This window comes from Legionella drozanskii LLAP-1, assembly GCF_001467585.1.
GTDB lineage: Bacteria > Pseudomonadota > Gammaproteobacteria > Legionellales > Legionellaceae > Tatlockia > Tatlockia drozanskii.
Genome location: NZ_LNXY01000020.1, coordinates 584,732 through 641,272 on the forward strand (window position 1 = coordinate 584,732; position 56,541 = coordinate 641,272).

Sequence of the window (56,541 nt, forward strand, 5' to 3'; positions counted from 1 at the left end):
TACCTCAGGGTTTTGGTCCTCATGGATTGGTTATGCTAGGGGGCCTCTCCCCAGCTCTCCTGCGAAGGAAATCTCCTACTCGTTCGGGCGAGAGCTGGGAGGGGAGAAAATCACACTTCCAGACTGGTGCACCTACTTGCTACGATTGTTCAGCATCTACTACTGCCCTATGCTGGAGATAGTGAATAACTTCCTTCACATTGGCAGGTGTAAACGGTTTATTAAAGTATCTCTCCATCCCCACGGCAATCGCTTTTTCTGCATAATCACGTCCGCCATGTGCAGTGACAGCAATGATGGGGGTGTTTTTATTCATTGGACTATGTTGTTTAATCAATGAGGTCACTTCAAAACCATCAGGACCGTCGCCTAGTCCAATATCCATTAAAATAAGGTCATAGGTGTGGAGCATTGTTTTTTCTAAAGCTATTCTTCCGTTAGCTGCGATGTCGACAAGGCAGCCCAGCTTGGCTAATTGGGCCTTAGCAACTATTTGCGCAATAAGTGTATCTTCAACTACAAGTACATGGAGAGGATGAATCATTCTTATTCCTTCTAGTTAGCGCTATTTTTTTGCAATAAAAAATCGGTCTAACGTTGAATTCCATATAGTGCCAAAATACCATTATACAATTGTTAGTGAATACTTAATAATTTTTAAGGCGAAAAATTTGTATCCTTCTAGTTAATTAATTCATCAAGTAAGGGTCTTTTAAATGGGAGTGTGCAAATAAACGTGGTTCCTTTATCTGGACTACTAACGACATCAATTTCACCTTCCAAATCTTCAATAAGTTGCTTAACAATGTTAAGGCCCAAACCAGCGCCTTTGTATTTATTTTGGTTCGCCGGGTGTAAACGGTAAAATTTTTCGTATATGAGATTTTGTTCATCCAATGAAATACCAATTCCTGTATCCGCGATTAGCAATTGTAGAATAAAATTCTTCTCATCAAGCTGTTTTCCTAGTTTCACACTGACTGTAATACTGCCTTTGTCAGTAAATTTGATGGCATTACTTAATAAGTTCATGACGATGCGTTGAATACGTCGAGGATCGCCAATAAAAAGAGTGGGCAGCTTGTCATCATAATCACAATTCAGATCAAGTTGTTTGATGGTTGCAGCTGCTTTCTCCATAGCAATGACTTTTTCAATCGTCTTTTTAAGATCAAATTTCTTAGCAAGTACTGGCCAATTCTCTGAGGGATTGCGAGTAAAATCTAAAATATCATTTAAAAATTCTATAAATTCTTTGGCGGAAAGATAGGTAATTTCGAGTTGCTCCTTTTTTTCAACATTGGTTTCAGTTTCGGCTAAAAACTCGACCATGCTGTAAATCCCGCTAAAAGGTGTTCTTAATTGATGCTCCATATTACGTAAAAATTCGGTTTTAGCCCGATTAGCAGCATCTGCTGCAATCTGCGATTTACTCAGCGCTTCCTCCATTTTTTTTCGCTCAGTAATGTCAAAAGAAATTCCCAAAATGCCCACCACTTCGCCTGCTTTATTAAATAAAGGGGATTTTTTGGATAAGAAAATAGATACTTCCTCTGAGTTGGCGAGTTGGGATGCTTCTTCCCTTGTTATTGTTTTTTGGCCTCTCATTACTTCCAAATCAGATTCTCTGAGAAAATCAGCCTCATGACTCCAAGGCATTTCATAATCCGTTTTACCAATCATTGATTTAGGCTCGGCAAAACCTGCAGATTTCGCTTGAGCAAAATTACATCCTTGAAAAACAGAATCTTTATTTTTCCAATACACATGTCCCGGCAAATTATCTAGAATGCTAGCTAAGGTAAGTTCTGCTTCCTCTTTTTCAATACGATTTCTTTCTTCCTTCGCTTTCCTCTCTGTAATATTAATGGAGATCCCTGCAATTCCTATGATTTCTCCTACACTGTTAAACAGAGGAATTTTTTGAGTCAGATAGATACACATTTCGTTATCTGCTTCCATACCTTCTTCCTCAAAAAGGCGAGGCAAACCCGTTGCCATGACTTCCATGTCATGTTTTCTAATCTCACAGGCTAATTTGTGTGGGAAAAGATCGAAATCAGTTTTACCAACAATTTCCGTTGCTGAACTGAGTCCAAAATTTTGAGCGAGTACTTGGTTACAAGCGAGATAGCGAAAATGATTATTTTTCCAATAAATATAAACGGGCATGCGTTCGAAAATTTGTTTATACAAATCAAATTGCTTAAGCAGACTGTCATAGTCCAAAGCCATAAAATACTCCGTAGCTTTTCTATGGATTTAGCATTGCATAGGCATCATGGGCTTCACCTTGATACTTGAGTTGCAATTGCTTTATCTCATCCTTTAGTTTAGTTGCGTAAATATGTCTTAAAAAAAATAGGGTTCGGTTTTCTTGAGAGCAGCCTGACTCTAAAGCATAACGTCTCAAATTCATTAAGTTATCCCTATGTTGAGCAGCAATTTGATTGCTATCCGAAATTAACAGAAAAGGATTATTTCTAAATGTTTCTAATCGTTTTCCTGAATATTGCGGATGAATTGCTGTGTTAGCCAAAATTATTTTTAACGGACTCTCTTTAAGGACACGCTGGATATAATGTTCAATCGATTCCTGTTCATAAACAATTTCACCAGCAATAACCATGCAGTAATCCAGCGGCTGTGAACTGCTATTTACTAAATCATAATCATTTGTTCCTTCTTTACCAACCAATAAGAAGTAAACTAAATCTGACTTAAATGCTGATGATTGAGGTATACGTTGCACGAGTAATAAAACCGGTATTTTTTTTTGAATACTGTGATAAAAAATTATTTGGCTGACAGTGTAGCAAGGTAATACCATTCTGTCCTCATCTGAAATAAGACATAATTTTGGTAAAATATCCGTATAACCCAATTCAGCAGGCAATTCTTGGGCAATATTTTGAATAAAAAGGCAACCTAACCTACAAATGAGCTGTTGATAGCGATAGGTTAGGCGTCTAGCGCGGTATTTGGAAATATGAAATTCTCGAGTGATGTGTTCTAAATTCATGGCTATAGGCACATCATCTTTACGAATATTGAAATGCGTCAAAAAATTACAGGCAATAATAAAGGCAAATTCCTGCTGTAAATTAAATAGAAGCTGATGTCTACTCAGAAAACCACTTATTTTTTCAACGCCATCGAGCTGTTTATTATAAACAACAGCTTGCTTAATTGCATTTTCCCATTCGCAAATCACATCTTCAATCTGCAATTTATATCTTTTAAAGCGTTCAATCTCATGATGAAATTCAGCGAAAGCTTCCGCTGAACTAAGCCATTTTTTACTGAGATGAAAAAGTTTATAAGCTCTAATTTGGCAAAGGTTTTCTCCGATTTGCGGATCGAAGGCCTGCAGATTGCCATCAATAAACAACTCTAAAGCGCGTATTGAAAAATCAACAATGGCTCGAATCAAATAAAGATCATCAATTTTTTGATGTTTGTTAACAAGCGCAGCATTTTCTGCATAAGGAAGAAGAAAAAGAATGTTGCAAACTATATCAAACGACTTATTTTGCATCTTCTTACACTCAATTCCTATTGATATAGTTGTAATAGATAATGAGGATCGTGACAGTGCCACAGCTTAGGATACTTAGCAAATACCCGCCAGCAAGCAAGTAATCTTTCTCTACTAATCCATGAAATAGAGTAAAAAGCTGAATCACGTTAAACCCTCCAAAAGTGATTAGTGATACGCCTTGGGCCGTTTTATTTTTAAGCAGAGTCAAAATTTGCGGGATAAAAAGAGCAGCATTAGCCAAAAGACTGAGAGAAAAACCAAATTGAACAAGGTTCTCAGTGAACGACATGCTTATTCCATTACTCTTAAAAAGCGCCATTATAGCGTTTTTTTAAGCTGAATGGCTATCAGTCCAACATAATTTATAAAAATTAGCTAACCAATTGATTTGATAGTATATTTTCCATATCCTCAACCATGGTTTGAGTCGATGACGCATAATTTATGCCCAAACAATTTATAAGTTTCCCCCAAAGCCCTGAGCTCTTAGCGGAGAGATACTTTGTCTATTGTCTGCTTTCCAAGATTGAATGCTTTGAAATGCCTCGCCAATGTCATTGCTAGGGATACCAGCCTGTTCGTTGTATAACTTTTTCAAGGCTTCAAACTTTTGAATAGTATTTTCGCCATAGGGATCTTTTTTTAAGAGCTGCTCCATACGTTGAAATATTTGCGTTAACCTGATTTTTTTATCTTGGTTTGCTTCAAAGCTATCGGGCGGAAGAGGAAATACGTAAAAATGCTCTAGCGGCTAGTTCTTCCCCGGTTTCTGGACTAGGATTTTCTGTTATTTCACCCTCTTCAATTTCTATCACTGGTGGCTGCTAATTAGCTTCAAAATCAGGTCATTGCGTGTGTACAAGCAAGCGTAATTGTCCAACAAAGAAAAAAATAAAAGTTAATTCAGAAGAGCAAGCAAAGCACCTAGGAGAAGGATAGCTACCCCTACGAATTGAATTAAACTAACTGTTTCACCTAAAAGCGTGACCCCAAAGATAAGCACAAATACCGGTTCTAATACGGATAAAATAGAGGCTTGCAATGACCCAATGTGCTGCAATCCTTTTAACAATAAAAGAATTGGCAAAGAGGTGCAAATTACGCTAAGTCCAATAAGATTTAACCAAACATTGGTTCCTTGAGGCACTATAAAACTATGATCAACCAACACGGCTATAAAACAACTAGACATAGCGCCAAAACAGACAAGTAGTGTGGAAACAAGTGCCGGTGCGGTAGTATTTTTGCTCGTGATAATATAGAAAGCATATAAAAGAGCCGATAATAGACTTAATAAAATACCGATAAGATTAAATTGAAATGAGCCACCGCGCATTAAGCAAAACATGCCAATAAAAATCATAATCACTGCAATATAATAGCTGCGCCTCACAGGTTGATTGTACAGAAAGAAATTAAGCATCATGACGATTGCAGGATAAGTAAAAAACAAGACCATTGCTAATCCCGAACCAATATTTTTTGCCGCCACGAAGTAGAGAATTGAACTAGCGCCATAAAATGCGCCGCCATAAATAAAGATATTGATAAATGCTTTTCTTGAAAATGATTGGCCCTTTGCTTGCGGCAAAATTAATAAGCCCATGAACAATCCTGAGAATAAAAAACGCCAAAAAAGCATATTTGGAACTGAAATATGCGCGTTGAGTACGCTAATGCCAAAATATCCTATTAGCCCAAAAAAAAGGCCTGATAATGCGACATAAAAAATGCTTTTATTTTGATCATGGTGATTCATAAATCATCTTCAATATTTTTTATTATACTTAGGAGAGGAGCATATTATTTAAATATATCAGTGAAATGGAATCAACATAATTTGTTGACTGATGTAGTTTCAAGGATAACTTAGGCCAGGGAGCAGCAATGAAAAAATATATTTTAGCGCTTTTCTTATTGGGTATGGTGATTTTAGCTAATACAAGTTATGCGATAGCACTAAACAATACGAGTGTTCAGATTGGTACTGACAGAGGAACGAGCAGTTTCCCCATGTCTGGGATGAATACTACTCCAACGAAAATGATCGGTACAGATGCACACGTAGTTAATCCTGATGCTCCTTTTACAAAACCTGAATATGCACCGGGAGGCGTTTGGCCTTTAGCACCTAGCTATACCCCACAAGCACCTGCAACGAGTAGTGTAACGCATTGATGGCCTTTTTCAGCTAACCCGTTTAGACGCCGAGTAGTGGGCCATCAAGTCTATATTGTTGTTGTCTATCAATTTGTTTATTTTCGGTAGGAGGGGCTGACTTAAAGAAAGCCTCATATTTACGCGTTTTCACCAGGGCGAGTTCTTTTGCATATTGTTCACCGTTTGTATTAAATAAATCAAAAGGGCTTCTCCCTGTTGTGAGATGCACGGCTTCAGAAACAAAAAGGCTTGGTAATCCCAAAGTAATAATACTGACAATAATAAAAATAATCCCAAAAATAAATTTTAATGCAGAAACGTTATCATCCTGCTTGATAACCTCCACATTTTTAAGGCCGGTCTCAGAATGGTTGCTATCCAAAAAATGATAGAACTTTTCGATTTTGGTTTTTTTAGTCTCATGGGAATTTTCTAAGATAGCAAGTAATTGTTTAAGCAAGGGAGCGATTTGTTTTCCAGTAGAGGTATTTTGATCTAAATTTTCTTGGTAGATTTTAGTTATAGAAAAAAGTTTTAGAATAATAAGTTTAAATTCACTTTCGTCATACGAATAAGGATTATCCCTTTTATACTCTAGCTCATTATTGTTAACACTTAATTGTTGTGTGGCATAAGCCTCGCGATTTAAATTACATTGCTTCTTGAAAAAATCACCTATAAAGTAGGCTGCTAATGTGGACACTAATACTTCCTGCTGACCACCATATAATCCTAATAAGAAAGCAGGTGTGTCTTTATTAATACTTTGAATAGCAGCAGAAAGATTCTCGCGAGTATTGGGTTTTGCCTTTTCTATTAATAAGCGAGCTAGTTCGCTCTCTTGTTTTGTTCCGGGGGAGTCGAGTTGGTTTAAAACCCTCAGTAAATGACTTTCATTTCCTTCTTTGGTTTGATTATTTTTACCTGCTGCATCGCTAAAGCCATAACAAACCGAAATGACTTGAATTCTCCCAATTTTCTCCTGAGCGATTCCTAGGTCTTGGGCTGCTTCCGCTATATTGACAATATCGATACTTGAGTTTGCACAAACAGCAGATTTTTTAAAGCCGTTATGACCTATAGAACGTAAAACAGCAGGTGAATAAATCTTCGGATTGTATTTTGGTAGTGTAACTTTATGAGCAATACTGCCACCGTCCCTTTTACTCGTGGACTCCTCCGGCTTATCATGTCTATGTATTACTGAGTTTAATCGACGAACTCCAAGAGGTTTGCCATCGTTGTCATAAAGAACAAGGAATGCGGATGCATCTGCTACAGTAGCGGTAATTAAATTTCCCTTGCCATCATAAATTGTCGTTGAGGCAGACGTACCTGTCTTGCTTTCCATACCTTTGGCTTCTTCATCTATGAGCCGGTGGCTTGTCCATAGTCGGTGAGCAATTTTTTGCGGAGCTAATTGTTGCGTTTTACCTGGGGGAGTTAACTCTTTGGTAGTCAGTGTTTGCCATACTATGGCATTTTTTCGTGGGGTAGGGCTATTTTGGCATTCGTAATATCCAAATTGAAAATCTTCGTTAGCTCCATATTTTTCTTCAGGGAGGGGAGGAAGAGAAAGAATTCTGACCATGCCATTATTTAAACAAGTAAATGTGTTCAAAATTATAACAAAAATGATCGATCTAATCCAGACTAATTACGGTAAAAAACATTTTGTTAGATCCAAGGGGAGCATTTAAAGCGTCACAAAATGATTTACTAATCTAGAAATTACTGTTTCGCACTCTTTAAGTTGTTCAATAGTTACATATTCGTTAGCACGATGCGCTTGTTCAATGCTGCCTGGACCGCAAATAACGGTTGGTATTTTTGAGAGATGATAAAATCCTGCTTCGGTAGCATAGGCTACTTTGGATTTTTTCTTCACTTGGGTCATTTCGCGGATCAGTTGGGTAATCTCTTCGTTTTCGGAAGTATTTAATCCCGGGCCTCCGCCTGAAATTTTTGCCAACTCGATGGTAGCTTCGGGATACTCTTTATGCAATTCAGGTAATAAGGTTTCATGGATATACAATTGAATTTTATCGACAATTTCTTGGGGATTGAGATGAGGTAAATAGCGAAATTCAAAGGCAAATTCACACCATTCTGGAATGATGTTATAAGCGCTACCGCCATGAATCATATTCGTAGTTACTGTGGTGAAAGGGATATCGAAATCATTATCAAAAGGACCTTGTTTTTTAAATTGATTTCCTAATTCACGCAAATATCTGATCAACTCTGCTGCATGCTCGACAGCATTACAGCCCTGCGTAGTTAGGGAGGAATGCACTGCAGCACCGTGGATTCGACAGCGGAATAACAATCTTCCCTTATTTGCAGTCACCGGCTTCATGCTGGTAGGTTCGCCGATAATGCAACCTTCAGGTTCGATTTCCCATTTTTTTAGACTTTCCAATAAAGAAGGAATGCCTAAACAGCCAATTTCTTCGTCATAAGAAAAAACAAAATGAAAGGGTTTAGCTAATTTAAGTTTGCAAAATTCAGGTAAAAGTGTAAGTAAGACAGCAAGAAAACCTTTCATATCCGCAGTACCACGACCATAAAGACACCCATGTCGCTCGCTCAATTCAAAGGGATTCGTATCCCAATCCTGACCATCAACAGGCACCACATCGGTATGACCAGAAAGAATAATTCCACCTTTGGTGTTCCCATCGTGAGCTGGTAAAGTGACAAATAAATTGGCCTTGGATTTGCTCTCATCATAAATCAGTTGAGGAGAAAGCTGATGCAGCTTATACCAGTCATGAACGACCCCAATTAATTGCAAATTCGAATTGCGAGAAGTGGTATCGAAGGCAACAAGACGTTTTAGCCATTCCGTGGTGTTCATTGATGAGGTCCTTATCGAGCAATTTTGGTAATAATGAATTATATATTATTTGCTGGAGAAATTGTGCGAAACCTAGTGAGGAAGATATCTTCCTCACTAGGTTGATTGTAGATCTAAAACTAATTAGGTGTAAATTCTACTTCTTTTTCTTTTTCTTTTTCTTCATGGTCTTGAGGCTCAGCTTTTCTTGCAGGGAAAAAGAGTCGAGATTGTTGTTCTCTGAGATCGCTTATTCTTTTTTCTTTAGTTTTAATTTGGTCGTCTAAAGATTGTATGCGTCTTTTTTTAAATTCTTCAAACTCTTGTAACTGCCTAGGTGAAGGAGCGGCATAAGTAACTGCAACCATCATATAATTTCCATAGGTTATTGTACGACCCAAGGGGAGAGGTATCTGAGGTACTTTTACTCGACTATTCTGTAAGCACTGTAGCTCGCTTTCTGCGAGTTTTAAGGCGCCGATATTTATCTGATATTCACTTTGCATTGTAGATAACGCGCTAATCTGAGTTTTGAGGCTTTTTTTTATGTTATCTTTTTCTCGAGGATCTAGTTTTCGTTTAAGTGCTTTAAGTTCTATTTCTTCTTCAGTATTTTTTTTAACCCTTAGTGTTTTTAATTTTGCTTGGTCTATATTTGTGGAAAAAGTTTGTTTGACCTCGTCGGCTTGGGCGGTGAAAATTTCTTTAAGCCAATTATTTAAAGGTCTTAGAATTAACCAATCGGGAAAAAAACTGGGTAATGATGTGGATAGATTGCCTATTTCGACTTTTGCAGCCTCCAAAACTGGGAGTAACACTTCGACTGTTTTAGAGTTTGGTAATTCCGCAGTGATGCTTAAAAAGACCGCTAGAGATTTTTTATGCCAGTTGAGGTAAAACTTGAAAAACCAAGGCAGTTCTAGTGTGTTGTCATCTATAACAAGGGGATTGCATTTTTTTTGATCGAAAGATGAGTAAAAGAGCATAATATTCCCCAAGGATAATAAAGTTGCCAATTGTACAAAAAATAACTCAAAAGATCAATAATGATTCTCAAGGGTTCTTATCTATTTCTTCTCCGAAGTAGGAAATTCTTCTACTAATTGAACTTCCTACGCGAAAGAAAAAAAAATGATGGGTAAATCTCAGAACCCAAACGGGGGCGGGTCTGGAATTCAAACAACGTTTTTCTTAGTGTAGGGTTTTTTTCTCATTCAACTTTTCCAATACAACAGCCATGGCTGTGTTTAATTGCTCTGCTAAGGTCGGGAAGCTTTGTTTAAAATACATTCCTACTTTTTCTGGATTTATGTGCTGTAAATAACACAGTTCTGCGATATCAGCTAAAAGGCATTTTGTGTCCAATTTCTTCGCTTTCGCGATTAAATTTCCTGCTTCTTCAAATTTTCCTTGCAATGTACTCACCAAGGCTAATCCTCCCCAGCCCTCAGCACCGTCTTCATAAATAGTCGCCGCTTGTTGATAGCAATTTTCTGCTTTTTCTAATTGCTCAAGAAAAAGTTGACACCAACCAAGGCTAATCCAATTATCATAAAAATCGGGGTCCAACTCAGCCGCTTTTAAATGCGCTTTCTCAGCTTGCTTTAACTTTAAACTGTGAAAATAAGTAGTCCCCAAGGCAAACCATAAACGGCTATCATTGGGGTGGTTAGCCATCAGTTTCTTAATTTTACCCACGGCTACTTTTTCATGAGTTAAATGTAACAACAGAAGGATAACCTGGGCTTCATAATTGTCTGGATTGATTATCAAAACTTGATGCGCTGTATTCTCAGCTAGTTTTTCTTCCTCATTATCAAAATACAATTGCGCTAAAAGAGTTAAGGTTGGCTCAATAGGACCATAGGCTTCTAATACTTTTTCCAATATTTTAATTGCCTCATCGAGTTTACCCTGCTGATGAAATAACTGAGCCATCAGAAATTCAACGTTGTAAGTTGATTCCCCCGATTTCAATAAAGGTCTCAGGATATTGATACTCTCAATGCTTTCCTGCAAAGAGTAATGACAAACTGCCAAACTATAACGAACAATTGCAGAGTCTTCAAAATGCAAAGCTTGAGTCAATGCCTCTTTTGCCTCCTTAAAATGCTGTTGGTTTAAAGCGAGAATACCTTGTAGAACAAAGCAGGCGCTTGCATCAAATGCTTTTGCTTTGTCGAGATATTTTTGCGCCGTCGCAAAATCATTTAATACACGATAACTATTAGAAATTGAAAGTAATAAATTGATATTAGAGGGATCTTGTCGAAGAAACTCTAAGTAACGGTTTAATTGTTGTTGTATGTCATTGCTTGTATTCATTTCAATATCCATTAAATGCTTAGTGAAAACTTCCTACCAAAGCTTGAATCACGATATCCCAACCATCGATTAAAACAAAGAGTAAGATTTTAATAGGAAGAGCAATTGCCATGGGGGGGAGCATCATCATTCCCATGGTCATTAAAATGCCGGAGACAATTAAATCTACCAGCAAAAAAGGTAAAAAAATCATAAAGCCGATTTGAAAAGCAGTTTGCAATTCGCTCAGTAAAAAGGCAGGAATCAGTTGATAAAATTTAAGGTCTTGAGCTTGGGTAGGAAAAGGTTCTTTTGCTAATTGCAAAATCATTTTCATGTCTTTTTCTCTTGTTTGCTTAAGCATAAATTGTTTTAGCGGATCCTTTGCTTTATTGAGGGCGGTTTCGGTATTGATTTGATGAGTTTGATAAGGTTGATAAGCCTCCGTATAAATGATTTTTGCCACTGGCATCATCGTAAATAAAGTAAGAAATAGCGATAAACTAATGATGACCGTGTTAGGCGGTGTTTGCTGTAATCCTAGCGCATTGCGCAGCATAGAGAGTACAACAACAATGCGAGTGAAAGAAGAAATCATAATTAAAAAACTGGGGGCGAGACTCAGTAAAGTCAACAAAGCAAACACCTGCAAAGCTGGTGAAATCGTAGCCTGATCAAAATGGAGTGGCCCAAATGAAAGCGCAGAAGAAGCATTGACCTGACCAATGAAAGCTAGCGAAATAGCTAGAATATGAGTTAATTTTTTCCAGCAAAACATCATTCAGACTCTTTAGTTAAACAGTGTAAAGCTAAGCTTTGTTGATTATCAGTAAGCATAAATCGCTGATTCTGATATTCGATAACATAAATCATCGTTTTAGGGCTTAAGCGTTTTTTATCAATAATTAAGCAGGAGGATGATGGTAGTAATGAACCCTGATTTTTCTTAGCTAATACAAAAGCAATCATCGTGAGAATAACCAGAGTTAGGATATAAACCATCCAATCCTGGTTAGGCTCAAGCGTTTGTTTAAACTGGATTTTTTCGGCAAAAACAGGACTGGAAAATAAAGCCATCGTCAAAAAAAATCGCTTTTTAATCATGAAGAAACCTCGGTAATATGCAGCGCAAAACAATCGTCAACACTCATCAACTCTCCCCGGGCTATCACTTGATTGTTAAGCAGGATATCAATGGGTTCATGGGTTTTTTGATCCAAAGATAAAAGTTGGCCTTCTTTCAGCTGACGCAACTCGGCAATCGTCAGGCTGATGTTGCCTAAACGCACTTGGCATTCAACTTCTACTGAGCCCACAAGAGCTAGATAATTTTCATTAATGAGTAATTTACCGTCCGTTTGAGATTCCAATTCGGGTAATACTATTTTTTTTACAGTGATACTCATGATGACCTCGTTAGTTGTATCGTTTTATGTTGCCCGACGATTCCTTCGCACAGGGTGTGTTGTCGATATTGAATTTCTAAGGGTTTATTCAGACTGTGGTCGGTTTTAATGACATCGCCAACTTGCAGACTCAAAAGTTTTTCAACATTGAGACGAAGCGGTTCAAGTTGGACGGTTAAACACAGTTTTTTTGTCGCTAAAACCTCATCAAGACAACTAAGCGGTTTTGCCGAATGTTTTGTTTGCGGCAAATGAGCGAGTACCCACGCTGGGTGAAGATAAAGATTAAACTCATTTTCATTAGCAAAAACGATATTCAGACAAGCGGAACCAGGATAAATCCATTCGCTGTAGCTCGTTGAATTAGATCTTAACTCTAAGGAATCAACTACAAAAAATTGCTTTAATAACTGCATAAAAATTTCATTACAGGCTTCATTAAAACAATCGTCACTGACTGCAAAAAGATTTTTTTTCAGGACCGACAAATAAGAGCTATCAACTAAAGCGACAGGCTTATGTTCATGCACGAGCAATTGCAACTCAACACAATGGTTAATTGCTGAAGTACGATTGACAGAGAGTTTGAGATTTTCAGTCGCGTATATTTCATTCCAGGCATCTAATTTTTCACTAAAATTTTGCTGAAAATAATTAAGTTCATTGTGACTAATCATCCGATAGGGTTTTGGATTGACTTTCATTTTTTATATAACTCTTCCAATAGTTGTTTATCAATTTCCATAATCTGAGAACAGGCTTGAAACATCCGTTGTAGTACGACAATGTTGGCAAATTCAGTGGTCGAATCCACATTGGAGGATTCAATTTTTTGAGCTTGCATACTGCCAAATCCATCTTTATTCGCACGACCAATTTGTAGACCCTGATCCCCTTTGGCGCGAAAGGAATTATCGCTAACAGCCACTAAACTATGTTCAGGATCATCAAATTTAGCTAAGGCAATATAGACTCCCAGGATAGATTGTTCGTTATCATATTGATAAGAAATTTGACCGTTTTCATCAAAGGAAAAATTAATTTGCTTACCTGCTTTATAGCCATCTTGTTTAGAAATGGTAATGGTTGCAGTTGTCGTAGTAGTTGTCGTTGGAAATGAATTAGTTAGATCTTCTTTTTTTAAGCGAATCGATTTATCTGCGTCAGTTAAATAATTCCCGATGTTAAAGCTAATTAATTGATTATTTGGTAATTGGAGATTGAATTTATCGTGTCCTTCTGCGCCTGCAAGAGTCAATTCATCAAACTTCAAAGTTTGTGGAATAAAATTAAGAAAAACTCCGTCATAACTAACTTGGATTAACTCCCATACGAAACCATCCTTAGTGTTTTTGGAGATTGTGGAGCTATCTGGATTTGAGATAGAGGGAGTATTTGTGTTCGCAGAGGAAGTATTTGAGTTGTTAGAAGGATTATTCATTGGGCCTATGGGTTTAAATTCGAACTTTATTGTGTGTTCTTTTCCTTGTTCATCGTAAATATTTGCCATAGTGAATTGAATATTTTCATAATCGCTTTTGAATGGCTCATTAGTAATCGTACCGGGGCCCTGTTTTTTCTGAGGTATAAATTCACCCGCTAAATCAACAGTTCGAGTTGCTTTCCCAGCATGGGTTTTGTTAACAAATTTCCGTACAGGAACTAAAGCGCCATGCTCGCTGTATCCTTGCACCAAACCACCACTATGTCGATCAACCAATAGATCTTGCTCATTAAAATAGAATTCACCATTGCGCGTATACATCAGCTCGCCATTTTTAAGCCTCACAATGAAAAAGCCATCTCCAATAACAGCTAAATCAGTCGGATTATTCGTTCCTAAATAATTACCCGCACTGAAGTTTGTACTGGTTCCTGCGATGGTGACGCCAGATCCTAAATGACCCTGATTTTTTTCACCACCAAGTGAAGAATAAAAAACGTCGCTTCGTTTAAAACCCGGACTTTGCAGATTAGTAATATTATGAGAGGTATTTTGTAATCCATAGCTTGCGGCAAGTAGGCCCGTTAAACTGGTGTAATAAGTATTACTCATTTAAATTCCTTTTGAACTTGGGTTCCAGGTTGAGCTGATATCGGTTAATAGCACACGCGGATTTTCACCACTATTCACTAAGACATGAATGATGGGCAGATTATTGGGAGATAATTCCACTTTGCTGACAATCCCCTCTTGTTCACTGCCGGTGATCGTTACTTTTTTACCTAAAAGCATTAAACCATTATTGTCACTCATCCAATGTTTTAGCTCTGCTAAGGCTTGATTAGTTTGTTGAGCTTCCTGCAAAGAAGAGATTTGCGCCATTTGGGCCATAAATTCCTTATTATCGACCGGTTTTAGCGGATCTTGATAACTAAGTTCCTGCATAAATAATTTTAAATAATCGGCCTGAGAAACACCCATTTCTTGCGTTGGATTAATTGCATCGCTCATTGTTTTACTCCATTAATAATAAGTTGTTGCAAGCGGACTCCTTTGTTGACCAGCCATTGCTTAATTAATTGCCTTAATTCCTTGGTTTGCTGATTGTCTAGTTGACTGGTATTAATGCTTAATTCAGCTTGGTTATTGAGAATAAATAATTGATAATTTTTAAGGTTTGAGTTTTCCTGTGTTGCAGTAACTTGCTTTGGTAGTGAGCGCTTGGCTGAAGTTAAAGAAGGGGATAGATCCTTGAGTGCCGGTTGAAAATTGGAGACTGGATTTTCTAGCAATTGCTGAGATGCTTGTCGATAAACTTCATTAGCTAAAGTCTCTATTGTGATGATCTGAGTAGCTAATTCAGTGGGATTGCTAGCTTCTTTTTTGACTTCCCGCATAGCTAAAGAAGAGTCCGAGTCGACCTGAGTGGGTAAATCAGTTTGCGCTGAACTGGAATCCAGTTCCTTTTTATTTCCTCGGATAAAATCCTGGAAACTGAGTGCTGAATCTTCCAATTGTTGCTGATTTTTCCAATAGTATTCATCATTGGTTTGTAGCGATTTCTTAAAATAAATAGGGGGTTGGTCTTGAATTTTCATGCTGGCTCCTTCCGTTGTAAAACCCATTCGTCATTTGCATTTTGCTGGATTAAAATATCATTTCTGAGCGTTTTTTCTTGCTGTTTATCTTGATATCGCTCAAGCATTTTTAATTCGCTATGTAAGCGAATTTTTTGTTCTTTTAATTGATTATGTTGTACTTCTAATTCTTTCATTTTCAGATTTAAATGCTCATGCTCCTGTTGTTTATGCATTATAAAGTTAAGGCGTGCAATTTCCTGTTCAGGCTGAATAATTGCTGGTGTAGCACAGGCTTTTTCTATTTGTTCTAGCAGCTCAGCATAGGCTTGTTTTAGGGTTGCCTGCTCATCATTGATAGTCTGCAAAAATTGACTGACTTCATTGAGTTGCCAGCTGAGCTTATTCATCAGCGCGATTAAAGTTTTATTCATTGCAAAATCTCGGAAAATCGTTGTAATAAGTCTGCAAAAGCTAAAATTTCTGTCTGCACGAGAAGTTGATTAATCGCGTCAATTCGCTCAAGTGCCTCATCAAGTTTCAGATTATTGCCGGGCTTGTAAGCACCGATTTCAATCAGGTCTTTATTTTGTTGATAAAGACTGAGGATGGACACAATTTTAGAGACAAGAATCTGTTCTTTGGGTTTTAATAATTGCCTCGTAAGCCGCGAGGTACTTTGCAATACATCGATGGCTGGATAATGTCTTCGCTGAGCTAATTCGCGAGTCAGCACAATATGGCCATCCAAAAGCGCCCGCATGTTGTCGGCAACTGGTTCGTTGAAATCATCCCCTTCTACAAGCACGGTGTAGAGGGCAGTAATACTACCTTGCCCGATGAAATTACCCGCTCGCTCCACAATATGGGGTAAAAGTGAAAACACGGTGGGAGTATAGCCGCGAGCAGTAGGGGGTTCACCTAAGCTGAGGCTAATCTCTCGTTGTGCCATCGCCAAGCGTGTGATGGAGTCCATCAAAAGCATGACATCTTTGCCCTGGCTGCAAAAATACTCGGCGATGGCAGTTGCCGCAAACACCGCTTGTTTGCGCACTAGCGCCGGCTCATCACTGCAAGCCACTACGACGACAGATTTTTTTAAACTCTCGGCATCAAGATGTTCATGAATAAAATCATTGACTTCTCGACCGCGCTCTCCGATGAGAGCAATAACATTAATATCACTCGTAATTTGTTTAGTAATGTTGCCCAGCAAGACGGATTTACCGACACCGCTACCCGCAAAAAGTCCTATGCGTTGCCCTTTGCCCAGTGGCAATAACCCATCAATAGCTGGTATACCCGTGAATAGCCGCTCTTTAATGGGCTCTCGTTGCAGAGGATTTATTTTCGATTTATGCAGGGGCACTTGAGTCGAATATTGGATTTCACCGAGATTATCCAAGGGTTGTACGAAGGCATCGACAATTCGCCCTAAAATTGCTTCCCCAGCAGGAATAATTATGGAATGACCTGTCGCACGCACTTTAAAACCCATCGAAATTTTATGAGTAGAGAAGGGCATTAAAAACACTTTCGCTTTGTCAAAGCCCACCACTTCGGCTTGCATCACCACTTGCAATTGGCTATCGATGATCTCGCATAACTCACCCACAAAAGCTTGTGGCGGACCGTTGGCTACTAATTTCAAACCAAGGGATTGTTCGATTTCACCGACTCGCTCGACGGGTTGGAGAGAGTGAAGCCAATTAACCATGGTTATGCCTCTTTTTAATCTGCAATAAAGCCTGTTTTAAACCATCAATTTGCCGCTCAATACTTGCATCAAAAATGCCGTGTTCAGTTTTAATGCGACATCCGCCCAAGCTTAGGCTTTCATCTGCCGTAATGCGTAAATCTTTGCATTGACTAAAATCAATCGCTAATTCGCCTTTTTGTAACAAGGTTAAATCTTGTGGATTTAAAACAAGTGTAATGGCTTGCTTATCATTGAGATGATTGAGTGTGGCCGAAATTTGCTGGGCGATTGCTTCTTTGTTTTGCTGTTGATGAATAAAAAATTGCTGGGTAATGGCCAAGACAATATCGGCGATCTCCGTTTTTAATTCCCGACGACTTTTATTGAGAGCGGCAGGAATTGTTTGCAGTAAAGGCTTGAGTTGCTCGACTAACTCGTTAACTTGATTGGTCGCCTGTTGCTCAGCTTTAACAAGACCGTCTGCCATTCCTTGGGCAAAACCAATTTGATAACCCTGTTCCCGCGCTATTTCCTGCAATTGATTGGCTTCTTCGGAGTAAGACTCGTTGGGTAACACAATTTCCTCTAGTTGAGTGTCTTGCTTGCTAATTCCTAAATAATAATATTCTTCACTGAACGTGATGTGTTTGAGAATCTCAGCCATCAATCGTCTCCATCTGCTCATCAAACGAAAGGGTGTTTTCCCATTGTCTGAATAGAACTTGTCGCGTTGAACATTTTAAGGGTTTAACCTGAGTGGTAAGCAGATGTTTAATGCTGCCATCCTTATCAAAACGAGTTAAAAACTGTTCTTGCCAAACGTAGTTTCCCTGTTCAAGCACAATCGCGATATAAAGCGCTGGATACTCAGATAAGCGTTGATGAAAGGAGGGGGTTTTTTGTGTGTTCCTACAAATTAAGGGCTGTAGATCGGTATTTAATTTGCGAAAACGTCGCGCATCTTGCAGTAGCTGCTCTCCTTGTTCCTGATTAAATCGCTGGGCTTGAGCGCTTGATAATTTACTAATTATCCAGCGCTGATCAGACTTAGATAAGCGCGCCATTTTAAGCAAAATTTGTTTCAAAGGATTAGACATCTTTATTCAACCATTGAGTCAATGCGGTTAAGAGCTCTTGCCTTTTACGACGGCGTAATCGCAAGGTGAAAGAATAAGCAAGTAGCGAGGCGCATAAAAAACCGGGAAGGGAAAAATAAAGCAAATTCGCAGACCAAAGAGGGCGTGTAATCGCTAAAGTCAAAGGAATAGAAGGAAGTACTGAAGCTTGCTGAGTAGTTAAGGCTTCAACACTGATCTCATCTCCCCGCTTGAGGTCAAAACCAACAATCGATTTAACCAAGCGCTCAATTTGTTGAATAGTTTGTTGACTGGTGAATTGAGGAACTACGACAGAAATGGTCAAGCGCTCAATATTGCCGCTGGCGTGAGTAAAGTTCTCTTTTTCACTGCCAAATTGATAAGATTTTTCGCGAGTTAGATCTTTATTAGTTTGAGTTTTCTCAGATTTGGAGGAAGTGGAATGTTGGATTTCTTTTTCATGAGTTACGATGCCCTCATGCTGCGGTTTAATCAATTCACGTTGTAACTCGTCGTAATTCAAGGTCACATCAATTTTTACCATCACTTCTTCATCAGCAAACACAGATTGCAGCATTTGCATTACTTTTTGCGTGAAATAGCGCTCCATGGTTTTTTTGATGGCAAAATGCCCTAAAGCACTATCCTCCTCATTATTGCAGAGGTTATTACCATTCTGATCGACAAGGGTGACATTCGATTTTTGCAGGTTGGCGACACTCGCGGTAATCAGTTGTTGGATGCTATTAATTTGTTGGGAAGTCAAAGGGTGATTTAAATGCAAAGTGACGGCTGCGCGAGGCTGATTATCTTCTTGCTGAAATAAATGACGTTCAGGAATAACCAAATGCACACGTGCTTGCCTAACCTCATCAAGACTACGAATGGTTCGCTCCAATTCGCCCTGCATGGCACGTTGATAATTGATTTTCTGCGAAAAATCTGTCATGCCAAGATCGCTTTTATCAAACAATTCAAACCCGACGCTCTCTGCGAAATGGATATCAGAGTCCATGAGTTTGATGCGGGTTCTATCAATCAACGATTTGGCAATGAGAATTTCGCTGCCTTGATCGCGTACTTTATAAGCGATCTTCGCTTGCTCTAATTGACTAAGTATTTGATTGGCATCGCGATTATCGAGGTGATTAAATAAAACACCATAACTTGGCGACAGCAGCCAAAGAAAAAGAAGCAGGCTCAGAACAATAATCAGCACTAAACCAGCTATAAAACTTAATTGCCGTTGCTTGCTTTGTTTTTTGAACCACTGCAGGCTAGTTTCTAAATAGTTCACTTTAAATCTGCTCCCTCATTATTTCCTGATAAGCACTCATTAAGCGGTTACGAATTTGTTCTAAAAATTGAAAAGACAATTTGGCCTGCTCCAGGGAGAGCATGGTTTGATGTAAACTCGGTGCTTGACCACTGGCTAATTGCCGCAAAGCCTTGTCGGCTTCTAGTAATTGCTCATTAGTTTCACCTAATTTGTCACTAAGCCAATTCGCAAAAGAGGGGATGGATTTATTGACTGGCTCTGTTGATTGCATTTCCGGGGAAAGATAAAGCCTATTGATTTCATCAATCATCATCGTTCGTCTCCAATACTAAGGGCTTGTAAATAAAGACTGTGCGCGGTATTCATTATTTTTATGTTCGCCTCATAAGCACGTGAGGCACGTAATAGTGTTGTCATTTCATCGACCGTGCTAAGTCCTGGGTAACTGACATACCCTGTTTTATCCGCTGCAGGATGTCCTGGTTGGTAGATTTTATTGGCAGGAAGTTGTTGTGGCGCGAGCTCAATCGAAGCAATACCCATTTCTTCAGGTTCAGATAGGTAAGCAGAAAAGGGTTTAGCTCTTGCTAAAACCTGCATGGGTTGAAAGGGGGAACCATCAACGTTTTGTAGACTATGCTGATTGGCAATATTGTTAGCAACCACATCGACTCGCAATTTTTCTACATTCATGCCTTGCGCTGCAATCGAATAAATTTGATCATAGCTCATGATTGATTATTCCCATGTAAGGCCAATTTCATGATAGCTAATTTCTGATTTAAACCTTTAATGAGCGCTCGATAATGAGTAGCGTTTTTGACGCTCAAGGCGATTTGTTCATCAAGGGCTGAACTATCACTGGTTTGATAAAAAGGTTTTACAGTTTGGAGTGAATCGGTTGTCGCGCTGGAATCTAAATTCCTTAACTGTTGTTCAAAATTAACCTCCATCGCTTGATAATCTTGCGTATTAGCATTAGCAATATTATTGGCAATTGCGGTTTGTCGCATTAAACCGGTATCTAATGCTAAACGCAGACATTCAATGGTTAGATCCTTATTCATCCTTTTCTTCCTTTATTTATTGGATAATGAGTTCGGCGTGTAGTGCCCCTGCACGCTGTAAACTCTCCAAAACGGCAATAATATCTCTCGTCGATGTTTGGACTTTGGTTAACGATGCTATCAAGTCAGCCACTGTCGCTCCCTCGGCTAACAGTACTGCATTGGCCTGTGTTTCCCTGACATTAATGTTGGTCGACGGGGTAATTGCGGTGTGCACTTGACCATCTACCTCATTAAGCAAGGTAGGTTGTGATACGTTATAACTGGTGGCGATAGCGATTTGTAAATTGCCATGAGAAATAGTGACCGCGTCGAGTTTTACATCGGCGCCAGCAACAACCACACCTGTGCGTTCGTTAACCACTACTGTAGGTATATTGTCAGGCTCGATAGAGATATTCTCTATTTGACTAATAAAACGAATGAAACGTTTTTTTGCTTCGATGGGGGGATGAATTTCAATATCTTGTGCGGTCTTAGCGAGGGCTGTATTAGGACCAAATTGCTGATTGAGTGCTCTTTCAACATGATCAGCCGTCGTGAAATCGGGACGATTTAGAATAATATGCAATCCGCTTTCTTTATTGATGAGTTCATTATAAATTGTTCTTTCAACCACCGCCCCGCCAGGAATAAGGCCAGAAGTGGGGTGGTTTTTTTGAATTACATTGCCGAATAAATCATATTTAAATCCACCAATAGAAATAGGTCCCTGGGCCAAGGCATAGACCTGATTGTCGGGGCCTTTAAGTGGGGTCACAAGAAGAGTTCCACCCAGGAGACTCTTGGCATCGCCAAGAGATGCGACATTGATATCAATTTTATCGCCTTGATGCGCATAAGAAGGAAGATTGGCTGTGACAATAACCGTGGCCGTATTGCGACTATTAACTTCATTCGGTTGAATATTCACCCCAAAGGTTTGTAATAAGTTAGCAATCGCCTGAGTTGTATCCCTATTGCGGCGTGAATCGCCTGAACCTGCAAGACCAATAACCAAACCGTAACCGGTAATAGGGTTTTCCTGAAGACCAGAGAGATGAGCAAGCGACTTTAAACGGACTGCGGCCTGGATGGGGGGTGCTATCAATAGAAGCGCCAATAGAATCGTGCCGATGCGCATTAGACAACCCCTATTAAAGATAATACTTTATAAACATAATTACGGCGCTGGGAATCAGAAACGGATCCATTACCGGTATAGGTAATTGCTGCATTAGCAAGACGAGTTGAAAGTACTGTATTTTGAGCACTAATGTCCTCGGTTCTTACCACGCCGCTTAGCAGGATAGTTTGCTCTTCGCCATTGATGCGAATAAGTTGATGGCCTTCGATAAGATAACTTCCTCCTGGTTGAACCTCTTTAACGCGCACGGTCAATGCTGCTTTAATTTTCCCATTTCGTCCGGTTTTGGCTGCGGAGCGACCTTTACCATTCAATTCAAAACCGACTTCATGACGCTCCTTATTATAGTTTGCTTTCAATGCGGCTTTGATTTCCTTGCCTGAGGCGAGATCTGCGCTGCTGTGAGCATTCGAATTTTCCATCACGATGACGGTTAACAAATCACCTGGTAAATAGGCTTTTCTGTCAGCGATTAAAGAACGATAACTAGTTTCATCAAACAAACTTGTGGCATTAGCCAGGGAAGGGATGAGTAAATAAAAGAGCAGGAAAAAAAATAAACGGCTCAAAAATAAGATTAAAAAACTTGCGTTAGCCACGAATTTCATTAGTCATTTTTTCCAATTCATCAACAATTTGTATCGCTTTGGCATTCAGCTGGTAAACGCGCTGAGCCAGTGTTAATTGCATTAGTGAATTCACCATATCCACATTAGAACCTTCAATTTGTTTCTGGATGAGTAAACCCATGCCAGTACTGCCCGGTGAGTCCACAATGGCTTCGCCGGCTTGTTCAGTGTAGTCGTATATTCCTGCACCGATTGGGTTGAGGGATGAGGGGTCTAAAAATTTAGCAAGTTTAATCGTGCCTAAGGCTTGAGGTTCGGGATCATCGGCTAAAAGGGCGGTGACATCGCCATTTTTTTGAATGCTTATATCGACAAAATTGTCAGGAATTTGGATATTGTCAGCTAATCTAAATCCATCTTGAGTGGCTAAATAACGATCTTCATCTATGATGAATGTGGAGTTTCGCGTATAAGAAATGTTGCCTTCATGATTGATGACTTGAAAGAATCCATCGCCATCAATGGCAAGATTTTTCCAATCATTGGATGGTTTTAAAGGTCCTTTGCTGAAGTCTTTGCCTGTTTTGTAAATTGCAGTGCCCAAACCAATTTTGATTGAGCTTTGATTTGGAAAAAGCGGGGTGTTACCCTCGATATTTTGATAAAGCATATCTGCGAAACTAATTTTTGATGCTTTATAATTGGGCGTATTTAAATTGGCTAAATCATTAGCGATCTTGTCAATATAATATTCTTGGGACTTAAGGCCGCTAGCTGCAATGGCAAGTGCATCAGACATTTCCCTCTCCTAATTGATTAATGGCTGTTGATAATAGACCGTCCGCAGTACGCATAATTCGTTGCGAAGCTTCAAAGTGGCGAGAGGTTTTAAGCAGCTCCAACATTTCATCGATTGATTTCACATTCGATTGTTCAATAAACCCTTGCAGGACACGAGTGCTGCTAGGGGCAGGGCTTGGCGAAATGAGGGCTTCATAGAGACCTTGGCCGCGATAATTTAATTTTTGCAGTTGCGTAAATTGCACAAGATTTAATTGATCAATTTTCTGATTGTCGACATAAACAATGCCCTGAGAATCGATAGTAAAGGCTTTATCATTGACTTGTAACGGTCCTGATTTTCCTAAAATTAAAGCTCCGCTTGATAAAGCTAATTCTCCTTGTTCATTGACCCGTAAATCACCGCGACGGGTATAAAAAATACCTTCCTCAGTTTGTACTTCAAAAAAACCATCGCCTGAAACTGCAATCTCATTTTGATTTTGTGTTTGCACGACGGTGCCCTGAGTGAATAGCTGAGCGGTTTCTAGCTGTTGACTGAGGGAAGTGATTCCCGTATCTAACTGCTCAGAAAAAGAGATATTATCAAATAGTTGGCGCTTGTAGCCCGGTGTTTGCATATTAGCAATGTTTTGACTCACCGACTGTAAACGGAGCTGGTCTTGTAACATGGCAATTTCTGTCGCTTTGATGGCATCAATCATGATAAAAGTCCTTATTGCACAACAGCAAAAGATTCCACCTGAATGTTCACTGGCACTTCATTCATGGCTAAAACCGTTAAATGGGGAATCACTCGTTGGGTTAATTGTTTAATCTGTCTTCGTAATACCGAAGAGCAAAGTAAGATGGGCCTTTTCCTCTCGCCTAGCATTTTTTCCACCTGATTAGCGAGCGCAGTCATGAAATTCTCGGTTAAACTCGGTTCTAAGGCCCAATAATCTTTATTAACACTCTGACTCAGCTTTTGCTCAAGCACGGGCGCAAGGGTTAAGACTTGTAAGCTAGGTTGGTTCGCGAGTAATTTCTGACAAATCGCTGTGCCAAGATGAGCACGAACAAGTTCAGAGAGTTGTGTGGGGTCGGCATTATTTTTTGCATGTTCGAGTAAGACTTCAAGAATGGTCGATAAATAGCGAATAGAAACTTTTTCTTGTAATAAATTTTGCAAAATGCGTTGAACATGGCTTAAAGGTAGTAGGGCAGGGATAAGCTCATCTCGCAGATTACGGACATTCGATTGTTCGAGTAAGATTTCTGTTTCCGCTCTTGTTAACAATTCAGCGGTATGATTAAAAACAATTTCCTTGATGTGAGTCACTAAAACATTGATGGCATCACAGAGTGTGTACCCACGTTCAACCGCCTTAGATTTTTGGCTTTCATCAATCCAAATAGCCGGTAAACCATAGCTAGGATCGCGCACCTCGATGCCTTCACTGAGAAGAGTCATTGTCTGATTATTGCGGTTTGGAACAATGGCTAGAGTTTTTTCAAGATGTAGTTGATGATAACCCTGGTTATTACCCTGAATGCAGAGGCAATAATAAGGATAATTAAGTCTTTTATCGCTAACGATTTTAACTTCCGGGATTACAAATCCCAGTTCATACGCTAAGCGTTCACGTACTTGTTGTATAGATTGAAGAAAGATCGCTTCCTGATGAGCAAAATGTGTGAAGAGCTCGGGATGTAGCTGGATTTCTAAAGGATAAATTTTGATTTTTTCGTAGAGGCACTCTACCGTTTCTTCAGTGATTTCCTCCGGCTTCGAGCGTAGTGCAAACCAAGTAGTCAGGGCAAAAAAACTTAAAATAACCAACACGGGAAGAGTGGGAATGCCCTTTAAAAACAATAGGCCTAATAAACCACAGCAAACCATCATTAAACTTTTGGGGTAGGCAGCAATTTGTTTGGAAATCTCAGAGCCGAGTTGAGCATCAGTGGCCGCTCGTGTCACGATGATACCAGTGGCGGTTGAAATAATTAGCGCCGGAATCTGTGTCACTAAGCCATCACCAACAGTAAGCAAAGTATATTGTTGAATTGAATCGGTGAGGCTTAATCCTTTTTGTGCCATGCCTATGGCAAATCCGCCTATAATATCCACGAGAATAATTAAAATTCCAGCTATTGCATCGCCTTTTACAAATTTGGATGCGCCATCCATCGCGCCATAGAAATTAGCTTCTTTTTCAATTTGCGACCGCCTAAATTTGGCTTCGGCTTGAGAAATAATACCCATATTAAGATCGGCATCGATACTCATTTGTTTTCCGGGCATGCTATCCAAAGTAAATCGGGCTGCGACCTCCGCGACTCGTTGAGCCCCGTTGGTAATGACAATATATTGGATAATGATAAGAATCGAAAAAACGACCAAGCCCATCACATAATTGCCGTTGATGACGTATTTTCCCATTGTCTGAATAACTTCTCCGGCATCACCATAAGCCAAAATAAGTCGAGTGGCAGAGATATTGAGTGCAAGCCGAAAAAGAGTTGACAAAAGTAAGAGCGCTGGAAAAGTAGAGAAACTTAGAGGTTTGTCGGTATAAAACGTTAAAAGAAGTATGGTCAATGCCCAGCTGAAATTAATAATTAATAAAAAATCCAGCAAAGTGGCAGGAATCGGAATAAATAAAATCAGTAAGATGCCTATTGCAAAACTGACCATGATTAATTCGCTGCTGTTATGAAATCGGTTTTTCATGCTGCAAGACCTCGTTGACGATAGATTTCACGAAAAATAAGGGCTGCAACAGGGAAGTGCTCGCTACTAAGGCAGTGATTTAATTCCACGCTGGCAAATAAAGCTTGGGCAAAGGCTTTGTTTTGTATAATGGGAATCTTATGACGCTGAGCGAGGGTTTTCGCTTGGTTTGCAAATTCCCCCCGTGCTTTAAAGACCACTTTAGGAGCTGGCATGGAACCTCGGTCATATTTTAGAGCAATGGCTAAATGAGTTGGATTGGTAATCACAACATCAGCGGTTTTTATTTGATTTAATGAGGCGGTTTTCTGTCTTAGTTGCTGCTGTAGTTGTTTGATTTTTAATTTTATTTTCGGGTCACCTTCGCGTTGACGATATTCGTCTTTGACTTCTTGCTTAGTCATGCGATTGTCTTTTTTGAACTTCCAGTTGGTATAGAGTTTGTCTAGCATGGCGAGCGCGAGGAGCAATAATAATAGTTGCAGAACCAACTTTAAAATTAAGTGCATAATTAAATTCGGATGGCTTTGAGGAGACTGAGTGAGTAGCAGGAGCAGCGAATTAATCTCTCGAGGAAGAGTGAATAGAATTAAGGAAAAACTGAGGCACAATTTCAAACAGGATTTTACGGTGTCAAATAAAGTTTTAGATGAAAATAAACGTTTAACACCCTGAATTAGATTCAATCGTCTAAGATTCGGTATCAGAGGTTTTGTCGACCAGACAAAACCAGTTTGAGCGATGCTTGCTAAGCTCAGACAGAGAAAACTTGTTAAGGCAAAAGGTAACCATAAGCTGACTAAGTTGGATAAAAGAAATTGATATAACTTGCTAAGCTGATCCCATTGAAATGGTAGTTGGGTTGCAAACGCGAGTAGCTGAGTTAATAAGGCTTTAATCTGGTGTAGCTCAGCAGGCCATAGGGCATTAGTGACTAAGAGTAAGCCAATTAAATGAACTGTAGTGTTTAGTTCAATACTTTTACTAACCTGCCCCTCTTTTTTTGCTTTTTGAAGTTTATAAGCGGTGGCTTTTTCTGTTTTTTCACTCATGACATGACCTCATCCCAAGTTTGGAAACAGAGGTTGAAAATATGCTCCATAAGTGGATTGATATGATTCAAAACTAAACTGAAGAGAAAAAAACCGAAAAGAATTTTAATGGGTAAGGCTAGAAAATAAGTGCTTATTTGCGGCATATTGCGGGTGATGATTGCAGCGCAAAGTTCGATCAGGCCCAAGCCTATGAGTATCGGACTGGCTATCATCCAGGAAAAAATAAACACTAACTTAAATTGATTGATGAGCAAATTAAAATGATTAATGAGAGTAAATTTTCCTAGCGGAATAACTGTTAAAGAATAGGCTAAACCTTGAATTAATCGATGGTGTCCATCTAAAGAAAAAAAGAATAGAACTGCAAACATGGTTAATAAACGACTGGTTAACGGATCCTGCGAGTGTTCACTGGGATTGAAAATGGCAAGCGCATTGAGCCCCATTTGGCATTCAATTAATTGGCCTGTAATTTGAAAAATCGCGAAAGCAGCATACAGACTGAGCGATAAAATGAGTCCATTCGCGAGCTCCACCAACGCTTTCGCGACGAGAGCTGTTTCATTGCTATCGCCTACAGTCAACGATAAATGACTGACTAAGAAAATGCTTAACATTAATACAAGAATAAAGCGGAGAGAGGTAGGTAATTGGCGGATGGCTTGAATAGGGGTGAAGATTAAGACAACCCCAATACGAATGGCAGCGAGAAAGACTGCTGAGAGAGTAGGTGTAGCAATAGTGATCATCCTATTGCCTCCGGAATGCTTTGTATGAGGTTTTTGCTAAAATCAATGAGCGAATGCATCATCCATTCACCACAGAGCATAAGCATTAAAACAACAGCAAGAATTTTGGGTACGAAACTTAAACTTGAATCTTGAATTTGAGTAATAACTTGTAAAATTGAGATCAGTAAACCGCAGAGTAGGGCTACTATTATGACGGGCGAAGAAATCAATAAGGCATGCCATAGCAGCTGTTTCGATAAATATATCGCTATATCGTTAGACATCATCCATTTCCATGTATTTTGAACTTACTTGCGGTCTTCCATGAGGAATCCATAAAAACGCGAGGATTAAAGCAAATCTAAAGACAATAAGCAATAGAATTTTTCGACATTTCGATCTACTCTCTCTCCCGAGCTAGAAATTAAAATAATACGTTGAACGCCTTCGCGGGAGAGGGAATAGCTCTCGATCTTAGTTATAGCAATCTAGTTTAGATTTGGTCCAACCTACCCTAATTACTTCTCCAGCCCATGACAATTTTTATATTTCTTTTGACTACCACAAGGGCAAGGCGCATTACGAGAGATTTTAATTTTCTTCGCGGCTGGAGGTGTTTTAATATGAGTGCCGTTGGTATAAAACCACTTGCCTTCATAACGCTGAAATTGACTCAGTTCATGAATGGTTTGATCTTTCCCTTGTTCTCGATAGCTTGCTATAAATTCAACATAACCACGGTCCACATTTTTTTCATCCATATAACTTTTTACAATTTGTAGCCCAGTCCAAGAGACTTGCCTTGCCCAATTCGCGGCTTCTGTGGCGTTAAAACCTTCCAGAGCGATGCCATACATAGTTTTTTCGATGTAGTCGATTTTAGCTTGAGAATAAGCTGTATAACGTGAGCGCATTAAAATTTCGGGCGAGGCGGGTGCTTCTTGATTGTCAATATACCGACCGCAGCAGATTAAATAATTAAGCTGTGATCCACAAGGGCATTGGCTCATTCTGTTTTCCTATCTTGTTTATTAGCGAGCTAACAGATTATTATCACGCAAGATTTATTGGATTATTCTGTTTAAACAAAAAATTATCAGCAGACAATCTGTTGTTAACAAGGAATAGCTAAATGATTACATTGTACCAATTTCCTGGTATTTGGGGATTACCCAACACAAGCCCGTTTTGTATGAAACTCGAAACTTATTTACGTATGGCAGACATTCCCTTTGAAATTAAGTTTGTAAAGGATCCGCGCAAAGCGCCTAAAGGAAAACTTCCTTTTATAAAAATAGATGAGAAGACAATTGCTGATACTGAGTTAATTATTAATTATTTGAAAGCAAAATTTGGCGATGTTTTGGATAAAAATTTAAATAAAGAACAAAAAGCATTGTCGGTAATATTGGATAATACTTTTACTGAGCGTTTATATTGGATCATAGTGTATATGCGTTGGCAATATGAACCCAATTGGTGCACTGTGAAACAAGCTTTTTTTGCCAAAATACCTGGATATATGAAATTATTTGTTCCGGCTGTTATTCGAAGATCGGTAATAAAAACTTTATATGCTCAAGGAACTGGTCGGCATAGCTATGACGAGATTTTAGAAATGGGTTATAAAACACTGGATGCGATAGCTAATTTGCTTGCTGGAAAAAAATATTTTCATGGAAATGAGCCAAGTAGTATTGATGCGGTTGCTTTTGGATTTTTAGCAAATATTGTTTGGCAACCCTATGAAGATGCTTTAAAAGCCCAGCTCCATAAGCATAAGAATGTCCTTGGCTTCTGCGATAGAATGTGGAGTGATTTTTATCCAGAATTAAAGAAACCATTTGCTATTGTTGATTGAATATCAATAGGTTGAGAGTTTAGCGAGAGGATAAATCGGGGGTTTTGGAGTGACTTTGCAACCTGATTTTTATTTGTTAAGATTTATTCCGCTTAAATAACTTTTGAGGTCAAAATGCCAATTATCAACAGTACTCGTGTACAGAAGAAAGAAAAAATCAAGGCTGAAATAAGCAGCGAAACTTTTGAAAAAATTACTGAATATTGTGTTTGGGCGAATATTGATGATGTTGGATTCTTCATCGAAGAAGCAGCAAGCTTTATTTTCGCAAAAGATCGTGATTGGAAACAACATAAAAAAGCAGCGAAAAAACGCAAAGAAGTAGCCAGTGCTTAATTGTTTTCAATGAAGGTATCCCAGCTAGGTGCTTTCATGCCCCTACCTGGATTCCTTTTATCTAGCACCTAAAGAATGCCCTTTCAAAAAGTCAATTATTCTTCAGAACAAGAAGCTTCTTTAAAATCGAAAATAATGATTAAATAAGGAATTGTAGGCTGAATAACTCTCATTACTAGATAAATAGCCATTAATGAGAATTTATTAATGCTTCTAAGGACAAACGGATGCATTTACCAGAACGACTGCGTTATTATGGGGCACCAGTTATAGGTTCTATTGTCATTTTTTTTCATTTTTTCGGTCATTTATGCTTAAATTTTGTCGACCTTTTGACCGGCAAACAAACACTCTCATGGCATGGATTGTTATACACCGTCTACCGGTCAGGGGTAAAACTGTTAATTCCTCTTATATTGATTAGCTCCTTACTTGGTATATCAATCGTATTTAATATTTATAACATCTTAAGCCCTTTTGATTTGCAACATGAAGTATTATTAGTTTCCCAAAAAATATTATTTTATGATTTGCTGCCTTTTCTAATTGGATTGATGTTATCCGTGCAAACCGCCTTGAATTTGATAAATGCAAGAATTAAAAAATTAAATCTAACCCCTGATGAAGTAATCGTAATCTATATTATTCCAATCATGCTCGGAATTTCTTTCAGCGCGTTGATTTTGTATCTCTATTCGATTAGCTTTGTGTTTATTAGTATTTATTTTTGTTTCAAGGTTCTTTTATATACGAATATTTATGATTACATGAGTCATTTGACTAGTGCAATTACGAGTTCAAGTATTATTTATTCAATATTTAAGGTGATGTTATATTGTACTATAGTCAGTCTCATCGTAGGCTATTACTATTACCAGGTTGCAACACGACATTCGCTTTTAAGAAAGGCCATGTCGCGCATTATTACACGAAGCTTTGTTTGGTTAATTGTTAGCAGTGTTTATTTCAAATTAATCGCCTATTAAAGGATCTTATGCGTCAGGAACGACTGTATACATTAGTTGGACTGTTTGTCGGTGGTGCAATAAGTTTGACAATCCTTATTGCTCTTTATGCTTATGATGAATACTTGCGCGAAAAAGTAGAAACTTATGTGATGTTTTTTAAAGGTTCAATAGCGGGTCTTCATGTTAGTTCGGATGTGACTTATCTCGGGGTGAAGATAGGTGAAGTGAAGCGTATCGAAATTACAGAAAACGACGCAAGAACCCAAATTAAGATCCCGGTATATGTACAGTTTTTTGTCGAAAGAGCATTCGTTGGGCGTCAAAGCCCAATCCAACTTTTAATCAATAAAGGATATGTAGCTTGTATTAGGAAACCCAATTTTTTAACGGGGATTGCGTCTATTGATTTAATTGAATCATCCACTCATCAAGCTTATGCGACAGAAGAGTTTCGTGGCCTTCCAATTTTCCCAACTAATAATAAATTTGAAGAGTACACCACTCTGGATGACGCGTTCAGAGCGGCTAAAATTGCGTTCCAAGACATTAGTAATTTTGTTCATTCTCAGAAGGTTAATGGGGCATTCGATGCAACAAGATCTATGGCTGAAAGTATGGATCGTTTGGTGACGCATTTGCATCAAATAATACCGCCAACACTTTCTAATCTCAACCACAGTCTAAGTGATGTTTCTGCTTTCGCCGGGAATATGGATCATTTAGTGCCACCCATATTAGTTGCTTTCAGTGCAAGCTTAAAACAAGCAAATGCAAGCTTAAAAGACGTCTCTGTCTTGGCTAGCAATTTAAATGAAATTGTGCCGCCCGCGTTCATTGCCTTTCATCAGGGTATGCAAGATGTTTCTAGCGCTGCAAATTCAACGCAAAATTTAGCGGATTATTTATCACGATATCCAGAATCATTATTGCGAGGGAAAAGGTGAAAATTGGCCTAATAAAATCGATATTCAAGAAGTTCTCCAATGCACTGTTGAAACCTAGCATTTCGATCTGTCTTGGCTATTGTTTAGTCTGCCTTATACTCATTTCCTGTGGACGCAGTCCAGATTCGCAATTTTATGTACTTAATCCTATTTCACCTCAACAAAAACCGGTGAAAAAATTTCAGCATTTACGGATAGGAATTAATGAAATTCAGAGTCCGGCTTATATGTCTAAACCGCAATTCATTATCCATTACTCTTCGCACGAGGTGAAGCTAGAGGAATTTCATCGCTGGGTGGAAAATTTAGATAAAAATACAAAGCGGGTAATTGAAGCGAATCTTGTGACTTTATTGCCCGGTGTGACGATAGTCGCTTCTCCTTGGGATTTCAAATTCAAACCAGATTATCGCTTACAAATTAATATTTCACAATTTGAGGTGGATATTAAAGGCAATAGTATTTTCCGCGCAGATTATCTAATTTACTCAGGCGATCAGTTAAATAAAAAAGGATCAGTTTACTATCATCAAAAAATACAGATAGTTAATGTTGATAATCTAGTCGCGAGCATGAATGAGAATTTGAATCATTTCACTGAAGATCTTGCCAAAGTATTTGTCCCCCTAGCACCTCAACAGAAAGATGAAGGCGCTTTTGCAGTGAACTAGCGTTTTTTATCCGTAAATTTGTACTTTCCCTAATCACATAATATTTTCTTAATACTTAAAGAATATAATTTAGCAAATTTTTGTTGACCTATGGACTTATTTTGAAAGAAAAACTAGAAGAACTTTGTTCTCATTTTCCACCAGAAGAATTGGAAGGCATACAATTTGGAAAATGGGCACCAGATCCTCATGCACGAATTAGCACAATACACTACACTTTTGACCCTCTCTCGATGGCTCAAGAGTTAAAAATGAACTTAGAACAAAGATATTCTGGTATTACCATGAATGAATTATCTCGAGTCAGCAGAGCTAAGGTGGAAGAAATCTTAGAGTATTGGCGAATTGCCTGCGGTAGTCAAATTGAGTTTAAATATATGCCTAAGCTTGAGTCTGATCAATCAGGTATCACCTTTGTTGCCAGCGATAATATTGAAGGTGCAGCTGGAGTAACGAACAATAATTTCCTGCCAGGTACTCAATATATCAATCAGGTAGCAGTATGCATTCCTAGCAAGGTTTCAACCTCTGTAGATCTATTGGTATATGCTCATGAAATAGGACATGCTCTAGGATTTCGTCACACGCACGAACTAGAACTGCTCAGAAATCGATTAATGACCATGCCCCAAGGTTTAGGTTGTTCGGTCATGGGCTATCCACACGAGCTTGCAACGGATAATAATACTTGTACCACTCCAGCTTATTGTGGAGATCAACGCTTTGCGATCGTGCCTGGCCCTATGGATAAAGAGGTCTGCACAGATATCTATGCATTTTCTTCTCCTCCTTACTCACAAGTTAAATACTTTGATTCAATGTATTGGGGTTTTTTGAATGGGGTTTCCGAAAAATCTCTTGCAACTTATTTAGAAAATGTAAATTTTATGAAGCTATCCCCCTTATCCGCCAATCTTATTTCAGTCGTTTATATGGCTATCTTGCGTAATTCGATGGGCAATCAGACCTGTGGTTTTACAAATGCACTAACCATATTAGAACTGCTCCTTCGTACCAAAAGCGAGAGGGTGGCAGATATTTTACAAATTCTTAGACAGGTGTCGACTATCGCTCTTCTTTTTATGCAAATGTATGAAATCTATGCTAATGAGGATGCATTAAATAGTTCAATCTATTTAACAACATTTTTAGGAAGTAGTTTGAGTGGTTTATTATTAGCGTCTACTGTGGGTAAAACTGCTGCTAGTTGGACCAATACAATCGTCGATAAGCTAAGTCAATTTTTTAATGTTGAGCCCCCTAAAGACGCAGAAAACTTATCGTTTCTTGCTAATAAGTGGCGTTGGTTTGGATCTATGTTCCATCACTCCAATCTGGGCGAGGAAGCAGAATTAACCGCTGACGAAGAATCCGTAGGTGAAAGTGAAAGCCAAGCTGATGAAACTATAGTTGTCCCTTAAATTCCACAATTTTGTTGTATTCCCGTAAAGGTAGGGGCTATGGTGCCCCATGATGGAACAATCCCTCTCTTCGCAAGGTGACAATTCGAACTTGCTAAGAATAATCAACTCAAATTCATGTTTAGAAAAAACAGGGGATACCTCAGAGCCAACGGTTTATTTATAAACAAGGGAGGAGCATCAGTTGCCGCCTCCCAAGTGGATCAAATCAATGAAACAACAAAAGTTGTCCACTGACTCCAAGAGGTTCATCACCTGCGCCGCCCCCTTGCTTATTTTCTGTGGCTTTTTCATTTGGATTTGCACTGTCTGAGCTAGGAAAGGTCAGAGCAGGTGCAGGATTTTTAAGTGCCTCAGTTAAGCTAATAAAGGTATATCCGTTTTGCTTATACATTTGAATAATGTCACCCAACACATAACTATTCAGTAAGTTTGCGTGAATTAGCAAAATTTGTTTAACCGGCTGCCCTTTTGCGCGTTGCTCAGCTTTCAGTGTTTGGTTCCAGATATAGGCCAGATAGCGAGATTTCAATTTGTCGATATAGGCTTCTCTTGAACGATAGGGCACTTTGTAAAGTTGCTCATTAAAACGAAAATCCTTACTGTCGATAGTGACCGGAGCAATGACATAATGATTTTCTGTTAAATAATTAAGTACTTTAGGTTTTGAGGCTTTACCCCCCTCTGCCAGATAGGGATAGCGGAAATACTTCGGCTCGGTTAATAAGGGTGACAAAATTTTATCAGCGCGAGCGACATCAGCAATGTATTTATCTGCATTCATTTGATTCAAATTGTAATGCGAGTAAGTGTGATTACCGAGCATGAAGCCTGCTTTATGAAATTGCTCAAGAAACGCCCATTGTCCCTTTGCAATCGCCCCGGCGATGACAAATCCGGTAGCTGGAACTTGGTTCTGAGTGAGCGCTTCAATAATTTTATTAAAACGCTCAGTTGCTCTTTGTTGATTGCCAGGAGTGTCCATTTTTGAGGCCACTAAAGGCAGATCATCAATCGTGATTGCAATTTCACGAGTCTGAGCGAAAGCATTGCAGGCCATTAAAAAAAGGCAAAATAAGTAAAATTTACGCATCGATAATCCTTTATCATATAGGTCTATAAAAAGAGTGTAGCAGGGGTAATTGTAAGAAGCGAAAAAAAATGGCCTTCTCTGCTAAAAGAAGTTAAGTCAATGAATGTTTGATCTTTTATTGGACAAACAGTTATTAGAATTACGTCCACAATTTGCAGTCGATTGACAGCTATTTTCTTTTTTAGTGAATGGATGATTAAAATTGCTTGACAGTTACGAGGTGCCTCATTAAACTGCGATTCTCATTTTGGGGCTATAGCTCAGCTGGGAGAGCGCTTGCATGGCATGCAAGAGGTCGGCGGTTCGATCCCGCCTAGCTCCACCATCATCAATTACGATTGTTGATGGAAAATACTTAGGTCCCCATCGTCTAGAGGCCTAGGACACTGCCCTTTCACGGCGGTAACAGGGGTTCGAATCCCCTTGGGGACGCCATTTTGGTGTTTATATAGTAAGTTTTTCTGTTGTTCACTGGGTCCCCATCGTCTAGAGGCCTAGGACACTGCCCTTTCACGGCGGTAACAGGGGTTCGAATCCCCTTGGGGACGCCATCTAAAACGATGGTTATTTGTAGAATTCTTCTGCATTGCTACTTGCTCATGCTTTCGTTGTATCCCGCTATTCATTCTTAGGCGGAGCCATAAATTCGGCACCTACCGGTTCCTGAATGTCCTGATTAAGAATCTTATCAATTTGCTTCATTGCTCTATCATCAAGAGTCCATCCCATCACCTCAGAAACATTGTCGAGTTGTTTTGGCTGCCTAGCTCCCCAAAGAGCAATGGTGTGGCCCTTATCCAATACCCAGCGGATTGCTAAAGCAAGAACATTTTTCTGATAATTAATTTGAGCAAACTGATCTAAGGCAGCTACCGCCTTGAGATATTCAGCAAATCTAGGTTGTTGGAATTTAGGATCTGTTTTTCTTAAATCATCGCCTCTAAATTGCGTATCGGAGGTCATTTTGCCGCTCAATAATCCCCGACATAATGAACCATAAGCTAGGGTAACTAGGCCAGATTTTTCTGCGAAGGGGAGTATTTCTTCTTCTGCTTCTCGTTCAAAAAGATTATAAGGCGGTTGTATAGTATGAATGGGGGCAAACTTGAGAAACTCTTCCATTTGATTAATTGAAAAATTACTAAGACCAATTGCGCGAATTGTTCCTGCCTCCAATAAAGAATTTAAAGCATTTGCCGTTTCTTCAAAGGAGACTGATTGATCAGGCCAATGGATTTGATAAATGTCGATATAATCAGTTTGTAAGCGCTTAAGAGAATCTTTAATTTCTTGTTTAATACGACTAGCCGAGGAGTTTCTGGTGATTTTGCCACTGGTCCAGTCTAATCCAACCTTGGTAGCAAGAATAATATTTTCCCGATGGCCCTTTTGTTTGATTGCCTTACCGACAATTTCTTCAGAGCGACCAAAACCATAAACTGGCGCGGTATCCACCATATTGATACCTAATTCGAAGGCTTTATGGATGGTTTTTATAGCTTCTGATTCTTCCGTACCGCCCCACATCCAGCCGCCAATTGCCCAAGTTCCCAGGCAAACACGAGACGCTTTTTTTAAATGAGAGATTTGAATTGTTTCCATACAAGATCCTTAGCAATGAGCAAATAATATACAGCATCTATTAAGTTTAGTAGGATAAACAGCTCATAACCTTTCAAAAATGGTTCGCGTATTAAATCCGAACAAGCGTTCGTGCATGCGGTGTGCATATTCATCGGTCATATTGGCAATATAATCACAGACTACGCGGAACGCATCTTCCTCTTCTTGAGCTTTTAGAAATAAGGCACGATTTTTATTATCCAATAGACTATTGGGGTTGGAACTAACGGCCTCAAAAAGTCGTAAAACAACCGTTTGGCCGCCATATTCAAAGGTCCGTGCCTCTTGCGAGTCGATAACATGTTGATGAATACACTGCATTAAATAATTCAATAAGGCAGCTGCTTCAGGTAATAGGGTAATATTATGTTTTAATAAGGGATTTTCAAACGCCTCATTAGTGGTTGTAATATGAGTGGCAGTGATAAAATAATTCACCATTTGGCCAATCGCTTGTTTTCTATGATGCAGCTCTGGGCTAAACAATAAATCGAGTAACTGATGTTGATTTTTTTCCAACGCTGTCTTTCCTAGAAGTTCATTGAACTGCTGATTTTCTAGATGAGCACGGTTTACCAAACGAAGGTGAATTGCATCTTCCAAATCATGAACACCATAAGCAATATCATCGGCTATATCCATAATTGAACAATCAAAGCTATGGTAGGCTGATTTTCCATGTTGATTCATTTGGGGCAATTGAGCTAGCGATTGAAATAACTGCCTATCCTGCTCAGAAAAAGGCGATAAAAGCCAGTCAATCTCAGGTTGTTCGCAATCAAAATAAGCTTTAGGAGGTAACCAATCATTAATACGGATTGTTTTATTTAAAGATTCAACAGATTGGGGTACTTCAGGCGCAACGACTCGAGCGCGATTGACAGGGTATTTAAGAATGCCGAGAAGAGCGCGGCGAGTTAAATCCAGTCCATAAACCCCATAGCTGTTTTCAACTTTTGTTAATAAGCGCAAAGTTTGGCCATTTCCTTCAAAACCACCATGGTTACGCATCATGTAATTAAGAGCAACTTCACCGCCATGGCCAAAAGGAGGGTGGCCAATATCATGTAGCAAACAAACGACAGTGATTAAATCTTCGCTCGGCAATATACCCGGCAAAATAGAGTGCTGGTGATTGATAGCAAGATTACGGACGATACTACAACCAATGGAACCAACTTCTAGTGAATGAGTTAATCGAGTGCGGTGAAAATCGCCTTCATCCGTTCCTAAAATCTGAGTTTTTCGTTGGAGACGACGAAAGGCAGGGCAATGAATAACTCGTGTTCGATCTCGTTCGTAGGGATCGCGATGATCCTGATCTCCTCGTTGATGAGATTGCCCTGAGCGCCTATGAGTCCACATTTTTAATCATCACCACATTCAGTCGTCGCATTAAAAATCCAATACTGTATGCGATAACCGCTATTGAAACAACCTACAGTAAAAAAATTCAAGCAAATCGGGTGAAACTGGAATCATTTATGCTTATAAGCAGCTAAAGAGGGGCAGAGTTTTACCCATCCCAAAAAGAATAAGAATAACGGGAGCGCCATGATGAATAAAGTACAATTTTTAACAATCTGTCTTTGTACAAGTGGCCTGACAGCTTGTCTAAGCGACCAGCAAAACTATTATACAATGTACAGTACCAATCAACCTTATAAGCTTCAAAGTACCCAGTTTTATCCGCAAGCCTATGATGGAACGGCAAATTATGGTGAGTTTACACAGGGAGATCGCGAAGTCTCGGTGCCGGATTCCTATTATACTGGTTCCTACCATTCTCCAGCTTCTCATAAAGCTATAGACCGTAATTGGGTAAATGATCAGAATCCTAATGGATATACTATTCAATTAGGGGAAAGTGAAAAAGCATCCCAAGTTGCTGGAAAGCTTTATAAAGCACCGAAAAAAGATCGAATGGCAGAAGTAAAATGCAATCGCGATGGTAAAAGTTATTATAAAGGCGTTTACGGTAGTTATAATAATTATCAAGAAGCGCAGCAAGCACTTAACAATTTACCTCCAGAACTTCGACAAAGCGCTGGGATTAAGAATTGGAGTAGCATCCAAGCGAACACTAGTAATTAACTTATTTGGCTGAGATAACTACCATGAGTTTTACTACACCGGGGGTTTCAGTCCGTTCAGCAGAAAATTGTTTAAAGGTAAGGACATAGTCATTACTCAAAGACCATAACCAGCTTAAAAATGGATTATAGGGTACTCGATCATAGGATAGTTGAATATCACCGGTACCCGTTTGCTGGAGTTGATAAACAAATTTTTGTAAGGAATTAGAGTTCAATTGATTGCCAATTAACGCGAGTAGCTTGGCATTGGTAATTGCTTGAGACCTTTTTTGCGATCTTGGTTGCTGGCGAACTTGTTGAATCCAAGTTAAAGTCTCCTGTTTTTCTTTAAATTCTTTCGATTTATTATTCACTGCTGTGGTTAGTGGCGAATAGACTAAAAGGTAGAATAAATAAATTAAAACACAGATAGAACCGATAGCTGCCATCCAGCGTTCACGCTCGTTTAAATTATGCCAATGATTCGCTATCACAGGGTAAGCTCCAAGGTACTGACTACCTGTTGGTTGAGTGTAGACGCTTGAGTTTGTTTAACCTTGACCTTCTCTTTTTCTAAGGCCGCCTGGAAACCCGCTAAGCTTTCAAAATTTTTCGTTGCTAAAGTGACTAAGAGTGTTTTATTTTGAAACCGTAGTTGCTCTATGGTAATTGGATTTTCTTTGACTGTTTTCGTTAATTTATCGAGTAAAGTCCAAAAGGTAAAATCAGAATTGTTTTGATTGGATTTCAATAGCTGGCTAATGCGAAATTTGGGGCTGATAACTTGATGAGATTGAGGAAAAAATTCTCGATAAATAACCGCTGTTTTTTCATTCACTTCATTTAGATCTTTATTAAGGAAATAAATTTTCATAGCATTGACTGCAAGAACGGATAGCAACCACAGCATGCACATGCCAAAGGCTGCTTGATATAAGCGTTTGGTTTTGCTTTGGCTACCATCATGTTGCAATTCACCTTGACAGAGATTGAGTGGTCTGGTGGTTGATAAACGCTGAGCCAGCCAAGTATAGGAAGATTCTTCCTGCTCGATGAGTTGTGCTTCAGTGGGTTTGAGCTGTGATTTATCGCTATCTGAAAAACAGTAAATCGTTTGTTCTTTAGTCCATTTATCCAGATAAAACGGCATCAGATCTGGACTTAAAGCACCCTGAAAACTGTCATCATTGATTAATAAAAACGAATCCATCATAGCAATTTCTTGAGGTTTAAGAGCAAACCAATCGAGCGTTAAATTATCAAAATTGATCTGATGCTCATCAAAAAAACTTATCAGTTCCTTTAGATAATTTTTATCTCCCACAACGACTAAATATCTTCCCGCTTGATAATAGTTGCGATCAAAAGCAAATTGCAGTGTATCAACGTTTTGCGCTAATCGCTCTTCCAAAGCAAAAGGAATTGCGGCTCGTGCTTTGCGATCGGGAAGCCAGGGTAGTTCAATTTGATGTAAGCTAAAGTGACGACTTGACGCCACGATATACGTTTGGGCATTGGTTTGAAGGGTTTTAATTTCCGCAAAGTCCCGTTGCGCGAGAGGAGCATCAATCTGACCTTTTGCATCTAACCTTAAACTCAAACAATTGTTTTCGTTAAGGTGTTGAGTAAAAAGAAAGCAAGTGGTCACATTGACGTCCTTAATAAATGAACATTATACGTAGGCGAATTTTCTCCCAACGGTATTCATTGCCCACTGACTTTTTAGTTGCTGAGAGAATAGATAAACAGCCATAGCATATTGTGGACTGGCGTTATACCGTGTAATGACATAAAAGTTGGGATAAGCCAACCAAAATTCCTGTCCTGTTTGCGTTGTTAATTCAATTAAACCTACTTTAGAAGGCGTATTTGCTGCTGCAGTAAGAGGTTTAATTCCGGCTGCTTCCAACTGCTGAACACGATAGACTGCTGTTTTATAAGTTGTATTAATCTTTTTATAGTCAAAGCCTTCGACTTGAGCAGGTTGGGCAATGCCTTGGTTCGATTTCCAACCGTGTTTATGGAAATAATTAGCGACGCTTGCAATGACCGCATTATCATCGTTCATTAAATCGATTTTTACATTTGGAGAAAAATTAGCGGCATAGTTACGATAACTTGAAGGCATGAATTGGGGTTTGCCCATGGCTCCGGCATAAGAGCCAAGATATTGGGTGGGTGGAACCTGGTGTTCACGGCAAAGTAATAAATATTCACCTAATTCTTTGGTAAAAAATGGTGAGCGTTTGGGATAATTAAAGGCCAGCGTCGATAAGGCATCCAAAACACGATAAGTACCCTGATGTTTACCATAAAGTGTCTCAACACCAATGATCGCTACGATGATGTTTGCAGGAACACCGTATTTTTTTTCGGCTTTATCTAAAGCAGCTTGATTGGTACGCCAAAATTCCATACCTGCCTGGACTCTTTCAGGTGTTAGGAATAATTGTTTGTAAACGTCCCAGCTCTTTTTTTCAAAGGGCTTATCCATTGATTCAATAATTTGAGGTTGCAACTGAACATCGCTCATCACAGCGACGAGTTCTTTTCTGTCAAATTTGTGCTCTTTGACCATATGATTGATAAAATTCTGCACATCTTTACGTTGGGAGAATGCCAGGTCCGCTTGGGCTATACAACTACCGAGTAGCAATATAAGGCTGAAACAGATCGTAATTAATCGTTGCATTGGTCATCCTTATCTGAATTCAAAAAACGCCGATTGTATTAAGAAAATCAAGTAACAGCAATTTTTTTACATCACTAGCAGTTTTGCTGCAGCACAACTCATTAAGTAAATCATCTCTATTTTCTATTTGCAATGTCCTTATGATTGAAGACTGGTTAATCAGCTTAGCTCGCTCTGCGAGAGCGAATTCCTAGGGAGCATCGAACATAAATCCCCAATCGTACAGCCTAATTATGATTTTGCGCTGAAATCTAATATTTTGAAGTAGCTTGAGCATTATAATTCAGCTAGAATACGCAATTTATTAGCAGGTTTTTCAGTTGAGTGATCTAAATCGAATCCGTAATTTTTCTATCATTGCCCATATTGATCATGGTAAATCAACCCTAGCTGATCGATTTATTCAGCTTTGTGGCGGATTAACTGATAGAGAAATGTCAGAACAAGTACTCGATTCGATGGATATCGAGCGAGAAAGAGGCATCACTATTAAAGCGCAAAGTGTTTCTTTGAATTATAAAGCGCGTGATGGCAAAACCTATTTACTCAATTTCATCGATACTCCAGGTCATGTTGATTTTAGCTATGAAGTATCTCGCTCACTTGCTGCCTGTGAAGGCGCGATTTTAGTTGTGGATGCGGCCCAAGGGGTCGAAGCGCAGACCGTTGCAGTTTGTTATACCGCGATTGATCAATCATTAGAAATATTGCCCGTTCTTAATAAGATTGATTTGCCTCAGGCCGAACCTGACCGTGTGATTGCCGAAATTGAAGATATTATTGGTCTTGAGGCCCATGATGCAATTCGTGCAAGTGCAAAAAGTGGTGTAGGCGTGGAGGATGTTCTTGAAGGTATTGTTGCTAAAATTCCTCCACCCCAAGGCGATATTGATGCCCCTTTACAAGCTCTAATTATTGATTCTTGGTTTGACAGTTACCTCGGCGTTGTTTCGCTTGTTCGGATTGCCAATGGCAGTGTACGAAAGGGGGATAAAATGCGTGTGATGTCAACTGGACGCACCTATGAAATTGATCAGGTGGGTATTTTTACACCCAAACGTACCAAGCTCGACGTCTTGCAAGCTGGAGAGGTCGGTTATGTTGTAGCCGGTATTAAAGAAATTCAAGGCGCTCCTGTCGGGGACACTTTAACGCTTGAAAAGAATCAAGCTTCTACTCCTTTACCTGGATTTAAGCGAGTTAAACCGCAAGTTTACGCGGGTCTATTCCCAATCGGTGCTGATGATTTTGAAGCCTTTCGTGAAGCTTTAGCCAAATTAAGTCTTAACGATGCCTCATTGTTTTATGAGCCAGAATCCTCCGAGGCGCTTGGTTTTGGTTTTCGCTGTGGCTTTTTAGGTATGCTGCATATGGAAATTATCCAAGAGAGACTCGAGCGAGAATATAATTTAGATTTAATATCAACTGCACCGACGGTAGTTTATCAAGTGGTCACAACCAAAGACGAGACCCTGATGATTGATAATCCCTCGCAATTGCCCCCTCCACAGCAAATAAAACAAATGTTTGAGCCGATTGTGCGGGCTAATATTTTAGTGCCACAAGATTATTTGGGACAAATTATTACTCTTTGTATTGAACGTCGTGGTGTACAGATTAATATGATGTATAGCGGTCGCCAGGTATCGGTTACCTATGATATCCCTATGAGTGAGGTCGTATCTGACTTTTTTGATAAATTAAAATCAGTAAGTCGTGGCTACGCTTCGCTTGATTACAATTTTATACGTTTTGAAGAAGCGGCATTGGTCAAGATGGACGTGCTCATTAACAATGACCGGGTCGATGCTTTGGCAGTTATTGTACATAAAGACGCTGCTTACAATCGGGGTAAAGCCCTCGTTGAAAAGATGCGCGAGCTTATTCCACGCCAAATGTTTGATGTTGCAATTCAAGCTGCTTTAGGTAATCACATTATCGCCCGTCAAACAGTAAAAGCGCTGCGTAAAAACGTAACGGCAAAATGTTACGGTGGAGATATCACGCGTAAACGAAAGCTGTTGGAAAAACAAAAAGCGGGTAAAAAACGCATGAAACAGCTTGGTCATGTAGAAATTCCGCAAGAAGCCTTTATGGCTGTGTTCCAAACGGATAGGAAAAAATAGGATTTTTTTAAATAAAATAGCAATAGGAAACAATGCATGAATTTCGCTCTGTTGTTAGTTGTTCTTTCTTTTATAACGGGAATCATTTATTTATTTGATATTCTTTTTTGGGCTAAAAAGCGTGCACCCGAACAAAAGCCTGGGAAGATTATTGAATATTCGCGTTCCTTTTTTCCTGTTTTTTTCCTTGTATTGATTTTGCGTTCTTTTTTAATAGAGCCGTTTCGCATTCCTTCTGGTTCTTTAGAGCCAACCCTACTAGTGGGCGATTTTCTTGCAGTTAATAAATTCGCTTATGGGTTTAGGCTGCCAGTTTGGGAAAAGAAAATAATTCCGATTTCTAATCCTAAAACCGGCGAGATAGCCGTTTTTCGTTGGCCGCCGGATCCAAGTTATGACTATATCAAACGCGTCATTGGCGTCCCTGGCGATAAAATTAGTTACCACAATAAAGTCTTAACCATTAATGGAAAGGAAATGAAGCAAACTTTCGTTGAATACACAACCGACGAAAGCTCAGGAAAAGCCGTTGCTAAATACCAAGAAGATTTAAATGGTATCCTTCATGATATTTATATTCGACCTGAGGTTGCGGCTGAGGATTTTGATATAGAAGTCCCAAAAGGACAGTATTTTATGATGGGTGATAATCGCGATGACAGTGCGGATAGCCGCTTTTGGGGCTTCACGGCTGATGAATATTTGCGCGGCAAAGCATTTATCGTCTGGATGAGCTGGGATGGAAAAACCGACAGAGTAAGATGGTCAAGAATAGGGCGCTTTATTAATTAGTATATAATCTGTGTAATGATAAATTTGACCTATCCTTAAATAGGATTATTTTTAAGAGGTAAATGTTGGTTCGCATCGATTTGCAACGTCTCAGTAGACGATTAGGCTATGAATTTAAAAAGAGTGCCTATTTAAAACAAGCATTAACACATTGTAGCGCTGGCAGTGAAAATAATGAGCGTTATGAGTTTTTGGGTGATTCTATTTTAAGCTTCGTCATTGCCAATGCCTTATTTACCTTATTTCCAGAACAAAGTGAGGGCCAACTAAGTCGATTACGCGCTTTTTTAGTCAAAGGCGAAACACTTGCTGAAATAGCAGCAGAAATCGAATTAGGAGATTTTTTATACCTTGGTCAAGGGGAACTGAAAAGTGGCGGTTTCCGTCGCGCCTCTATACTCGCAGATGCTTTAGAAGCAGTGATTGCTGCTGTTTTTCTTGATGGCGGATTTGTTGAAAGTCAACAATTGATTCTTAAGCTGTATAGTTCACGTTTAGAAGATAAAAATCTAAATAACAACCTAAAAGACCCCAAAACGCAGTTGCAAGAGTATTTACAGTCCAAGAAAAAACCTCTACCCGAATATAGTTTATCTAAAATAGAAGGTGAGGAACATGATCAAATCTTTCATGTGATTTGTAAAGTTAGCGGAATCAAAACACCGACAGTAGGCTATGGTTCTAATCGAAGAAAAGCTGAGCAGCATGCCGCAGAGCAATTGTTACAGCAATTGAAGAATTCTTAAAGATTTTGGTCTTGTTTGTCTTTGCGAATTACTTTTAAATCCGTCATTGCGAAGAGAATAGCGACGAAGCAACCCAGCGCAATTGACGAATTTCAAGAAAGCTTAATTAAGCTCCTCTAAAGTATTTACTGCTTCCAACCATTCTTCTTCGGCTTGTACCAGTTCTTGTTGTAAGGTTTTCTGCTGCTGCAGCAAAGTTTGTAACTTCTGCTGCTGTCCTTCTTCATAAAGCGATAAATCAGCTAAACTATTCTCAAACTGTGAAAGGCGCTGATGTAGCAGATCGACTGTTTGCTCTAATTTTTTTATGCGATTTTGTAGGGTTTTTTTCTCGCGATAGGGATTATTAGCAATTGAAGATTGCTGAGTTTCTGTGCCTGCTTCGCGATTTAGTAACCACTGGTAATAATCGTCTAAATCTCCCTTAAACACTTGGACCTGTTGCTGGTAAACCAGATAAAAATCATCCACCGTCGTGCGTAGAAGATGTCGGTCATGCGAAATTAATATTAAAGCTCCTTCATAGCTCTGCAAGGCAATTTCTATCGCTGCACGCATGCCAAGGTCAAGGTGGTTTGTTGGCTCATCAAGCAATAACAGATTGGGTTTTAACCAGACAAGTTTCGCCAAGGCTAATCTTGCTTTTTCTCCACCGGAAAAATGATGAATGGGTTTTAATGCCATGTCACCAAGAAAATTAAACCCACCTAAATAGTCACGAATCGTTTGTTCTCTCGCTTCAGGCGATAAGCGTTGAATTGTTTCAACAGGGCTTAATTTAAAATCTAATTCTTCCAATTGATGTTGGGCATAATAACCCACTTGTAAATTAGGCGAACGATGAATCGAGCCAGAAAGCGGAGAAAGAGCGCCGGTTAGCGTTTTAATTAAAGTTGATTTGCCTTCGCCATTGGGGCCAAGTAGGGCAATTCTATCGCCAGGATTGAGTGATAAATTTATTTTTTTAAGTATTGCAGGTTTATCCTCATAACCCGCTGAAACCTGGTTGCAGTGTATAAGCGGATTACCTGCGCGTTGGCAGGGGTAAAAGTTAAAAGAAAAGGGAGAGTCAACCTGAGCTTGGGCAACAATGTCCATTTTATCTATCGCACTAAGACGACTCTGGGCTTGTTTCGCTTTGGTCGCTTTTGCACGAAAGCGATTCACATAGGTCATTAGATGATTTATTTTTTGCTGCTGCTTTTCATACATCTTTTGTTGTAATGCAAGTTGTTCGGCGCGAGTTTGTTCAAAACGACTGTAATTACCGCTATACAAATTCATCGTTTGATGTTCGATATGGAGAATATGAGTAACAAAAGCATCGAGAAATTCGCGATCATGAGAAATAAGAATGATGCTGCTTGGGCTTTGCTTAAGCCACTTTTCCAGCCAAAAAATGGCTTCCATATCTAAATGGTTTGTTGGCTCATCGAGTAACAATAGGTCAGCAGGTTTCATCAGGCAGCGTGCAAGACTGAGGCGCATTCGCCAACCCCCAGAAAAGCTGTTGACAGTGCGGGTTTGTCCATCCGTTTTAAAGCCTAATCCTGCCATAATCGCAGCAGCTTTTGCAGGTTTACTATAGCCGGCTGTTTGCGTAAGAAGTTCATGACAACTAATGACCTCTGCATCATTGCCGTCTTTTTCGGCCTTAAGCAAACGTTGTTGTAAATTGAGGTATTCTTCGTCTCCAGCAAGAACAAAATCCAGTGCAGAATCTTGGCTTTCGGGTAGTTGCTGAGAGAGATGGCTAATTCGTAAATGGGAGTTGATTAAATATTCTCCGGTATCAGCCGTAAGCTGACCTAGAATTAGACTAAATAAACTCGATTTACCGCAACCATTATGGCCAATCAAACCGATTTTTTGCTTTTCATGAAGCGTAATATTGGCCTTATCAAGCAGAACTTTATTTCCACGAGAGAGGGTGATTTGGTTTAGAGATAACATGGTACTTAAGACATAGATTTTAGGAGGGTTAGTTTAGCATAGTTCGCTGATGGGGTCATTGGTCTGGGGAATTGATCTCAATAATACTGTCATCGATTTACCTTGCTTAATTCTCATTATCTTGCGGCTTAACCGCTGAGCCAGAACTTAGATAAATCACTCGGATCCTCCAGTCAATCTAGAGGATGGCGAAGGGTCTGTTTAATTTATGGACAGTGAGAGGGAAATATTATTTCCACATCACATTACACTGCTGCTTACTCGCTGCTTTAAGCATATTAATTAAAGGCAATGCTCTATTCGCCAAGCTCACAGGCTGCTCATCATCCTCTTCTTCGCTTTGTCCTTTTACCGGGGGCGTTTGTTTTTGTGAAACTCCTTTCTCTAGACGTGAGAGCGCATCAGGAATTTCCTTCGCTACTATTGCACCAGGGACAGTGCCACTGTGTCCCATGATTGATAAAAGTCGTTTTGCTACATCACCAAACATTGTGATATTTTCATAAGCGTCGCAGGAGAAAGTAACTAGCATGATTATTTTCCTTATTTCATAATACTTCTAAGATCCAAAAAATTAAACTTAACTACTTTAAAGTAAGGGTAAAATTTAATGAAAGCAAAATGATTTTGTCTAAGTTCATTAAAATACCTATAATGTAGCCATTTAGTTTCCAGGTTGAAAAATGAATAAACAAGATTTTTATTTTGATTTACCGGAGGAGTTGATTGCTCAATATCCTTTACCAAATCGCAGCGATTCACGTCTATTTGTCTTTAATCGCCAAACAGCACAGTATAATCATCAACAATTTAAGGACATAACTGATTATTTCCAACCTGGCGACCTTTTGGTAATGAACAATTCCAAAGTAATCCCTGCACGCTTATATGGCCAGAAAGCAAGTGGAGGAAAGGTTGAGTTATTAGTTGAGCGCTTATATGGCGATGATTCTTTTTTAGCTCATATTAAAGCCAGCAAGGCACCTAAAGCGGGTTCTTTAATTCGTTTAGCGAATGACTGGCAAATTGAAGTACTCCAAAAACTGGATGATTTATACCATTGCAAAGTGTTGGGCGATGTCGATGTCATGTTGAATGAAATTGGCCATATTCCCCTGCCTTTATATATTAATCGGCCGGATGAGTCCTTGGATATGGATCGCTATCAAACTGTTTATGCGATGCATAAAGGTTCAGTAGCAGCACCCACTGCAGGTCTACATTTTGATGAAGCGTTGATCCAGCAATTAAAAGAAAAAGGAGTCAATATAGCCTACTCTACCTTGCATGTTGGCGCAGGAACTTTTAGACCGGTGAGAAGCGACTCAATTCATGAGCACAAAATGCATAGCGAACATTTCACCGTGAGTGAGGAACTTTGCCAAGCGGTCAATAGTACGCGCGCGGCTGGCAAGCGGGTTATTGCAGTAGGCACGACATCAATGCGCAGTTTAGAAAGTGCAGCGGAAAATGGGGTGCTGAAACCTTGTAGTCGCGATACTAATATCTTCATTTATCCTGGGTATCAATTTCAGATTTGTAATGGCTTAATAACTAATTTTCATTTACCTGAATCGACCTTGCTCATGTTGGTGTCAGCCTTTATAGGTCACGCTCAGGCAATGGCTCTTTATAAGGAAGCAATTGCATTAGGATATCGATTTTTCAGTTATGGTGATGCGAGCTTATTGCTTTAATCCGATGAGAGGAGTTGCGAAATGAGCCAAAAAAAGAAGAATAATTTCATACCCATACTCACCTCTGAGGCAGGGGCTTGTTTAACTTTAACCAATTGGCATGAAATAGGCGTGGAAACGGTTGCCTATTATTTTGATGAATTATTAATGAAACCCGGTTTCTCATTGCTAAATACATTACCCGATTTACGTAGTTATTGTGGGTGGCAAGGAACTATCGTCGTGAATGCGGCGAGATTAAAAGCGAATAGCAAAGGCCAATATTCTTTTCGTTCCCGTTTTGATGGCAGTATTATAAGTATTAGAGAGGAGGAGCTTCTCGCTTTATTACTAAAATTACAGCCTGAGATAGTTATTCTTCCCCAGCAGTTAGCAGAGACTCATGTAATTGAACTCTCGTCAAAAATTCCTCACATTTTTAGGGTAGGAAATGAAGTTAAGTCAGCAGGTCGCTATCTTGTTTATGACAAGCAAATACCTTGGTCTGATTTTATGCAGCAAGTAAGGAACAATGAGGGGAAAACGAGCTATCTCGCGGGAGAATTTGATGGGTTGCAATTAGATGAGTTAATCAATGAGGGAATTGAGTTAATCGAATCAGATAAACCAGCGAGCGATGCTTTTGCCGGCCAGGTCTATACTGAGCAAGGTACTATCGCTTTACTCGAATCAGCGATGGCCGAGCAACATCAGGTTATTGATGAAAAATGTACTTGCCCAACTTGTGAACAACGGTTGACCCGAGCCTACTTACATCATTTATTAATGCATACTCCGTTGCTGTGTCAACGGTTTTTAATTCAACATAATGCTCATTATTATCAACATCGGATACAATCTTTGCTGTAAACATCATGAAATTGCGCAGTAGTTCATTTACGTGAGGTTGAAATCTCGCTATGATGTCACGCTACTTAATTAGCCCTTTACTTTCAACAAGAAGCAAAGGGTAGAATTGTCTCGAAATATCGGGTGCCTTGGAATGGCATATTGATTAACAGCGGATTTGAGGAGATTTGGTATGAGTTTTTTTATAAGCGATGCGATAGCTGCAGGTACTGCAACCCCAGCTGCACAGCCTGATGGAACTTTTTCGCTGATAATGATCGCAGCTATTTTTGTTGTTTTTTATTTTATGTTAATTAGACCGCAAAACAAACGCGCAAAAGAACATCGTGAAATGGTTAGCAATCTGAAAAAAGGCGATGAGATTGTAACATCGGGTGGCATACTTGCTAAAGTAGTGAACATCGATGAGCAATACATCAAAGTTGCCCTTGCTGACGGAGTTGAAGTTAGTATACAGCGAGGCGCAGTGAGCGCGGTTTTACCTAAAGGTACAATTAAATCCCTTTAAGTTTTGATACTGGGACAAGCACATGCAGAATAAATATCCACTTTGGAAAAATCTTATGCTGATCGCTATTGTAGTGATCGGCTTAGTTTATGCGATACCCAATTTATACAGTGAAGATCCTGCTGTGCAAATTTCTTCGCAATCGCCTGTTGACATGGAACAATTAAAGCAGCAGGTAGAAACGCTTTTGGATGATGCAAAGATTACTCATTTTCCAATCACGACTTCAGGCGATCATCTTGAAGTACGCTTTAACTCTCCTGATACTCAATTAGTTGCACGAGACATCATTAAAAATGGGTTAGATTCCCAATACACTGTTGCACTCAATCTTGCACCTGCTACACCAAAATGGTTTAGTAACATCGGTGCAGAACCGATGAAGCAGGGTTTAGATCTTCGTGGAGGAGTAGATTTTCTTTTGGAAGTTGATGTTGATAGCGTAATTAATCGTCGTTATGAAGGATTAATGAAAGGGATCAGTCAAGATTTACGTGAAGCAGGAATTCGTTATTCTGGAATTCGTTATGTTGCGGATAAAGGAGTCGATATCAGTTTTCGCAGTCCTGATCTAATGAATAAGGCGGCTGATGAGATTAAAGAAAAATTCCCTAATCTAACACTGACCAAATCTGAAATTACTAGCACCGTTTCAATGTCATTATCACCTACTGAGTTGAACTCTATTCGTCAAAGCACCATTGAACAAACAATGAGTATTTTGCGTAATCGAGTGAATGAGTTGGGAGTAGGCGAAGCCGTTGTACAGCAGCAGGGAGCGACTCGTGTCGAGGTGAATTTACCCGGGATTCAGGATGCAGCGCGAGCTAAACAAATTCTTGGTGGTACGGCAACACTTCAATTTTATTTGGTTGATCAAGATAATGATGCTCAGGTAGCTAAGCAGACTGGGGCTGTGCCAGTAAATGACAAGTTATATACCATGGATGGGCGTCCCATTCTCTTAAAGCGCCAGGTTGTTCTGAGTGGTGATTCAATTACAAGCGCAGTTTCTAGCTTTGATCAGCAAACGGCTACGCCTGCAGTACAAGTCCAATTGGGTGGGGGAGGAGAAAGTTTATTCACCAAAATCACTCGAGAAAATATTGGTAAGCGAATGGCAATTGTTTATGTGGAAACCAAAGCAACCACGCAAACAGTAGATGGGGTAGAGCAAAGGGTGACTCATCGTGAAGAGCGAGTTATTTCTGCGCCGGTCATTCAAAACGCTTTAGGCAATAATTTCCAAATCACTGGATTGACAGATAGTAAAGAAGCAAGCAATTTAGCTTTATTATTAAGAGCTGGAGCATTGCCTGCAGTGATTTATCCGGTGGAAGAAAGGACAGTAGGCCCTTCTTTAGGTAAAGAAAACATTCATCGAGGATTGGTATCCCTGGAAGTAGGAATGGGATTAATTCTAATACTGATGTTAGTTTATTATCGCTTCTTCGGGTTAGTTGCCAACATTGCACTATTTTTAAACTTAATTTTGCTCAGTGCATTAATGTCAATTATCGGAGCAACATTGACTTTACCGGGTATTGCCGGATTCGTACTCACCGTTGGTATGGCGGTCGATGCAAACGTACTCATTTATGAGCGAATTCGCGAAGAACTACGGCATGGGCTCTCACCGCAAGCGGCAGTTTCTGCGGGCTATGATCGTGCTTTCGCGGCGATCATTGATGCGAATGTGACAACACTTATTGTCGGTATTATCCTGTTTGCAATAGGTACTGGGCCTGTGCGTGGTTTTGCGGTAATTCTCTGTTTAGGATTAATTACCTCTATGTTAACCAGCATTACCTATACACGAGCTATCGTAAATTGGTACTACGGTGGTCGTAATGTGAAAAAATTATCAATTGGTATTTAAATACGAGGCTTAGATGGAATTTTTTAATCCAAATTCAAACATAGATTTCATGGGCGCACGTAAGTGGACAGCCATGTTTTCTGCGCTTATTTTTGTGCTCTCCATTGGTGCTTTGTTAATTAATGGATTAAATTGGGGATTGGACTTCACAGGGGGAACCCAGATTGAAGTGAGTTTTCCTCAAGCAGCGGATCTCCCTATGATCCGAGATAATCTATATAAAGTAGGTTTCAAGGAAGCACAAGTTGTTAGCTATGGAACCTCCAAAGATGTATTGATTAGTATTGCCCCACGTGCAGATCGCGATCAAACTTTACTTGTTAACAAAGTCATGGAGCAATTACCTGGCGCAGTAAAACAACGTGTTGATTTCGTCGGACCGCAGGTCGGACAGGAACTGGCTACCAAAGGAGCCTTAGCAATTATTGTATCCTTGCTGGCAACGATGATATATATTGCCATGCGTTTTGAATATCGCTTGGCAGTAAGCTCAGCAGTGGCCTTGGTGCATGATCCAGTATTGATTCTTGGTGTTTTTGCTTTCTTTGGTATTGAGTTTGATCTGAAAGCACTGGCGGGTTTATTAGCGGTTATCGGTTATTCCTTAAATGATACCATTGTTGTTTTTGATCGTGTTCGTGAGAATTTTATTAAGATTCGTCGGACCAATCCTTTAGAAATTATGAATATTTCTATTAACCAAACTTTATCGCGAACCATCATGACTTCGCTATTGACCTTGTTCGTGGTAGTCGCATTGTTTGTTTACGGCGGTGAAACGATTCGTGGGTTTGCTCTAGCGCTTATCATCGGTATTGTCATTGGAACCTATTCGTCCATTTATGTTGCTGGTGCACTTGCAGTGGTAATGGGCCTTGATAGAAAAGATTTTCTCCCGTCACAACGTAAAGAAATCGATGAGAGACCATAGATTATCATTAAATTATGCCTCGAGAATTCACCTATAGGGTTGGGCCTTAGCCCAACCTATGAAATTAGAGGCATTGACCGTAAGTCGCTCACTCCATCAACCCATCTACCTTTGCTGCACAAATAAAATCATTATGGCTTAAACCTTTTAAGGCATGAGTCATAAAGCGCACATGACAGTAGTTGTAGCCCACTTCGAGATCAGGATGATGGTTTTCGGTATTTGCTATCCACGCTAATGCATTTACAAAAGCCATTGTTTCGTAAAAATCAGCAAAGGAAAAAGAGCGTTTAATTTCTGTATTATCTGCTTGGATTTCCCAATTTTCATTGAGTTGTGGCATCAGATTATTAATCTGTTCAGCATTCAAGGCCTGGCCAATGCCTTCACAAGATTCGCAGTGTTTTTGACGTAAATCAGTTTTCACAGTAACTCCTTAGTTATTTATTTCAGCTAGACAATTTGCAAGTTTATCGAGTAAGCAGGCATTTTGTTGAGCATTGCCGATACTTATTCGTAATTGGTTTTCCAAACCATATTGGATTAAGGGACGAACAATAATCCCATGTTTGAGTAGATATTGATAAATTGGCCGAGAATCAGTTTGATAATCGATAGTAATAAAGTTACAGCTTGAGGGAAGGGAGTTTATTTTCAAGGCTTCGAATCCACGCAAGAGTTGCTGCATTCCTTCCTGGTTAAGTTTTAAACTTCGTAAAATAAAATCATCATCGTCAAGTGCCGCATTGGCGGCTACGAGAGCCGCAGTATTGACGACAAAGGGGGGTTGGACACGCTGGATTAATTCAGTAATGTGGGGATTTGCAATCGCATACCCCAAACGTAATCCCGCAAGCCCATAGACTTTAGAAAAGGTACGAGTAATGACTAAATTTGGATGTTGTGCAAGAAGATTAATACTGCTTTTATCACCCAGCTTATAGGCATATTCATAATAGGCTTCGTCCAACACTAATATGGTTGAAGGGGGAATATGAGTAATCAAGCGTTTGATTTCTTCTGGCGGTATAAATAACCCAGTGGGATTATTAGGATTAGCCAGAAAAATAAGCGCTGTTTGATCATTACAGGCTTCAATCATCGCAGAAATATTGACTTGCCAATCTGGATTAAGAGGAACCGTTGAGATTGGGATACCAAGCGTTTGTGCTTGCAGGCGGTAGGAAATGAATGCGTATTCGTGAGTTAATACATGCTTTCCTGTGTGTAAAGCAAAAGTAATCAATAAAATAAGAAACAATAAGTCAGTTCCATTACCTAGAGTGATCATCTCTTTACTCAGACCTGATTTCTGGCTCAACTTGGACAAAATTGGATGATTAGCTGGTGATGGATAATTGGCAATTTGTGCGCCTGACAGTTCTGCCAAAGCTTTTTTTGCTAAGGGACTACAGCCCAGCGGATTTTCGTTACTGGCAAGTTTTATAATATCAGTTATGCCTAATTCGCGAGCGACCTCTTCAATGGATCTCCCTGGAATATAGGGATGTAGTGAGCGAATTCCGAGATGAGGAAGCAGGTAATAATCGCAGGACAATGGCTTTCTCCTTATAGATTCGCAAAATGAAGAGTATTACACATCTTACCCAACAGCTAAATAAAAAGGAACGGCTATAATTTTCTGCTTTGAAAACTTGTTTGGCTGTGGGTATCTCCATCTAGGCTTCCTAATTAGGCAGCGTTGACATAAGTTCAGGGGATTGCATTTCCTACTCTTCGATCTTAAGCTATGCGCTGCAGCAGCCTCAGGAATGGAATATGACAAATCAAAACGGGTTTTCTCTACTCGAAGTATCGGTATCTCTTTTGTTAATCGCTAGTTCTTCTATTGTGCTTTTACATCAGCAATGGCAACTTTCTCAATTTCTCAATCAAGTGTTAATCAGCTCACAAGCCCTGGTGCTTTCTGATAATTATAATGAAAAGCGCTCCACCTCTTATTAAGTTCTCAACCAGGGATAGGCAAGATGCAAAAACAAAAGGGCGTTGGTTTAGTTGAACTAATGATTAGTGGATTGTTAGCAAGCCTTCTTATCGCTGTGGTCGCACAGCAATATCTGATTTCTAAACAACAATATTCCCATCTGCATGGCCTATTAGAACAAGATTTGGAATTGCAATTGATCAATGACTTGCTGCGCAATAGTGTGAGAAAGGCCGGGTTTACTCCCTGTTTGGGGCTTAGCTCACTAAAATCATTCGATCAACGTAATGGAAGAACAAACCTTGCTGCAATTGAAAGCAGGGTCAGCAAACCTAATAGTTTACAGCTTAATCGGATGAGTGAATATTTTACCCAAGCTAAATTAGTCGGCCAAAACCAATTATTGCTACACTCGGACTTACAATTGGAACCCCAACAAGTGCTGTTAATCGCTGATTGCTATCATGCGGAAGTGCAGCAAGTTTTATCGGCGAAAAAAATAAACAAGGGGACAATTCTCACGCTTTTACACAATCGACTCTTTGATTATGTTGAGCCAATTTATCTTGGTGAATGGATTGAAGAGGCCTTTTTCGTTCAAAAAAATCAACAGGGAGTTTCAGCTTTATTTTATCATCAGAAACAGAATGAAGAATTAAGCACGCTAATCAAAAACATGTCAGTCGAGGTAAAAAATTATCAAGCTAAGACTTTTGTGGGTGTAATATGGGAATTGGAAAAATCGAAAACAGTGGAGCTTGAAACGGAGGTTCGAGCAGGATGAAGAGCCAGCAAGCAGGGATAGTCCTGATAACAACTATTTTACTAATAGCTGTATTGTCCTTATTAGTCTTGTCACAAATGCAATTAGTTTTTTTAGATTATAAGGCCCTCAATCAATTGACTGAACAACATGAGTCTTTTTTACAGCTCGAGACAGTAGCAGGTAAACTAATTTCAACGTTAGATTGGTCTCGATCCGAGCGCTGTGCCCTACCGTCCAGTGATCCAAATGAAGTTTTACAGTTATTAAAAAATAAACGCGGTTGCGTTTTAATTCATAAAAAGCATGAGTTTTACTATTTGATGGAAAACTTAGGGGTATTTCCCTGTTTACAAAGGAATGTGAATGAAATTAATTACAGTACGCAACATCAACGAATTAGCATTTTATCGACTACTGACTCAACAGTTTTACAGTTAAGGATAGCAAAATTGGCAAAATTAGAGCGCTGTAATCAGAACGAAATAAGGTTGAGTAAGCTAGGGTTACTTAGTTGGCGTTATCTAACTTAGACAAATATAGCCCAAATGATTAAGTTTAGGATCCTTTTCTGAGGTAGAAAGAGAAGAGAGATCACTTTGGGAGCAAAGTTCTTCAGGCAAACGAGAGAAATTTTCTCCTGTAGAAAAAAACGGCAATTCTCTAGCTGATGGTTCTTTCTTTTCGCGCTGAGAATAGGTTGAGCTAGTAGCATGCTGGGATACTGTAATGGCTGGAGACTCTAATTTAGGTTCTGGCCCGCTATCTAAAGAAACATCATTAAGAACCATGACAGGCTCCTCGTTGTTATAAACCGCTTCCAGATCGTGCAACTGTTCTTGAAGATGCTCTCTTAAAGTGGACTCTTTATGTTTGAGCCATAAATATTTAGCCGTATAGACTAATCCAATTGCCGCGATTGCACCGATAGAAATAGCTAATCCGCCTCCCGGAAAAAAGCACCAAAGTGCCATAATAGCGACGATGGCCAAAGCAGCGAGTAAATTGATTTGCAAGGACGACATCCGGCTTTCATAGCCAAAAACACGTCGAGCATAGGCACGGTGCACACTTAATTGATCATTTTCGTTAAGATGAGGACTGAAGAATTTATATTGAAAATATTCTTGAGCTAAACAAAAAAGTTCTTTAAGGACATCTATTCCGGAGCCAAGAACAAAAATACCAGCAATAACGGGACTCATCACTACCCCAGCTGCTAAAAGGAGAATAGAAGCAGTCAGCTTAGCTACTGTGGTT

General features: G+C 39.4%; 63 protein-coding genes and 3 tRNA genes (1 of these 66 running past the window's edge). 22 read left to right on the forward strand and 44 right to left on the reverse strand.

Features of this window, described 5'->3' with window-relative positions; all coding sequences use genetic code 11:
• Positions 1-139: 139 nt before the first annotated feature.
• From Ldro_RS06890 to Ldro_RS06915, 5 genes are all read right to left on the reverse strand, one after another.
• Positions 140-544 carry a response regulator gene (locus Ldro_RS06890; RefSeq protein ID WP_058495664.1) on the reverse strand — a complete coding sequence of 135 codons (405 nt, stop codon included), beginning with the start codon at positions 542-544 and terminating at the stop codon, positions 140-142.
• A gap of 137 nt (positions 545-681) precedes the next feature.
• On the reverse strand, positions 682-2,235 hold the full coding sequence (locus Ldro_RS06895; protein WP_058495665.1) for a PAS domain-containing sensor histidine kinase: 1,554 nt from the start codon (positions 2,233-2,235) through the stop codon (positions 682-684).
• A 19-nt stretch (positions 2,236-2,254) separates the two neighbouring features.
• Complete coding sequence (locus Ldro_RS06900; RefSeq protein ID WP_058495666.1) at positions 2,255-3,538, reverse strand: hypothetical protein; 1,284 nt, start codon at positions 3,536-3,538, stop codon at positions 2,255-2,257.
• 10 nt (positions 3,539-3,548) lie between these two features.
• Positions 3,549-3,830, reverse strand: coding sequence for a PQ-loop domain-containing transporter (locus Ldro_RS06905; protein WP_058495667.1), 282 nt, complete (start codon positions 3,828-3,830; stop codon positions 3,549-3,551).
• A 609-nt stretch (positions 3,831-4,439) separates the two neighbouring features.
• Entirely contained in the window at positions 4,440-5,300 is an 861-nt protein-coding gene (locus tag Ldro_RS06915) for a DMT family transporter (protein WP_058495669.1), read from the reverse strand.
• Positions 5,301-5,428: 128 nt separating this feature from the next.
• Here Ldro_RS06915 and Ldro_RS06920 point away from each other — a divergent pair, with 128 nt between their 5' ends.
• Complete coding sequence (locus Ldro_RS06920; RefSeq protein ID WP_058495670.1) at positions 5,429-5,719, forward strand: hypothetical protein; 291 nt, start codon at positions 5,429-5,431, stop codon at positions 5,717-5,719.
• 22 nt (positions 5,720-5,741) lie between these two features.
• On the opposite strand, the gene Ldro_RS06925 is transcribed toward Ldro_RS06920, so the two are convergent.
• From Ldro_RS06925 to Ldro_RS07060, 28 genes are all read right to left on the reverse strand, one after another.
• Entirely contained in the window at positions 5,742-7,292 is a 1,551-nt protein-coding gene (locus tag Ldro_RS06925) for a hypothetical protein (protein WP_058495671.1), read from the reverse strand.
• 105 nt (positions 7,293-7,397) lie between these two features.
• Complete coding sequence (gene argE, locus Ldro_RS06930; RefSeq protein ID WP_058495672.1) at positions 7,398-8,561, reverse strand: acetylornithine deacetylase; 1,164 nt, start codon at positions 8,559-8,561, stop codon at positions 7,398-7,400.
• A gap of 119 nt (positions 8,562-8,680) precedes the next feature.
• On the reverse strand, positions 8,681-9,526 hold the full coding sequence (locus Ldro_RS06935; RefSeq protein WP_058495673.1) for a hypothetical protein: 846 nt from the start codon (positions 9,524-9,526) through the stop codon (positions 8,681-8,683).
• A gap of 205 nt (positions 9,527-9,731) precedes the next feature.
• Positions 9,732-10,865, reverse strand: coding sequence for a tetratricopeptide repeat protein (locus tag Ldro_RS06940; protein ID WP_162263972.1), 1,134 nt, complete (start codon positions 10,863-10,865; stop codon positions 9,732-9,734).
• 19 nt (positions 10,866-10,884) lie between these two features.
• Complete coding sequence (gene fliP / locus Ldro_RS06945; protein ID WP_058495675.1) at positions 10,885-11,625, reverse strand: flagellar type III secretion system pore protein FliP; 741 nt, start codon at positions 11,623-11,625, stop codon at positions 10,885-10,887.
• Entirely contained in the window at positions 11,622-11,948 is a 327-nt protein-coding gene (locus tag Ldro_RS06950; RefSeq protein WP_058495676.1) for a hypothetical protein, read from the reverse strand. Before Ldro_RS06950 ends, fliP begins: the two co-directional genes overlap by 4 nt.
• Positions 11,945-12,250, reverse strand: a complete 306-nt coding sequence (locus Ldro_RS06955; RefSeq protein WP_058495677.1) for a FliM/FliN family flagellar motor switch protein — start codon at positions 12,248-12,250, stop codon at positions 11,945-11,947. The genes Ldro_RS06950 and Ldro_RS06955 overlap by 4 nt, the downstream gene beginning before the upstream one ends.
• Entirely contained in the window at positions 12,247-12,954 is a 708-nt protein-coding gene (locus Ldro_RS06960) for a FliM/FliN family flagellar motor C-terminal domain-containing protein (protein WP_058495678.1), read from the reverse strand. The genes Ldro_RS06955 and Ldro_RS06960 overlap by 4 nt, the downstream gene beginning before the upstream one ends.
• On the reverse strand, positions 12,951-14,306 hold the full coding sequence (locus tag Ldro_RS06965) for a flagellar hook-basal body complex protein (protein ID WP_058495679.1): 1,356 nt from the start codon (positions 14,304-14,306) through the stop codon (positions 12,951-12,953). Before Ldro_RS06965 ends, Ldro_RS06960 begins: the two co-directional genes overlap by 4 nt.
• A complete protein-coding gene (locus Ldro_RS06970; RefSeq protein ID WP_058495680.1) occupies positions 14,307-14,705 on the reverse strand; it encodes a flagellar hook assembly protein FlgD in 399 nt (132 codons plus the stop codon).
• A complete protein-coding gene (locus Ldro_RS06975) occupies positions 14,702-15,292 on the reverse strand; it encodes a hypothetical protein (RefSeq protein WP_058495681.1) in 591 nt (196 codons plus the stop codon). Before Ldro_RS06975 ends, Ldro_RS06970 begins: the two co-directional genes overlap by 4 nt.
• Positions 15,289-15,705 (reverse strand): hypothetical protein, encoded by a 417-nt coding sequence (locus Ldro_RS06980; RefSeq protein ID WP_058495682.1) that lies wholly within the window; start codon positions 15,703-15,705, stop codon positions 15,289-15,291. Before Ldro_RS06980 ends, Ldro_RS06975 begins: the two co-directional genes overlap by 4 nt.
• On the reverse strand, positions 15,702-16,988 hold the full coding sequence (locus Ldro_RS06985; protein ID WP_058495683.1) for a FliI/YscN family ATPase: 1,287 nt from the start codon (positions 16,986-16,988) through the stop codon (positions 15,702-15,704). The genes Ldro_RS06980 and Ldro_RS06985 overlap by 4 nt, the downstream gene beginning before the upstream one ends.
• Entirely contained in the window at positions 16,981-17,634 is a 654-nt protein-coding gene (locus Ldro_RS06990; protein ID WP_058495684.1) for a FliH/SctL family protein, read from the reverse strand. The genes Ldro_RS06985 and Ldro_RS06990 overlap by 8 nt, the downstream gene beginning before the upstream one ends.
• Positions 17,627-18,067 (reverse strand): hypothetical protein, encoded by a 441-nt coding sequence (locus tag Ldro_RS06995; RefSeq protein ID WP_058495685.1) that lies wholly within the window; start codon positions 18,065-18,067, stop codon positions 17,627-17,629. The genes Ldro_RS06990 and Ldro_RS06995 overlap by 8 nt, the downstream gene beginning before the upstream one ends.
• Complete coding sequence (fliF, locus tag Ldro_RS07000) at positions 18,060-19,364, reverse strand: flagellar basal-body MS-ring/collar protein FliF (RefSeq protein ID WP_058495686.1); 1,305 nt, start codon at positions 19,362-19,364, stop codon at positions 18,060-18,062. The genes Ldro_RS06995 and fliF overlap by 8 nt, the downstream gene beginning before the upstream one ends.
• Before the next feature lies 1 nt (position 19,365).
• On the reverse strand, positions 19,366-19,659 hold the full coding sequence (fliE, locus tag Ldro_RS07005) for a flagellar hook-basal body complex protein FliE (protein ID WP_058495687.1): 294 nt from the start codon (positions 19,657-19,659) through the stop codon (positions 19,366-19,368).
• Positions 19,656-20,078, reverse strand: coding sequence for a flagellar basal body rod protein FlgC (gene flgC, locus Ldro_RS07010; protein WP_058495688.1), 423 nt, complete (start codon positions 20,076-20,078; stop codon positions 19,656-19,658). Before flgC ends, fliE begins: the two co-directional genes overlap by 4 nt.
• Positions 20,075-20,413 carry a flagellar basal body protein gene (locus Ldro_RS07015; protein ID WP_058495689.1) on the reverse strand — a complete coding sequence of 113 codons (339 nt, stop codon included), beginning with the start codon at positions 20,411-20,413 and terminating at the stop codon, positions 20,075-20,077. Before Ldro_RS07015 ends, flgC begins: the two co-directional genes overlap by 4 nt.
• Positions 20,414-20,429: 16 nt before the next feature.
• Positions 20,430-21,536 (reverse strand): flagellar basal body P-ring protein FlgI, encoded by a 1,107-nt coding sequence (locus Ldro_RS07020; RefSeq protein ID WP_058495690.1) that lies wholly within the window; start codon positions 21,534-21,536, stop codon positions 20,430-20,432.
• Positions 21,536-22,147 carry a flagellar basal body L-ring protein FlgH gene (locus Ldro_RS07025; protein ID WP_058495691.1) on the reverse strand — a complete coding sequence of 204 codons (612 nt, stop codon included), beginning with the start codon at positions 22,145-22,147 and terminating at the stop codon, positions 21,536-21,538. The genes Ldro_RS07020 and Ldro_RS07025 overlap by 1 nt, the downstream gene beginning before the upstream one ends.
• Positions 22,131-22,907, reverse strand: coding sequence for a flagellar hook-basal body protein (locus Ldro_RS07030; RefSeq protein ID WP_058495692.1), 777 nt, complete (start codon positions 22,905-22,907; stop codon positions 22,131-22,133). The genes Ldro_RS07025 and Ldro_RS07030 overlap by 17 nt, the downstream gene beginning before the upstream one ends.
• Positions 22,900-23,613, reverse strand: a complete 714-nt coding sequence (locus Ldro_RS07035; protein WP_058495693.1) for a flagellar hook-basal body protein — start codon at positions 23,611-23,613, stop codon at positions 22,900-22,902. The genes Ldro_RS07030 and Ldro_RS07035 overlap by 8 nt, the downstream gene beginning before the upstream one ends.
• A gap of 11 nt (positions 23,614-23,624) precedes the next feature.
• Positions 23,625-25,622, reverse strand: a complete 1,998-nt coding sequence (locus Ldro_RS07040) for a flagellar biosynthesis protein FlhA (RefSeq protein ID WP_058495694.1) — start codon at positions 25,620-25,622, stop codon at positions 23,625-23,627.
• Positions 25,619-26,674 (reverse strand): EscU/YscU/HrcU family type III secretion system export apparatus switch protein, encoded by a 1,056-nt coding sequence (locus tag Ldro_RS07045; RefSeq protein WP_058495695.1) that lies wholly within the window; start codon positions 26,672-26,674, stop codon positions 25,619-25,621. The genes Ldro_RS07040 and Ldro_RS07045 overlap by 4 nt, the downstream gene beginning before the upstream one ends.
• Positions 26,671-27,426, reverse strand: coding sequence for a flagellar biosynthetic protein FliR (locus tag Ldro_RS07050; protein WP_058495696.1), 756 nt, complete (start codon positions 27,424-27,426; stop codon positions 26,671-26,673). The genes Ldro_RS07045 and Ldro_RS07050 overlap by 4 nt, the downstream gene beginning before the upstream one ends.
• Positions 27,423-27,695: a flagellar biosynthesis protein FliQ gene (fliQ, locus tag Ldro_RS07055; protein WP_338011189.1), complete on the reverse strand. Its 273-nt coding sequence runs from the start codon at positions 27,693-27,695 to the stop codon at positions 27,423-27,425. Before fliQ ends, Ldro_RS07050 begins: the two co-directional genes overlap by 4 nt.
• A gap of 231 nt (positions 27,696-27,926) precedes the next feature.
• Positions 27,927-28,418, reverse strand: a complete 492-nt coding sequence (locus tag Ldro_RS07060) for a YchJ family protein (RefSeq protein ID WP_058495698.1) — start codon at positions 28,416-28,418, stop codon at positions 27,927-27,929.
• Between the two features lie 122 nt (positions 28,419-28,540).
• Between Ldro_RS07060 and Ldro_RS07065 the strand changes: the two genes are divergently transcribed.
• From Ldro_RS07065 to Ldro_RS07090, 6 genes are all read left to right on the forward strand, one after another.
• The gene (locus Ldro_RS07065; RefSeq protein ID WP_058495699.1) at positions 28,541-29,269 is read left to right on the forward strand and encodes a glutathione S-transferase family protein; all 729 of its coding nucleotides are present in this window, start codon (positions 28,541-28,543) and stop codon (positions 29,267-29,269) included.
• A gap of 114 nt (positions 29,270-29,383) precedes the next feature.
• On the forward strand, positions 29,384-29,605 hold the full coding sequence (locus Ldro_RS07070) for a hypothetical protein (RefSeq protein WP_058495700.1): 222 nt from the start codon (positions 29,384-29,386) through the stop codon (positions 29,603-29,605).
• Positions 29,606-29,832: 227 nt separating this feature from the next.
• On the forward strand, positions 29,833-30,591 hold the full coding sequence (locus Ldro_RS07075; protein WP_058495701.1) for an ABC transporter permease: 759 nt from the start codon (positions 29,833-29,835) through the stop codon (positions 30,589-30,591).
• A gap of 8 nt (positions 30,592-30,599) precedes the next feature.
• On the forward strand, positions 30,600-31,517 hold the full coding sequence (locus Ldro_RS07080; RefSeq protein ID WP_058495702.1) for an MlaD family protein: 918 nt from the start codon (positions 30,600-30,602) through the stop codon (positions 31,515-31,517).
• Positions 31,514-32,188 carry a PqiC family protein gene (locus tag Ldro_RS07085; protein ID WP_058495703.1) on the forward strand — a complete coding sequence of 225 codons (675 nt, stop codon included), beginning with the start codon at positions 31,514-31,516 and terminating at the stop codon, positions 32,186-32,188. The genes Ldro_RS07080 and Ldro_RS07085 overlap by 4 nt, the downstream gene beginning before the upstream one ends.
• 101 nt (positions 32,189-32,289) lie before the next feature.
• A complete protein-coding gene (locus Ldro_RS07090) occupies positions 32,290-33,609 on the forward strand; it encodes a hypothetical protein (protein WP_058495704.1) in 1,320 nt (439 codons plus the stop codon).
• A gap of 208 nt (positions 33,610-33,817) precedes the next feature.
• On the opposite strand, the gene Ldro_RS07095 is transcribed toward Ldro_RS07090, so the two are convergent.
• Entirely contained in the window at positions 33,818-34,702 is an 885-nt protein-coding gene (locus Ldro_RS07095) for a polysaccharide deacetylase family protein (RefSeq protein ID WP_058495705.1), read from the reverse strand.
• 249 nt (positions 34,703-34,951) lie between these two features.
• On the opposite strand from Ldro_RS07095, the gene Ldro_RS07100 reads away from it, so the two are divergent.
• The 3 genes from Ldro_RS07100 (at position 34,952) to Ldro_RS07110 (ending at position 35,253) form a co-directional block, all read left to right on the forward strand.
• Positions 34,952-35,027, forward strand: a tRNA-Ala gene (locus tag Ldro_RS07100).
• 34 nt (positions 35,028-35,061) lie between these two features.
• Positions 35,062-35,137, forward strand: a tRNA-Glu gene (locus tag Ldro_RS07105).
• 40 nt (positions 35,138-35,177) lie between these two features.
• A tRNA-Glu gene (locus tag Ldro_RS07110) sits at positions 35,178-35,253 on the forward strand.
• Between the two features lie 67 nt (positions 35,254-35,320).
• On the opposite strand, the gene Ldro_RS07115 is transcribed toward Ldro_RS07110, so the two are convergent.
• Together Ldro_RS07115 and Ldro_RS07120 are read right to left on the reverse strand one after the other, a co-directional pair.
• Positions 35,321-36,304, reverse strand: a complete 984-nt coding sequence (locus Ldro_RS07115; RefSeq protein WP_058495706.1) for an aldo/keto reductase — start codon at positions 36,302-36,304, stop codon at positions 35,321-35,323.
• A gap of 63 nt (positions 36,305-36,367) precedes the next feature.
• Entirely contained in the window at positions 36,368-37,690 is a 1,323-nt protein-coding gene (locus Ldro_RS07120; RefSeq protein WP_058495707.1) for an anti-phage deoxyguanosine triphosphatase, read from the reverse strand.
• 189 nt (positions 37,691-37,879) lie between these two features.
• Between Ldro_RS07120 and Ldro_RS07125 the strand changes: the two genes are divergently transcribed.
• On the forward strand, positions 37,880-38,419 hold the full coding sequence (locus tag Ldro_RS07125; RefSeq protein WP_058495708.1) for an SPOR domain-containing protein: 540 nt from the start codon (positions 37,880-37,882) through the stop codon (positions 38,417-38,419).
• Position 38,420: 1 nt separating this feature from the next.
• Here Ldro_RS07125 and gspM read toward each other — a convergent pair whose 3' ends face one another.
• The 3 genes from gspM to mltB form a co-directional block, all read right to left on the reverse strand.
• Positions 38,421-38,894: a type II secretion system protein GspM gene (gene gspM, locus Ldro_RS07130; RefSeq protein WP_238583985.1), complete on the reverse strand. Its 474-nt coding sequence runs from the start codon at positions 38,892-38,894 to the stop codon at positions 38,421-38,423.
• Positions 38,891-40,000 (reverse strand): type II secretion system protein GspL, encoded by a 1,110-nt coding sequence (gspL, locus tag Ldro_RS07135; protein WP_238583986.1) that lies wholly within the window; start codon positions 39,998-40,000, stop codon positions 38,891-38,893. Before gspL ends, gspM begins: the two co-directional genes overlap by 4 nt.
• Before the next feature lie 72 nt (positions 40,001-40,072).
• Positions 40,073-41,092, reverse strand: coding sequence for a lytic murein transglycosylase B (gene mltB / locus Ldro_RS07140; protein WP_058495710.1), 1,020 nt, complete (start codon positions 41,090-41,092; stop codon positions 40,073-40,075).
• 320 nt (positions 41,093-41,412) lie between these two features.
• Between mltB and lepA the strand changes: the two genes are divergently transcribed.
• The 3 genes from lepA (at position 41,413) to rnc (ending at position 44,756) form a co-directional block, all read left to right on the forward strand.
• The gene (gene lepA, locus Ldro_RS07145; RefSeq protein ID WP_058495711.1) at positions 41,413-43,218 is read left to right on the forward strand and encodes a translation elongation factor 4; all 1,806 of its coding nucleotides are present in this window, start codon (positions 41,413-41,415) and stop codon (positions 43,216-43,218) included.
• Positions 43,219-43,254: 36 nt separating this feature from the next.
• Entirely contained in the window at positions 43,255-44,010 is a 756-nt protein-coding gene (lepB, locus tag Ldro_RS07150) for a signal peptidase I (protein WP_058495712.1), read from the forward strand.
• A gap of 62 nt (positions 44,011-44,072) precedes the next feature.
• Complete coding sequence (gene rnc, locus Ldro_RS07155) at positions 44,073-44,756, forward strand: ribonuclease III (protein WP_058495713.1); 684 nt, start codon at positions 44,073-44,075, stop codon at positions 44,754-44,756.
• 102 nt (positions 44,757-44,858) lie between these two features.
• Here rnc and Ldro_RS07160 read toward each other — a convergent pair whose 3' ends face one another.
• Together Ldro_RS07160 and Ldro_RS07165 are read right to left on the reverse strand one after the other, a co-directional pair.
• Complete coding sequence (locus tag Ldro_RS07160; RefSeq protein ID WP_058495714.1) at positions 44,859-46,709, reverse strand: ABC-F family ATP-binding cassette domain-containing protein; 1,851 nt, start codon at positions 46,707-46,709, stop codon at positions 44,859-44,861.
• A 229-nt stretch (positions 46,710-46,938) separates the two neighbouring features.
• Positions 46,939-47,241 carry a DUF1840 domain-containing protein gene (locus Ldro_RS07165; protein ID WP_058495715.1) on the reverse strand — a complete coding sequence of 101 codons (303 nt, stop codon included), beginning with the start codon at positions 47,239-47,241 and terminating at the stop codon, positions 46,939-46,941.
• Between the two features lie 151 nt (positions 47,242-47,392).
• Here Ldro_RS07165 and queA point away from each other — a divergent pair, with 151 nt between their 5' ends.
• The 5 genes from queA (at position 47,393) to secF (ending at position 52,573) form a co-directional block, all read left to right on the forward strand.
• Positions 47,393-48,406: a tRNA preQ1(34) S-adenosylmethionine ribosyltransferase-isomerase QueA gene (gene queA, locus Ldro_RS07170; protein WP_058495716.1), complete on the forward strand. Its 1,014-nt coding sequence runs from the start codon at positions 47,393-47,395 to the stop codon at positions 48,404-48,406.
• Between the two features lie 21 nt (positions 48,407-48,427).
• The gene (locus Ldro_RS07175) at positions 48,428-49,255 is read left to right on the forward strand and encodes a tRNA-guanine transglycosylase (RefSeq protein WP_058495717.1); all 828 of its coding nucleotides are present in this window, start codon (positions 48,428-48,430) and stop codon (positions 49,253-49,255) included.
• A 172-nt stretch (positions 49,256-49,427) separates the two neighbouring features.
• Positions 49,428-49,763: a preprotein translocase subunit YajC gene (yajC, locus tag Ldro_RS07180; protein WP_058495718.1), complete on the forward strand. Its 336-nt coding sequence runs from the start codon at positions 49,428-49,430 to the stop codon at positions 49,761-49,763.
• Between the two features lie 22 nt (positions 49,764-49,785).
• Positions 49,786-51,642, forward strand: coding sequence for a protein translocase subunit SecD (gene secD, locus Ldro_RS07185; protein WP_058495719.1), 1,857 nt, complete (start codon positions 49,786-49,788; stop codon positions 51,640-51,642).
• A 13-nt stretch (positions 51,643-51,655) separates the two neighbouring features.
• A complete protein-coding gene (gene secF, locus Ldro_RS07190) occupies positions 51,656-52,573 on the forward strand; it encodes a protein translocase subunit SecF (RefSeq protein WP_058495720.1) in 918 nt (305 codons plus the stop codon).
• Positions 52,574-52,661: 88 nt separating this feature from the next.
• Here secF and Ldro_RS07195 read toward each other — a convergent pair whose 3' ends face one another.
• Entirely contained in the window at positions 52,662-53,000 is a 339-nt protein-coding gene (locus Ldro_RS07195) for a 4a-hydroxytetrahydrobiopterin dehydratase (protein ID WP_058495721.1), read from the reverse strand.
• A gap of 9 nt (positions 53,001-53,009) precedes the next feature.
• Positions 53,010-54,131, reverse strand: coding sequence for a histidinol-phosphate transaminase (gene hisC / locus Ldro_RS07200; RefSeq protein WP_058495722.1), 1,122 nt, complete (start codon positions 54,129-54,131; stop codon positions 53,010-53,012).
• 221 nt (positions 54,132-54,352) lie between these two features.
• Here hisC and Ldro_RS07205 point away from each other — a divergent pair, with 221 nt between their 5' ends.
• From Ldro_RS07205 to Ldro_RS07215, 3 genes are read left to right on the forward strand one after another with little or no spacing between them, the layout of a single operon-like run.
• Entirely contained in the window at positions 54,353-54,538 is a 186-nt protein-coding gene (locus Ldro_RS07205) for a prepilin-type N-terminal cleavage/methylation domain-containing protein (RefSeq protein ID WP_058495723.1), read from the forward strand.
• Between the two features lie 23 nt (positions 54,539-54,561).
• The gene (locus Ldro_RS07210; RefSeq protein WP_058495724.1) at positions 54,562-55,302 is read left to right on the forward strand and encodes a PilW family protein; all 741 of its coding nucleotides are present in this window, start codon (positions 54,562-54,564) and stop codon (positions 55,300-55,302) included.
• A complete protein-coding gene (locus tag Ldro_RS07215; protein ID WP_058495725.1) occupies positions 55,299-55,814 on the forward strand; it encodes a hypothetical protein in 516 nt (171 codons plus the stop codon). Before Ldro_RS07210 ends, Ldro_RS07215 begins: the two co-directional genes overlap by 4 nt.
• Here Ldro_RS07215 and Ldro_RS07220 read toward each other — a convergent pair.
• Positions 55,806-56,541: the 3' portion of a hypothetical protein gene (locus Ldro_RS07220; protein WP_131764228.1), read on the reverse strand. The gene runs 494 nt beyond the window's last position; 736 of the gene's 1,230 nt are visible here — the last part of the coding sequence; its start codon lies beyond the right edge, outside the window; it ends in the stop codon at positions 55,806-55,808. The two genes, Ldro_RS07215 and Ldro_RS07220, sit on opposite strands and share 9 nt — an antisense overlap.

Bases quoted from the DNA above. Each gene is read 5' to 3' on its own strand.
- Ldro_RS07035 (WP_058495693.1), bottom strand. From the start codon at position 23,613: ATGATTGATGCCATCAAAGCGACAGAAATTGCCATGTTACAAGACCAG.
- Ldro_RS06940 (WP_162263972.1), bottom strand. From the start codon at position 10,865: ATGAATACAAGCAATGACATACAACAACAATTAAACCGTTACTTAGAG.
- Ldro_RS06995 (WP_058495685.1), bottom strand. From the start codon at position 18,067: ATGTCTAATCCTTTGAAACAAATTTTGCTTAAAATGGCGCGCTTATCT.
- flgC (WP_058495688.1), bottom strand. From the start codon at position 20,078: ATGAGCTATGATCAAATTTATTCGATTGCAGCGCAAGGCATGAATGTA.
- Ldro_RS07015 (WP_058495689.1), bottom strand. From the start codon at position 20,413: ATGAATAAGGATCTAACCATTGAATGTCTGCGTTTAGCATTAGATACC.
- Ldro_RS07210 (WP_058495724.1), top strand. From the start codon at position 54,562: ATGCAAAAACAAAAGGGCGTTGGTTTAGTTGAACTAATGATTAGTGGA.
- Ldro_RS07175 (WP_058495717.1), top strand. From the start codon at position 48,428: ATGAGCCAAAAAAAGAAGAATAATTTCATACCCATACTCACCTCTGAG.
- Ldro_RS07205 (WP_058495723.1), top strand. From the start codon at position 54,353: ATGACAAATCAAAACGGGTTTTCTCTACTCGAAGTATCGGTATCTCTT.
- Ldro_RS06990 (WP_058495684.1), bottom strand. From the start codon at position 17,634: ATGGCTGAGATTCTCAAACACATCACGTTCAGTGAAGAATATTATTAT.
- Ldro_RS07095 (WP_058495705.1), bottom strand. From the start codon at position 34,702: ATGCGTAAATTTTACTTATTTTGCCTTTTTTTAATGGCCTGCAATGCT.
- Ldro_RS07125 (WP_058495708.1), top strand. From the start codon at position 37,880: ATGATGAATAAAGTACAATTTTTAACAATCTGTCTTTGTACAAGTGGC.
- Ldro_RS07080 (WP_058495702.1), top strand. From the start codon at position 30,600: ATGCGTCAGGAACGACTGTATACATTAGTTGGACTGTTTGTCGGTGGT.
- Ldro_RS06920 (WP_058495670.1), top strand. From the start codon at position 5,429: ATGAAAAAATATATTTTAGCGCTTTTCTTATTGGGTATGGTGATTTTA.
- argE (WP_058495672.1), bottom strand. From the start codon at position 8,561: ATGAACACCACGGAATGGCTAAAACGTCTTGTTGCCTTCGATACCACT.
- fliQ (WP_338011189.1), bottom strand. From the start codon at position 27,695: ATGATGTCTAACGATATAGCGATATATTTATCGAAACAGCTGCTATGG.
- Ldro_RS07065 (WP_058495699.1), top strand. From the start codon at position 28,541: ATGATTACATTGTACCAATTTCCTGGTATTTGGGGATTACCCAACACA.
- Ldro_RS06980 (WP_058495682.1), bottom strand. From the start codon at position 15,705: ATGAATAAAACTTTAATCGCGCTGATGAATAAGCTCAGCTGGCAACTC.
- Ldro_RS06955 (WP_058495677.1), bottom strand. From the start codon at position 12,250: ATGAGTATCACTGTAAAAAAAATAGTATTACCCGAATTGGAATCTCAA.
- Ldro_RS06935 (WP_058495673.1), bottom strand. From the start codon at position 9,526: ATGCTCTTTTACTCATCTTTCGATCAAAAAAAATGCAATCCCCTTGTT.
- Ldro_RS06965 (WP_058495679.1), bottom strand. From the start codon at position 14,306: ATGAGTAATACTTATTACACCAGTTTAACGGGCCTACTTGCCGCAAGC.
- Ldro_RS07160 (WP_058495714.1), bottom strand. From the start codon at position 46,709: ATGTTATCTCTAAACCAAATCACCCTCTCTCGTGGAAATAAAGTTCTG.
- Ldro_RS07030 (WP_058495692.1), bottom strand. From the start codon at position 22,907: ATGTCTGATGCACTTGCCATTGCAGCTAGCGGCCTTAAGTCCCAAGAA.
- Ldro_RS07075 (WP_058495701.1), top strand. From the start codon at position 29,833: ATGCATTTACCAGAACGACTGCGTTATTATGGGGCACCAGTTATAGGT.
- fliP (WP_058495675.1), bottom strand. From the start codon at position 11,625: ATGATGTTTTGCTGGAAAAAATTAACTCATATTCTAGCTATTTCGCTA.
- Ldro_RS06900 (WP_058495666.1), bottom strand. From the start codon at position 3,538: ATGCAAAATAAGTCGTTTGATATAGTTTGCAACATTCTTTTTCTTCTT.
- Ldro_RS06950 (WP_058495676.1), bottom strand. From the start codon at position 11,948: ATGATTAAAAAGCGATTTTTTTTGACGATGGCTTTATTTTCCAGTCCT.
- Ldro_RS06960 (WP_058495678.1), bottom strand. From the start codon at position 12,954: ATGAAAGTCAATCCAAAACCCTATCGGATGATTAGTCACAATGAACTT.
- Ldro_RS06975 (WP_058495681.1), bottom strand. From the start codon at position 15,292: ATGAAAATTCAAGACCAACCCCCTATTTATTTTAAGAAATCGCTACAA.
- rnc (WP_058495713.1), top strand. From the start codon at position 44,073: ATGTTGGTTCGCATCGATTTGCAACGTCTCAGTAGACGATTAGGCTAT.
- Ldro_RS07120 (WP_058495707.1), bottom strand. From the start codon at position 37,690: ATGTGGACTCATAGGCGCTCAGGGCAATCTCATCAACGAGGAGATCAG.
- Ldro_RS06985 (WP_058495683.1), bottom strand. From the start codon at position 16,988: ATGGTTAATTGGCTTCACTCTCTCCAACCCGTCGAGCGAGTCGGTGAA.
- Ldro_RS06970 (WP_058495680.1), bottom strand. From the start codon at position 14,705: ATGAGCGATGCAATTAATCCAACGCAAGAAATGGGTGTTTCTCAGGCC.
- Ldro_RS06915 (WP_058495669.1), bottom strand. From the start codon at position 5,300: ATGAATCACCATGATCAAAATAAAAGCATTTTTTATGTCGCATTATCA.
- secF (WP_058495720.1), top strand. From the start codon at position 51,656: ATGGAATTTTTTAATCCAAATTCAAACATAGATTTCATGGGCGCACGT.
- secD (WP_058495719.1), top strand. From the start codon at position 49,786: ATGCAGAATAAATATCCACTTTGGAAAAATCTTATGCTGATCGCTATT.
- Ldro_RS06895 (WP_058495665.1), bottom strand. From the start codon at position 2,235: ATGGCTTTGGACTATGACAGTCTGCTTAAGCAATTTGATTTGTATAAA.
- lepB (WP_058495712.1), top strand. From the start codon at position 43,255: ATGAATTTCGCTCTGTTGTTAGTTGTTCTTTCTTTTATAACGGGAATC.
- Ldro_RS06925 (WP_058495671.1), bottom strand. From the start codon at position 7,292: ATGGTCAGAATTCTTTCTCTTCCTCCCCTCCCTGAAGAAAAATATGGA.
- Ldro_RS07050 (WP_058495696.1), bottom strand. From the start codon at position 27,426: ATGATCACTATTGCTACACCTACTCTCTCAGCAGTCTTTCTCGCTGCC.
- Ldro_RS07020 (WP_058495690.1), bottom strand. From the start codon at position 21,536: ATGCGCATCGGCACGATTCTATTGGCGCTTCTATTGATAGCACCCCCC.
- queA (WP_058495716.1), top strand. From the start codon at position 47,393: ATGAATAAACAAGATTTTTATTTTGATTTACCGGAGGAGTTGATTGCT.
- yajC (WP_058495718.1), top strand. From the start codon at position 49,428: ATGAGTTTTTTTATAAGCGATGCGATAGCTGCAGGTACTGCAACCCCA.
- fliE (WP_058495687.1), bottom strand. From the start codon at position 19,659: ATGATGATTGATGAAATCAATAGGCTTTATCTTTCCCCGGAAATGCAA.
- Ldro_RS07040 (WP_058495694.1), bottom strand. From the start codon at position 25,622: ATGAAAAACCGATTTCATAACAGCAGCGAATTAATCATGGTCAGTTTT.
- Ldro_RS07060 (WP_058495698.1), bottom strand. From the start codon at position 28,418: ATGAGCCAATGCCCTTGTGGATCACAGCTTAATTATTTAATCTGCTGC.
- Ldro_RS07025 (WP_058495691.1), bottom strand. From the start codon at position 22,147: ATGAAATTCGTGGCTAACGCAAGTTTTTTAATCTTATTTTTGAGCCGT.
- Ldro_RS07115 (WP_058495706.1), bottom strand. From the start codon at position 36,304: ATGGAAACAATTCAAATCTCTCATTTAAAAAAAGCGTCTCGTGTTTGC.
- Ldro_RS07215 (WP_058495725.1), top strand. From the start codon at position 55,299: ATGAAGAGCCAGCAAGCAGGGATAGTCCTGATAACAACTATTTTACTA.
- Ldro_RS07165 (WP_058495715.1), bottom strand. From the start codon at position 47,241: ATGCTAGTTACTTTCTCCTGCGACGCTTATGAAAATATCACAATGTTT.
- Ldro_RS07070 (WP_058495700.1), top strand. From the start codon at position 29,384: ATGCCAATTATCAACAGTACTCGTGTACAGAAGAAAGAAAAAATCAAG.
- mltB (WP_058495710.1), bottom strand. From the start codon at position 41,092: ATGCAACGATTAATTACGATCTGTTTCAGCCTTATATTGCTACTCGGT.
- Ldro_RS07045 (WP_058495695.1), bottom strand. From the start codon at position 26,674: ATGAGTGAAAAAACAGAAAAAGCCACCGCTTATAAACTTCAAAAAGCA.
- Ldro_RS06890 (WP_058495664.1), bottom strand. From the start codon at position 544: ATGATTCATCCTCTCCATGTACTTGTAGTTGAAGATACACTTATTGCG.
- Ldro_RS06905 (WP_058495667.1), bottom strand. From the start codon at position 3,830: ATGTCGTTCACTGAGAACCTTGTTCAATTTGGTTTTTCTCTCAGTCTT.